62 protein-coding genes (2 of these 62 only partly in view) are annotated in these 57,671 nt (G+C 37.0%); 34 read left to right on the top strand and 28 right to left on the bottom strand.

Annotation, left to right across the window (positions count from 1 at the left end):
* Positions 1-220 carry the 5' end (the start) of a B3/B4 domain-containing protein gene (locus CSE16_RS18300; protein ID WP_099425221.1) on the bottom strand. 470 nt of this gene lie to the left of the window's left edge, so the window shows 220 of its 690 coding nt (coding positions 1-220); its start codon is at positions 218-220; its stop codon lies beyond the left edge, outside the window.
* A 65-nt stretch (positions 221-285) separates the two neighbouring features.
* Between CSE16_RS18300 and queG the strand changes: the two genes are divergently transcribed.
* The gene (gene queG, locus CSE16_RS18295) at positions 286-1,434 is read left to right on the top strand and encodes a tRNA epoxyqueuosine(34) reductase QueG (protein WP_099425220.1); all 1,149 of its coding nucleotides are present in this window, start codon (positions 286-288) and stop codon (positions 1,432-1,434) included.
* Positions 1,435-1,437: 3 nt separating this feature from the next.
* Positions 1,438-1,911 carry a tRNA (uridine(34)/cytosine(34)/5-carboxymethylaminomethyluridine(34)-2'-O)-methyltransferase TrmL gene (gene trmL, locus CSE16_RS18290; RefSeq protein WP_057987170.1) on the top strand — a complete coding sequence of 158 codons (474 nt, stop codon included), beginning with the start codon at positions 1,438-1,440 and terminating at the stop codon, positions 1,909-1,911.
* Positions 1,912-1,962: 51 nt separating this feature from the next.
* Here the strand turns inward: trmL and CSE16_RS18285 are convergent, their stop codons facing one another.
* A complete protein-coding gene (locus CSE16_RS18285; protein WP_099425219.1) occupies positions 1,963-2,730 on the bottom strand; it encodes a sporulation protein in 768 nt (255 codons plus the stop codon).
* A gap of 117 nt (positions 2,731-2,847) precedes the next feature.
* Entirely contained in the window at positions 2,848-3,735 is an 888-nt protein-coding gene (locus CSE16_RS18280; RefSeq protein ID WP_099425218.1) for a VOC family protein, read from the bottom strand.
* Between the two features lie 405 nt (positions 3,736-4,140).
* Here CSE16_RS18280 and CSE16_RS18275 point away from each other — a divergent pair, with 405 nt between their 5' ends.
* Positions 4,141-4,311, top strand: a complete 171-nt coding sequence (locus CSE16_RS18275) for a hypothetical protein (RefSeq protein ID WP_099425217.1) — start codon at positions 4,141-4,143, stop codon at positions 4,309-4,311.
* Between the two features lie 119 nt (positions 4,312-4,430).
* On the opposite strand, the gene CSE16_RS18270 is transcribed toward CSE16_RS18275, so the two are convergent.
* On the bottom strand, positions 4,431-6,044 hold the full coding sequence (locus CSE16_RS18270; protein ID WP_099425216.1) for a long-chain fatty acid--CoA ligase: 1,614 nt from the start codon (positions 6,042-6,044) through the stop codon (positions 4,431-4,433).
* A 188-nt stretch (positions 6,045-6,232) separates the two neighbouring features.
* Positions 6,233-7,534: an NCS2 family permease gene (locus CSE16_RS18265; RefSeq protein ID WP_099425215.1), complete on the bottom strand. Its 1,302-nt coding sequence runs from the start codon at positions 7,532-7,534 to the stop codon at positions 6,233-6,235.
* Positions 7,535-7,690: 156 nt separating this feature from the next.
* On the opposite strand from CSE16_RS18265, the gene CSE16_RS18260 reads away from it, so the two are divergent.
* Entirely contained in the window at positions 7,691-8,521 is an 831-nt protein-coding gene (locus tag CSE16_RS18260; protein ID WP_099425214.1) for an aldo/keto reductase, read from the top strand.
* Between the two features lie 67 nt (positions 8,522-8,588).
* The gene (locus CSE16_RS18255) at positions 8,589-9,152 is read left to right on the top strand and encodes a hypothetical protein (protein WP_099425213.1); all 564 of its coding nucleotides are present in this window, start codon (positions 8,589-8,591) and stop codon (positions 9,150-9,152) included.
* 19 nt (positions 9,153-9,171) lie between these two features.
* On the opposite strand, the gene CSE16_RS18250 is transcribed toward CSE16_RS18255, so the two are convergent.
* From CSE16_RS18250 to CSE16_RS18240, 3 genes are read right to left on the bottom strand one after another with little or no spacing between them, the layout of a single operon-like run.
* Positions 9,172-10,005, bottom strand: coding sequence for an RluA family pseudouridine synthase (locus CSE16_RS18250; RefSeq protein ID WP_099425212.1), 834 nt, complete (start codon positions 10,003-10,005; stop codon positions 9,172-9,174).
* A gap of 59 nt (positions 10,006-10,064) precedes the next feature.
* A complete protein-coding gene (locus CSE16_RS18245) occupies positions 10,065-10,535 on the bottom strand; it encodes a thioredoxin family protein (RefSeq protein ID WP_099425211.1) in 471 nt (156 codons plus the stop codon).
* Between the two features lies 1 nt (position 10,536).
* The gene (locus CSE16_RS18240; RefSeq protein WP_099425210.1) at positions 10,537-10,962 is read right to left on the bottom strand and encodes a disulfide oxidoreductase; all 426 of its coding nucleotides are present in this window, start codon (positions 10,960-10,962) and stop codon (positions 10,537-10,539) included.
* A gap of 129 nt (positions 10,963-11,091) precedes the next feature.
* Between CSE16_RS18240 and CSE16_RS18235 the strand changes: the two genes are divergently transcribed.
* From CSE16_RS18235 to CSE16_RS18225, 3 genes are all read left to right on the top strand, one after another.
* The gene (locus tag CSE16_RS18235; RefSeq protein WP_099425209.1) at positions 11,092-12,633 is read left to right on the top strand and encodes a carbon-nitrogen hydrolase family protein; all 1,542 of its coding nucleotides are present in this window, start codon (positions 11,092-11,094) and stop codon (positions 12,631-12,633) included.
* Positions 12,634-12,824: 191 nt separating this feature from the next.
* Positions 12,825-13,937: a GAF domain-containing sensor histidine kinase gene (locus CSE16_RS18230; protein ID WP_099425208.1), complete on the top strand. Its 1,113-nt coding sequence runs from the start codon at positions 12,825-12,827 to the stop codon at positions 13,935-13,937.
* Positions 13,938-13,949: 12 nt separating this feature from the next.
* Entirely contained in the window at positions 13,950-14,597 is a 648-nt protein-coding gene (locus CSE16_RS18225) for a response regulator transcription factor (protein WP_099425207.1), read from the top strand.
* An 820-nt stretch (positions 14,598-15,417) separates the two neighbouring features.
* Here CSE16_RS18225 and CSE16_RS18220 read toward each other — a convergent pair.
* The 3 genes from CSE16_RS18220 to CSE16_RS18210 form a co-directional block, all read right to left on the bottom strand.
* Positions 15,418-16,317 carry a cation diffusion facilitator family transporter gene (locus CSE16_RS18220; protein WP_099425206.1) on the bottom strand — a complete coding sequence of 300 codons (900 nt, stop codon included), beginning with the start codon at positions 16,315-16,317 and terminating at the stop codon, positions 15,418-15,420.
* 73 nt (positions 16,318-16,390) lie between these two features.
* The gene (locus tag CSE16_RS18215) at positions 16,391-17,707 is read right to left on the bottom strand and encodes a hemolysin family protein (protein WP_172954452.1); all 1,317 of its coding nucleotides are present in this window, start codon (positions 17,705-17,707) and stop codon (positions 16,391-16,393) included.
* Positions 17,708-18,268: 561 nt separating this feature from the next.
* The gene (locus tag CSE16_RS18210; protein WP_099425204.1) at positions 18,269-18,478 is read right to left on the bottom strand and encodes a YheE family protein; all 210 of its coding nucleotides are present in this window, start codon (positions 18,476-18,478) and stop codon (positions 18,269-18,271) included.
* 108 nt (positions 18,479-18,586) lie between these two features.
* Here CSE16_RS18210 and CSE16_RS18205 point away from each other — a divergent pair, with 108 nt between their 5' ends.
* On the top strand, positions 18,587-19,732 hold the full coding sequence (locus CSE16_RS18205) for a DUF445 domain-containing protein (protein WP_099425203.1): 1,146 nt from the start codon (positions 18,587-18,589) through the stop codon (positions 19,730-19,732).
* Positions 19,733-19,756: 24 nt separating this feature from the next.
* Positions 19,757-20,101, top strand: coding sequence for a YlbF/YmcA family competence regulator (locus CSE16_RS18200; RefSeq protein WP_099425202.1), 345 nt, complete (start codon positions 19,757-19,759; stop codon positions 20,099-20,101).
* Positions 20,102-20,160: 59 nt separating this feature from the next.
* On the opposite strand, the gene CSE16_RS18195 is transcribed toward CSE16_RS18200, so the two are convergent.
* Entirely contained in the window at positions 20,161-20,361 is a 201-nt protein-coding gene (locus tag CSE16_RS18195; RefSeq protein ID WP_099425201.1) for a hypothetical protein, read from the bottom strand.
* A 406-nt stretch (positions 20,362-20,767) separates the two neighbouring features.
* Between CSE16_RS18195 and CSE16_RS18190 the strand changes: the two genes are divergently transcribed.
* The 6 genes from CSE16_RS18190 (at position 20,768) to CSE16_RS18165 (ending at position 25,739) form a co-directional block, all read left to right on the top strand.
* Positions 20,768-22,273, top strand: a complete 1,506-nt coding sequence (locus CSE16_RS18190) for a coproporphyrinogen III oxidase (protein WP_099425200.1) — start codon at positions 20,768-20,770, stop codon at positions 22,271-22,273.
* An 88-nt stretch (positions 22,274-22,361) separates the two neighbouring features.
* Complete coding sequence (locus CSE16_RS18185) at positions 22,362-22,742, top strand: hypothetical protein (protein WP_099425199.1); 381 nt, start codon at positions 22,362-22,364, stop codon at positions 22,740-22,742.
* A 145-nt stretch (positions 22,743-22,887) separates the two neighbouring features.
* Positions 22,888-24,087, top strand: a complete 1,200-nt coding sequence (locus CSE16_RS18180; protein ID WP_099425198.1) for an MBL fold metallo-hydrolase — start codon at positions 22,888-22,890, stop codon at positions 24,085-24,087.
* The gene (locus tag CSE16_RS18175) at positions 24,074-24,322 is read left to right on the top strand and encodes a DUF3006 domain-containing protein (protein WP_099425197.1); all 249 of its coding nucleotides are present in this window, start codon (positions 24,074-24,076) and stop codon (positions 24,320-24,322) included. Before CSE16_RS18180 ends, CSE16_RS18175 begins: the two co-directional genes overlap by 14 nt.
* Before the next feature lie 110 nt (positions 24,323-24,432).
* Positions 24,433-25,212, top strand: coding sequence for an HAD family hydrolase (locus CSE16_RS18170; protein ID WP_099425196.1), 780 nt, complete (start codon positions 24,433-24,435; stop codon positions 25,210-25,212).
* 146 nt (positions 25,213-25,358) lie between these two features.
* A complete protein-coding gene (locus CSE16_RS18165) occupies positions 25,359-25,739 on the top strand; it encodes a DNA polymerase III subunit delta (protein ID WP_099425195.1) in 381 nt (126 codons plus the stop codon).
* A gap of 288 nt (positions 25,740-26,027) precedes the next feature.
* Here CSE16_RS18165 and CSE16_RS18160 read toward each other — a convergent pair whose 3' ends face one another.
* Entirely contained in the window at positions 26,028-27,296 is a 1,269-nt protein-coding gene (locus tag CSE16_RS18160; RefSeq protein WP_099425194.1) for a polysaccharide deacetylase family protein, read from the bottom strand.
* Between the two features lie 459 nt (positions 27,297-27,755).
* On the bottom strand, positions 27,756-29,378 hold the full coding sequence (serA, locus tag CSE16_RS18155) for a phosphoglycerate dehydrogenase (protein WP_099425193.1): 1,623 nt from the start codon (positions 29,376-29,378) through the stop codon (positions 27,756-27,758).
* A 797-nt stretch (positions 29,379-30,175) separates the two neighbouring features.
* Between serA and CSE16_RS18150 the strand changes: the two genes are divergently transcribed.
* Together CSE16_RS18150 and CSE16_RS18145 are read left to right on the top strand one after the other, a co-directional pair.
* On the top strand, positions 30,176-31,822 hold the full coding sequence (locus CSE16_RS18150) for an FAD-binding dehydrogenase (protein ID WP_099425192.1): 1,647 nt from the start codon (positions 30,176-30,178) through the stop codon (positions 31,820-31,822).
* 59 nt (positions 31,823-31,881) lie between these two features.
* Entirely contained in the window at positions 31,882-32,664 is a 783-nt protein-coding gene (locus CSE16_RS18145; protein WP_099425191.1) for an enoyl-CoA hydratase, read from the top strand.
* Positions 32,665-32,737: 73 nt separating this feature from the next.
* On the opposite strand, the gene CSE16_RS18140 is transcribed toward CSE16_RS18145, so the two are convergent.
* Positions 32,738-33,274, bottom strand: a complete 537-nt coding sequence (locus tag CSE16_RS18140; protein WP_099425190.1) for a GNAT family N-acetyltransferase — start codon at positions 33,272-33,274, stop codon at positions 32,738-32,740.
* A 55-nt stretch (positions 33,275-33,329) separates the two neighbouring features.
* The gene (locus CSE16_RS18135) at positions 33,330-33,515 is read right to left on the bottom strand and encodes a YhzD family protein (protein WP_099425189.1); all 186 of its coding nucleotides are present in this window, start codon (positions 33,513-33,515) and stop codon (positions 33,330-33,332) included.
* Positions 33,516-33,712: 197 nt separating this feature from the next.
* Between CSE16_RS18135 and yhaM the strand changes: the two genes are divergently transcribed.
* Positions 33,713-34,648: a 3'-5' exoribonuclease YhaM gene (gene yhaM, locus CSE16_RS18130; protein WP_099425188.1), complete on the top strand. Its 936-nt coding sequence runs from the start codon at positions 33,713-33,715 to the stop codon at positions 34,646-34,648.
* 106 nt (positions 34,649-34,754) lie between these two features.
* On the opposite strand, the gene serC is transcribed toward yhaM, so the two are convergent.
* Positions 34,755-35,852, bottom strand: coding sequence for a 3-phosphoserine/phosphohydroxythreonine transaminase (gene serC, locus CSE16_RS18125; protein WP_099425187.1), 1,098 nt, complete (start codon positions 35,850-35,852; stop codon positions 34,755-34,757).
* A 318-nt stretch (positions 35,853-36,170) separates the two neighbouring features.
* Between serC and CSE16_RS18120 the strand changes: the two genes are divergently transcribed.
* The gene (locus tag CSE16_RS18120; RefSeq protein WP_099425186.1) at positions 36,171-36,947 is read left to right on the top strand and encodes a formate/nitrite transporter family protein; all 777 of its coding nucleotides are present in this window, start codon (positions 36,171-36,173) and stop codon (positions 36,945-36,947) included.
* Positions 36,948-37,113: 166 nt separating this feature from the next.
* Positions 37,114-37,449, top strand: a complete 336-nt coding sequence (locus CSE16_RS18115; protein WP_099425185.1) for a zinc ribbon domain-containing protein YjdM — start codon at positions 37,114-37,116, stop codon at positions 37,447-37,449.
* Between the two features lie 227 nt (positions 37,450-37,676).
* Here CSE16_RS18115 and CSE16_RS18110 read toward each other — a convergent pair whose 3' ends face one another.
* Positions 37,677-38,525: a peptidylprolyl isomerase gene (locus tag CSE16_RS18110; RefSeq protein WP_099425184.1), complete on the bottom strand. Its 849-nt coding sequence runs from the start codon at positions 38,523-38,525 to the stop codon at positions 37,677-37,679.
* A 142-nt stretch (positions 38,526-38,667) separates the two neighbouring features.
* On the opposite strand from CSE16_RS18110, the gene CSE16_RS18105 reads away from it, so the two are divergent.
* Positions 38,668-38,766 (top strand): YjcZ family sporulation protein, encoded by a 99-nt coding sequence (locus CSE16_RS18105; protein ID WP_083493702.1) that lies wholly within the window; start codon positions 38,668-38,670, stop codon positions 38,764-38,766.
* A 327-nt stretch (positions 38,767-39,093) separates the two neighbouring features.
* Here CSE16_RS18105 and CSE16_RS18100 read toward each other — a convergent pair whose 3' ends face one another.
* The 6 genes from CSE16_RS18100 to CSE16_RS18075 form a co-directional block, all read right to left on the bottom strand.
* Positions 39,094-39,279 (bottom strand): hypothetical protein, encoded by a 186-nt coding sequence (locus CSE16_RS18100; protein WP_099425183.1) that lies wholly within the window; start codon positions 39,277-39,279, stop codon positions 39,094-39,096.
* Between the two features lie 50 nt (positions 39,280-39,329).
* Positions 39,330-39,749, bottom strand: a complete 420-nt coding sequence (locus tag CSE16_RS18095) for a DUF3267 domain-containing protein (RefSeq protein ID WP_253896286.1) — start codon at positions 39,747-39,749, stop codon at positions 39,330-39,332.
* A 282-nt stretch (positions 39,750-40,031) separates the two neighbouring features.
* Positions 40,032-40,586, bottom strand: a complete 555-nt coding sequence (locus tag CSE16_RS18090) for an HTH-type transcriptional regulator Hpr (RefSeq protein WP_172954451.1) — start codon at positions 40,584-40,586, stop codon at positions 40,032-40,034.
* A gap of 163 nt (positions 40,587-40,749) precedes the next feature.
* Complete coding sequence (locus CSE16_RS18085; protein WP_099425180.1) at positions 40,750-41,139, bottom strand: YtxH domain-containing protein; 390 nt, start codon at positions 41,137-41,139, stop codon at positions 40,750-40,752.
* A gap of 135 nt (positions 41,140-41,274) precedes the next feature.
* Positions 41,275-41,808: a tryptophan transporter gene (locus tag CSE16_RS18080; protein ID WP_099425179.1), complete on the bottom strand. Its 534-nt coding sequence runs from the start codon at positions 41,806-41,808 to the stop codon at positions 41,275-41,277.
* A 158-nt stretch (positions 41,809-41,966) separates the two neighbouring features.
* Complete coding sequence (locus CSE16_RS18075) at positions 41,967-42,386, bottom strand: HIT family protein (protein ID WP_099425178.1); 420 nt, start codon at positions 42,384-42,386, stop codon at positions 41,967-41,969.
* A 105-nt stretch (positions 42,387-42,491) separates the two neighbouring features.
* Here CSE16_RS18075 and CSE16_RS18070 point away from each other — a divergent pair, with 105 nt between their 5' ends.
* The 3 genes from CSE16_RS18070 to CSE16_RS18060 all read left to right on the top strand — a co-directional run bounded on the left by CSE16_RS18070 (position 42,492) and on the right by CSE16_RS18060 (position 45,661).
* Positions 42,492-43,241 carry an ABC transporter ATP-binding protein gene (locus tag CSE16_RS18070; RefSeq protein WP_099425177.1) on the top strand — a complete coding sequence of 250 codons (750 nt, stop codon included), beginning with the start codon at positions 42,492-42,494 and terminating at the stop codon, positions 43,239-43,241.
* Complete coding sequence (locus tag CSE16_RS18065) at positions 43,225-44,403, top strand: ABC transporter permease (RefSeq protein ID WP_099425176.1); 1,179 nt, start codon at positions 43,225-43,227, stop codon at positions 44,401-44,403. The genes CSE16_RS18070 and CSE16_RS18065 overlap by 17 nt, the downstream gene beginning before the upstream one ends.
* Positions 44,404-44,519: 116 nt before the next feature.
* Positions 44,520-45,661 (top strand): IS3 family transposase gene (locus CSE16_RS18060; protein WP_371514507.1). Its coding sequence is split into 2 segments (ribosomal slippage): positions 44,520-44,793 and positions 44,793-45,661, totalling 1,143 coding nucleotides; the frame shifts between segments, so codons are not numbered across the junction.
* A 47-nt stretch (positions 45,662-45,708) separates the two neighbouring features.
* Here the strand turns inward: CSE16_RS18060 and CSE16_RS21485 are convergent.
* From CSE16_RS21485 to CSE16_RS18045, 4 genes are all read right to left on the bottom strand, one after another.
* Entirely contained in the window at positions 45,709-45,873 is a 165-nt protein-coding gene (locus CSE16_RS21485) for a flagellin (protein ID WP_157764860.1), read from the bottom strand.
* A 498-nt stretch (positions 45,874-46,371) separates the two neighbouring features.
* Entirely contained in the window at positions 46,372-46,899 is a 528-nt protein-coding gene (locus CSE16_RS18055; RefSeq protein WP_099425175.1) for a chromate transporter, read from the bottom strand.
* Entirely contained in the window at positions 46,896-47,447 is a 552-nt protein-coding gene (locus CSE16_RS18050) for a chromate transporter (RefSeq protein ID WP_099425174.1), read from the bottom strand. Before CSE16_RS18050 ends, CSE16_RS18055 begins: the two co-directional genes overlap by 4 nt.
* A 380-nt stretch (positions 47,448-47,827) precedes the next feature.
* Entirely contained in the window at positions 47,828-48,334 is a 507-nt protein-coding gene (locus tag CSE16_RS18045; protein ID WP_099425173.1) for an antibiotic biosynthesis monooxygenase family protein, read from the bottom strand.
* Positions 48,335-48,544: 210 nt separating this feature from the next.
* Here CSE16_RS18045 and hemE point away from each other — a divergent pair, with 210 nt between their 5' ends.
* The 9 genes from hemE to CSE16_RS18000 form a co-directional block, all read left to right on the top strand.
* Complete coding sequence (gene hemE, locus CSE16_RS18040) at positions 48,545-49,597, top strand: uroporphyrinogen decarboxylase (RefSeq protein ID WP_099425172.1); 1,053 nt, start codon at positions 48,545-48,547, stop codon at positions 49,595-49,597.
* Positions 49,598-49,646: 49 nt separating this feature from the next.
* The gene (hemH, locus tag CSE16_RS18035) at positions 49,647-50,579 is read left to right on the top strand and encodes a ferrochelatase (RefSeq protein WP_099425171.1); all 933 of its coding nucleotides are present in this window, start codon (positions 49,647-49,649) and stop codon (positions 50,577-50,579) included.
* A 14-nt stretch (positions 50,580-50,593) separates the two neighbouring features.
* Complete coding sequence (hemY, locus tag CSE16_RS18030; RefSeq protein WP_371514506.1) at positions 50,594-52,027, top strand: protoporphyrinogen oxidase; 1,434 nt, start codon at positions 50,594-50,596, stop codon at positions 52,025-52,027.
* Positions 52,028-52,385: 358 nt separating this feature from the next.
* Positions 52,386-53,339: a YncE family protein gene (locus CSE16_RS18025; RefSeq protein WP_099425169.1), complete on the top strand. Its 954-nt coding sequence runs from the start codon at positions 52,386-52,388 to the stop codon at positions 53,337-53,339.
* Positions 53,340-53,342: 3 nt separating this feature from the next.
* On the top strand, positions 53,343-54,035 hold the full coding sequence (locus tag CSE16_RS18020; protein ID WP_099425168.1) for a response regulator transcription factor: 693 nt from the start codon (positions 53,343-53,345) through the stop codon (positions 54,033-54,035).
* The gene (locus CSE16_RS18015) at positions 54,032-55,423 is read left to right on the top strand and encodes a sensor histidine kinase (protein WP_099425167.1); all 1,392 of its coding nucleotides are present in this window, start codon (positions 54,032-54,034) and stop codon (positions 55,421-55,423) included. Before CSE16_RS18020 ends, CSE16_RS18015 begins: the two co-directional genes overlap by 4 nt.
* On the top strand, positions 55,423-55,923 hold the full coding sequence (locus CSE16_RS18010; protein WP_099425166.1) for a FixH family protein: 501 nt from the start codon (positions 55,423-55,425) through the stop codon (positions 55,921-55,923). Before CSE16_RS18015 ends, CSE16_RS18010 begins: the two co-directional genes overlap by 1 nt.
* Positions 55,924-56,021: 98 nt before the next feature.
* Entirely contained in the window at positions 56,022-56,594 is a 573-nt protein-coding gene (locus CSE16_RS18005) for a TetR/AcrR family transcriptional regulator (RefSeq protein ID WP_099425165.1), read from the top strand.
* Positions 56,595-56,707: 113 nt separating this feature from the next.
* On the top strand, positions 56,708-57,671 hold the 5' portion of the coding sequence (locus CSE16_RS18000; protein WP_099425164.1) for a YhgE/Pip domain-containing protein. 1,226 nt of this gene lie beyond the right edge of the window; only the first 964 of its 2,190 coding nucleotides appear in the window; its start codon is at positions 56,708-56,710; the stop codon falls past the right edge of the window.

Below are 57,671 nucleotides of genomic sequence, written 5' to 3'. Positions count from 1 at the left end.
CTGCACCAAAAAACTTCCAAAGTTTGCGCCATTCTTGAATGCCAGGGCGTTCGGTTAATGGACTATCTTGCAAGTCTAAAAATAAATGTTCTTGATATAACTGTGTGCGTCCTTTAATCATTTGAGGAGATTCTGCCACAACAATTTTGTTATAATGAATAAGACCAATTTTAAACTGGTCATTCATAGTGAATAGTGATTGATTGATAGAAATATTCATATACATCACCTGTTTTTTGTTTATTATTCATTAATTAATTGTACCATTTGTTAGGAGAGAATGAAATGAAAGTCCATCAGCTTCAGGCTGAATTAATCGAATATGCTAAATCAATCGGTGTCGATAAAATAGGTTTTACTACTGCTGCCCCCTTTCATGAATTGAAAAATCGTTTGCGTCGTCAGCAAGAGCTTAGCTTTCAGTCGGGTTTTGAGGAGTCTGATGTAGAACTTCGTACAGTGCCTTTAAAATTACTGGACGGAGCAGAAAGTATTGTGGCAATTGCACTAGCGTATCCTTCGCGAATGAACGACGCCCCTCAAGGGAAAAAGGGAGCGCGCAGAGGCGTATTTTGCCGCGCATCTTGGGGTGTTGATTATCATACGGCAGTACGCGAACGGCTTCAATTGATTGAGGCTTGGCTACGAGAGAGAGTGCCTTCTGTGAAGACAAAATCCATGGTTGATACAGGAGAGCTTGTGGATCGTGCCGTTGCACAGCGCGCTGGAATTGGCTGGAGCGGAAAAAACTGTTCGATTATTACCCCTGAATTCGGCTCATATGTTTACTTAGGCGAAATCATGACGAATATCCCGTTTGCACCAGATATGCCGATGGAAGATGAATGTGGGGAATGTACGCTATGTATCGATGTTTGTCCAACCGGTGCCATAGTAGCTCCTGGACAGTTAAATTCCCAGCGTTGTATCGCTTTTTTAACGCAAACAAAAGGCTTTTTACCGGATGAATTTCGAACGAAAATTGGGAACCGGCTGTATGGCTGTGATACTTGCCAAACCGTTTGCCCCAAAAATAAAGGCAAGCTTAATTGGATTCACGATGAATTTACACCCGATCCAGAGCTGGCAAAGCCGTTATTACAACCATTACTATCAATTTCCAATAAAGAATTTAAAGCGAAGTTCGGACATGTATCGGGCTCTTGGCGTGGAAAGAAACCAATTCAACGAAACGCGATTATAGCACTGGCTCATTTTAAGGAAGAAAGTGCAGTGCCCGATTTAATTGAGCTCATGCTAAAAGATGAGCGTCCTGTTATACGTGGAACTGCTGCGTGGGCAATTGGTAAAATTGGGTCAGAAGATGCGAATGAAGCTTTACTGGCCGCTCAAATAAAAGAGCAAGACGAAGAAGTGCTAGCAGAAATCGAAAAAGGGCTAGCCATGTTAACAAATGTAGAAAGAAGGATATAAAAAGTGCCAAATCATATTGTTTTATACCAACCAGAAATTCCTGCGAATACGGGAAATATTGCAAGAACATGTGCCGGGACAAATACATCACTTCATTTAATCCGTCCGTTAGGCTTTTCAACAGATGATAAAATGTTGAAACGTGCTGGATTGGACTATTGGGAGCATGTGAATGTGGTGTACCATGATTCACTAGAGGATTTTATTGAATATAGTAAAGATGGCGATGTTTATTTAATTGAAACGTATAGCGATGAGCCGTTTACAACGCATGATTTTAGTGATGTTACGCGTGATATTTATTTTATGTTTGGCAGAGAAACGACAGGCTTACCGAAAGATTTTGCCGAACAGCGTGCAAATATGTGTTTACGTATTCCACAAAGTGATCATATACGTTCGTTAAATTTATCTAATACCGCAGCAATTGTAATTTATGAAGCATTACGTCAGCAAAATTATCCAGGGTTAAAATAATCAGAGAAGGCATGAGGAGCGCAAATATTTTTGCTCCTCATGCCTTTTGTTTTAGCGCATTTTATTTTCAATTGCTTGAGAGATTTTTGCTGAGATATTATCGTTTTCAAATAATGTTAAGCGAATAAAGCTTTCATCCATATCAAAAGCTTCTGATAAAAAGCTACCTAAACCGCGGGCACGTCTATCCACTTGCAATAAAATTTCAACGGATTTCGATGTTTGATCTAAGAAGATTACTTCAAGTTCCTCTAGATACCGGCGATACGTATTATTTGTCGGTGTAAATTCAAACTCTTGTACAATGGGCGCACGGTTACGTAAATAGGTAGGCGCTTGCTCATTGTCTACTTTGCGAAGACGGAAGCCTAAATTTTGAATAGCAGATAATACGTTGCTTGCTAGACGCGTAGGCTGAATATCAATAAAATCTTTATCTGTTGGATCAACCGCATTTTTAATATCTAGGCCTGTATGAATCCAAACACGGGATTGTCCAGTTGTCACAGGGATGGCTGCTGGTAATTCAAAAGAAAATGGGATTTCTCGTTTTTCATTTGGTTGAATTGTAAAGGGTTCATTAATTTTAAGATTCTTTAATAATGCGTTTTCCGAAACTTTTGTATCGTTAATTTCACGCGTGTAGTTCGTATATAAGGATAAATAAATCGCATCAATTTGTTGCTCAACATTGCCCCCGACAATTTCAACTACACCTGTAATATTTTCGTTAATTGTATAGTTTACCTTGTGCAGCTTTGTATCCACCGTAGTTGCGCCGATACCGACACTTGCTAATACTTTATTAAAAAGTGACAAATGAATTCCTCCAATCAGTCTAATTACTATTATATACGTCGAATGGAGGAAAAGGTTTCAGAAATTTTATGGAAAAAAACTGATTTCGCTCAAGGCTTAAGAGAATAGTCGGAACAACTACTCACCATCCATTGTGAAGATGATCCGTAAACCGTTTGGATCCATGGTTGAAAAAGCTTGTTGCCCACCGAATTTTGGCGCGGCGTCATACGTTTCAGTGTTATAGCCGTTTGTTGCAAGTTCTTGTTTTATTTTTGCGGCAATTTGTTCATCATTTAATACGATTGTAAATGAATTGAGGCCAACCATGTTTGCAGTAGGTACTTGTCCATTGGCGCTTTGCCATGTGTTTAACCCGAAATGATGGTGATATTGACCTGTTGAAATAAATAATGCTTGAGCTCCGTAACGTGCAACAACACGATAGTCTAATACATTTGTATAAAAATTTTCAGATTGTGGAAGATTAGCCACAGATAGGTGAACGTGACCCATCACCGTTTCTTGAGGAAGTCCATCCCATTTTTCATCTGCTGTTGCTAAAATTGGCTGGAAGTTAAGACGATCTGTCGTCATTTGTACGGTACCATCTTCGTTCCAAGTCCACTCAGATTCGTCGCGGTCCACATAAATTTCAATCCCATTGCCATCTGGGTCATTTAAATAAAGTGCCTCTGAAACATCATGATCGGATGCGCCAAGACGAACATTTAATTCAACAAAATGCTGAACGATGTTTCCTAAATCTTTACGAGTAGGTAATAGTAAAGCAAGGTGGTAAAGTCCTGTAAAGCCTTCGCGTAAAGGCTGTGCATTTTGTATTTCTATTAAAGAGACTAAACTTGTTTTGCCATCAGCCGTTAAATAAGCGATATCGGCAGTTTGCTCAAGTACTTTAAAGCCAATAATTGTTGTGTAATATTCGATAGAACGTGTTAAATTCGAAACTTTTAATTGGACATGTGATGTGTACATGTTTGGCTTTTTATGAAAATGTTTTCTCATGAGTAAATCTCCTTTTAATTGTACTTGTATTTTGTAATCAACTTACTTTATGTAACTAATATAGTATATGTGATTAAAAAAATCAAATTAAAAAACCACGTGTAATTTTAGTAACAAAAAAGACAATCGTAATAAGTTACGATTGTCCTTTAGTGAAAACTAATCATTGACTATTAGTTTTCTTTTGAGAATGGTTTGCTATCATAACCGGCAGTAAAGATTGCAGTTAAGAACGCTACGCAAATACCTAAAATTAAAATTAATTTCATGGAAGAAACCTCCTCATGTTTTTGCTATTTCTCTAATCAGTATAGCTCAAACTATTTTGATTTACTACCTAATATTGTGGCAAAAATGGTTCGAAAAAGAAAAAAATGGGAACATTAATAGAAGGGAGGCGGTTCAATGAAAAACAAGGACGAAATTGTAAATGGAAATATGGTTAATACATTTGAGGATTTAAAATTGCTTGGAAAACAGATGGAGCATTTGCGAGATGAGCAACAATTAGAAGAACATAATCGTATACCAGATCCGCAGCAATTTGATAATGAAGAGAAATTGGAAAAAAAATGATGTAGAATAGCACATTAGTTTGTGGCTAATGTGCTATTCTAAATTGTTGTTAATATTATATGAATTTTGACGAAAATTTATAGAAGAAAGAATATCATTTTACTCATTTAATGAATTTATCAAAGTGGAACTTCATAATCTTTTAAGTCTTCACGAAGCTTCGCCTTTAAAAACTTCCCAACGGATGTTTTAGGAATTTCCTTTAAGAATACAACATCATCTGGTAGGGACCATTTCGCAAAATCGTTTTCAAGATGCGCAATTAATTCGTCTTTACCTGCATGTGCATTTTCTTTTAATACAACGCATGCAAGTGGACGTTCTTGCCATTTTGGATGTGGTACCGCGATAACTGCTGCTTCAAAAACGGCAGGATGAGACATTAGGGCATTCTCTAAATCCACCGAAGAAATCCATTCGCCGCCTGATTTAATTAAATCTTTTGTACGATCTGTAATTTTAATATAGCCCTCTTTTGTTAAGACGGCGATATCTCCTGTATAGAGCCAACCATCACGGAATGAGTCAACTGTGCGCTCATCCTTATAATATTCGGAAGCAATCCACGGTCCGCGAATTCGTAGTTCACCCATTGTTTGACCATCATTTGGAACAGGACCATTTTCATTTACGACTTCCGTCTCAATTAAAGAAGAAGTTAAACCTTGCGTTACGCGTAAATCTAATAGTTCATCGGCTGAGTAATTGTCCATTTCAGATGTTGGGTGAGACATACTTACTAAAGGTGAAGTTTCAGTCATCCCATATGCATTCACATAAGGAACACCTAATTTTTCAATAAATGCTTGGATTAACCCTTTTGGTGATGCGGAACCACCAGAAATAATTTGGCGAAGAGAAGATAAATCACGCGCCTGTCTTTCTTGTTCAGCAAGTACGCCAAGCCAAATTGTTGGAACACCTGCAGCAAGCGTTACTTTTTCTTGTTCGATTAAATCAAGCAGTAAAGCCGGTGTGAACATAGGACCTGGTAATACGAGATTTGCCCCATAGTTTATGGCAGCAAAAGGTAAGCCCCAAGCATTTACATGGAACATTGGTACTACAGGTAATGCAACATCATTTTCCTTGAGAGCAAAGGATTCGGCAAGACCAAGCGCTATACTGTGGAGTACAATACTGCGGTGTGTATAAACAACACCTTTAGGCATGCCTGTTGTTGCAGAGGTATAGCACATACCTGCTTGCGAATATTCATCTATATCTTCAGGAAACTCGAAATTTTCATCTGCCTCCTGAAGTAATTGCTCATAGTTATGCACATTTGGGAAACTAGATGTTGGTACACCTAAACTATCACCCATTATGATAATATGTTTCACCGATTTTAAGTGTGCTAAAGCAGGTTCAACTAACGGGAATAAATCTTCATCAATTAATAAAATTTCATCTTCAGCATGATTAATGATGTATACAATATGCTCGGGGGCTAAACGAATATTAATTGTGTGTAAAATGGCACCACTACATGGAATCGCAAAATAAGCTTCTAAATGACGGTGGTGGTTCCAACCGAACGTACCAACCTTCGTACCACGTGTCATACCGATATTTTTAAGTGCATCTGCTAGACGGCGTGTTCGTTTTACATAATCTTTAAAGGCAATGCGATGTGTTATTGTTGGGCTTGTACGTGAGATAATTTGCTTGTTTGGAAAATAACGCTCTGCTCGTTTTAAAAATCCTGTCAAAATTAACTGCGTATCCATCATAGTTAACCAACTCCCCTATCAATGTTAGTGAAATAGAAAAAGTAATCCTCATGCTGATGAAAGAATTTTCTGTATACTTAATTATACTAAAATATACTTATATTTTCTAGTAAACTACAAAAAACCCTCCAAATTTCCTTTTGGAGGGTTTTTAAAGTTGACCCTGTGTACGGGTACTTTTTTTGAAATTAATGTGGCATGAAAACAAGTTGAATAACGAATAAAATTGCAAATATATATAGGAGCGGGTGAACTTTCTTTCCTTGTCCTTTAACGAGTTGTAGCAATGGATAAGAAATGAAGCCAAGCGCAATACCGGTTGAAATACTTGCTGTTAAAGGCATCGTTAAAATAACTAAGAACGCGGGGAAAGACTCCTCGAATTTATGCCATTCAATATTTTTTACGACACCAATCATTAAACTCCCGACAATAATTAGTGCAGGAGAAGTAATTGCTGCAACGCCAGAAATGGAAGCTACTAACGGTCCAAAAAATGAGGCAATAAGAAAAAGTACCGCAACCGTTAATGAAGTTAATCCTGTACGGCCACCAGCAGCCACACCAGCTCCTGATTCTAAGTAAGCAGTCGTAGGACTTGTTCCTAGCATTGAACCAGCAGTTGTAGCGATTGAATCTGCGAGCAATGCTTTGCGAGCGCGAGGAAGCTTGCCATCTTTTAAAATACCAGCCTGCTTAGCGACACCAATCATTGTCCCAGTCGTATCAAATAAAGTAACTAAAATAAATGAGAAAATAACGCCATATAAACCAAACTGGATAACCTGACTAAATGCTTCAACCGGGTTCCAAACTAAAATTCCTTCTGGCAAATGTGGTACTGCTACAACTTTATCAATATGAAGCTGACCTGTCATAAGGGCAACAATGGTCGTTGCAATCATACCGATAAATAAAGCCCCATTCACATTTAAAGCCATAAGAACGACTGTCACCGCTAGCCCAAAAAGTGCTAGCAATACTGAGCTAGAGCTTAAATCACCAAGAGCCACTAAATTCGAATCGTTTGCTACAATAATATTAGCCATGCGAAGTCCGATAAACGCGATGAATAAACCAATCCCAGCCGTAATCGCCAGCTTTAAGTTTTCTGGAATAGCTGAAATTAATTTTTCACGGAAAGGTGTTAAACTCAGTAATATGAAAATAATCCCGGCAATAAATACAGCTGAAAATGCTGTAATATAATCAATTTGCCCATTGGATGAAAGTACGACCGTATAAGTAAAATAAGCGTTCAAACCCATACCAGGTGCAATGGCAATCGGATAGTTTGCAAAAATTGCTAACCAAACTGTACCAATTACTGCTGAAATAATTGTCGCCATAAATACTTGGTCAATAGGCACACCGGCATCTGACAAAATAATTGGATTGACCACGATAATATAAGCCATCGTTAAAAATGTTGTTAAACCAGCAAATAATTCTGTTTTAACGGTTGTATTATTTTCCTTTAATTTAAACATAAAATCCTTCTTTCTAAAAACGAACATTTTAAAAAACAATTAATATATTATTCGTATTTTGTCCAAGATGCAAGTGATTATGCTTATTTTCCTTCGATTTAAAGAAGTTTAAATAAAGGTTATAATGGAAATATTCTAATCTTTGGAGGGATTTAAATGAATTTACAATCGAAACGCACACTTGCTAATGATGTGGAAATGCCACTTGTAGGGCTAGGCGTATTTAAAATGACGGACAAGGAAGAAGCAGTACAAGCAATTACAACGGCGCTTCATCTAGGCTATCGTGCAATTGATACGGCAGCACTTTACTACAATGAGGAAGAGGTAGGAGAGGCGATTCGTAATTCTAATATTGCACGTGACGAAATTTTTGTGACGACAAAAGTATGGAATAGTGATCAAGGCTATGACAATACGTTACGAGCATTTGAAACATCATTAAAAAAATTAAATATGGATTATGTCGATCTTTATTTAACGCATTGGCCTGTTTTGGATAAATTTGAAGATACGTATCGTGCGATTGAGCGTTTGTATGATGAAAAGTTAATTCGTGTACCGGGTGTATCAAATCATCACGAGCATCATTTACAGGCATTGTTAAATAATGCAAATGTGGCACCAATGGTCAATCAAATTGAGTTGCATCCATATTTAACTCAAGCGCCATTACGAACGTTTTGTAAGGAACAAAATATTGCAGTAACGGCATGGTCACCGCTAGGGCGAGGAAATGTATTGAATGATGCAACGATTCAAGCGATTGCTAAACAGTATGAAGTGACACCAGCGCAAGTGATTTTACGTTGGCATTTGCAACATGATGTAATCATCATTCCAAAATCCGTGACACCATCACGTATTAAAGAAAATACAGAACTATTCCATTTTGAATTATCAAATGAAACGATGGCACAATTGGATGCGCTTAATCGCGATGAACGATTCGGTCAAAATCCAGACAACTTTAAATTCGACTTTTAATTTTAGAATTTTTTGAATCTTCCCGTTCCTCTTGATCGTATATAAATTATACGAGGGGGGGATTTTGATGTTCAAGGATTTTTCGCCAAAGTTATTTTTTATAATTGCTGCAGTTTTTGTCGTTATCAGCGCACCGCTATTAGTTTTGCTATTTCCAATATTCATTGTGCAAACCATTTACTTTGATCCAGCAAGAATTGTGTTATATCCAAATCCAAATAATTTTTACTGGATAATAATCGCCTGCATTTTACTTATCATTGCATGTATTATTCCGATTATTAAACGCAATAAAGTGACGTATAGCTTGTTTGCCTTTTTCCTAATAGGTGGATTCGCAACTTTATACATTTCGTCAATGAGTTATTATTTAATTAGTAATGAGCAAATTGTAATAAAAAAATACGAGCAAAAGGGCGTTTATGCTTGGGAAAATGTTGAAGAAGTCGTTTATGAATATGTAGTAGGGGATTTTGGCTCGTATACATTTACGATGCGCGATGGGACGCAGTTTGTCATAGAGCAAAATGGTCAATATACGACTGATGAGCAACAAAAATTATATAATGCCGCAGTGAGCTATGATGTAGCATTTATTGAACGTGAAAAAAAGAGGGAGTCGCTTAATTAGCGATTCCCTCTTTTCATACTTAAACGTCTTTTACAACAATGAGTTTATTTAAAAACGGATGATCAAATTCAAGTTGGATGGCATGAAGCTCGTAACCGCCAGAGCTTATTTCACGTGCACCGTACATGATGTCGCCAACAATAGGGTGACCTAAATGCGCCATATGCACACGGATTTGATGCGTGCGACCTGTTTCTAATACTAAGTGAACAACGCAAGTGCCTTTATAGCGATTAATCACTTCATAGTGCGTAACGGCATGCTGTCCGCTATCTGAAACAACACGGCGTGAGCTATGATGACGGTCTTTACCAATGGATGCATTGATTTTACCACTGTCCGAACGAATATTGCCCTGTACTTCTGCAGCGTATGTGCGAGTTATTGTCTTTTCTTCAATCATGCGGTCGAAAATTGATTTTGCAATAGGATGTTTTGCAATGAGTAGTAAACCTTTCGTACCTTGATCTAGACGATGTACGTGTTCGGCATATTGTCCACCTTGATCTTGAATATGCTTCATAACATGGTTCATACATGTATTGCGGTCTGTTGCCTCATTAGGGTGTGTCGCCATTCCTTTAGGTTTCGAAACGATTAAGCAATGCTCATCTTCATAGCGAATCGTAACATCGCAGCTATCAGTCGGTATATAGTTTGATGTTGGCATTTCAAATGCGAAATTTAAAATCGTGCCTTCTTTTAAAGGATCTTTCCATAAAATCGGCTCACCATTTACAGTTACAGCCTTTGCCATGCGTAGCTCATGAACGATTTTTTTCCCTAAACGCCAATTTGAGCGTAGTAAATCTTCTACCGTAAGTCCTTCTTGTACAACTTCATATGTGAACATATATATTTCCTCCAAATGAAAAATCGTGCTCGATCAAGAACACGATTTTTCTTATTTCATTATTTTAAAATAACATCGTTGAAAAATTGATTTGTTGTTTCATCTGGTGCATCACCTGTTAAACGGGCAACTTCTTTACCATCTTCAAAGTAAATTAATGTTGGTGTTGCTTCAAGTGCATATTTGTCCCATTGTTCTGGGTATTCAAGCACGTTTAATTGATTGACTTTGACGTCTAGCTTTTTAGCGATTGGCATTAGTTTAGGCGTATAGTTTTTACAGTGTGAACATTCCGGACTAAAGAAGTAGCCGACCACGCCTTCACCAGACTCGATTTTTTTAGCCAATTCATCCGGTAAAATAATATTTTGATAGTTTTTATCACTTAATTGATCAATTGTGGATTGTTTTAAATCTTTTGTTCCGTATGGATTACCTTCTAATTTTGCTTCGTTTGATTTATTTGTCAAGATAATAATGGCAACGAATAAAATAACGATAATCCCGCCGAAAAGGGCTAATTTTTTCATATTATTTTTCCTCCTTAATAACTTTTAGCATATAAAAACTGATTGCTGCGATCAATACGAAAGCAGTTAGCGCTAAAAATGGAATGGTTATAAAGCCAAACCAGTTTATATACTGACCTGTACATGGAACGCGTCCGCATGCAGGTGCACTATCTTGCAGGAATGTAAGCTTTTGTAAGCCGTAGTGATATAAAGACGTTGCAGCGCCAATACATGCAAATATAGCTGTAGTTAAAGCGATTCGAGCATTTTTTTGGATAATAGCAATCGTAGAAATAAGGACGATTGGATACATAATAATGCGTTGATACCAACAAAGTTCACAAGGTTCATAGCTTCGAATTTCAGAAAAATAGAGTGAGCCAAGTGTAGCCATTAATGCAACAACCCATATCATCAATAGGGCATTTTCTAGTTTTTTTGTCATAAACAGACTCCTAATAATAAATTTAACCCTATTTTATTATAGTTTGAATTCGAAAAGAAGTAAATTGTTACGATTAGTGGGTATAAATAACAAAGAGATCTTTTTACAAATGAGAAGGAGAGATATTTTATGACAGATGCGTTAGACATTGAAAAGTTTGAAAAACCAATGATTATTCGCAATATGACGCTTGAGGATATTGATGCGATTTTAGAAATTCAGCGACTTTCCTTTCCTGGAATGGAGCCATGGCAACGTGCTCATTTACACAGCCATTTAACAATTTTTCCAGAAGGGCAAATTATCGCAGAGCTGGACGGGAAGGTAATTGGTTCTTGCTCGGCCTTACGAATTAATTTTGATGAATACGATGATCGTCATACATGGAACGACATCACGAATAATGGCTTTATTACGAATCATGACCCGATTGGCTATAACTTATATGGGATTGAGGTAATGGTCCATCCCGAATATCGTCGGATGAAAATTGGGCAACGTTTATATGAGGCAAGGAAGGAACTGGCACGGACCCTTAATTTAAAATCCATCATTATCGGAGGGCGAATCCCGAATTATCACATTCATAAAGAAGAATTGAGTCCTCGTGAATATGTAGATGCGGTAAGCCGGCACAAAATATATGATCCTGTATTAACATTCCAAATGATGAATGATTTTATTTTAATGCGTATTAATCAAAATTATTTGAGCGATGATGTAGCGTCAGGGAAATATGCGACGTTAATGGAATGGAATAATGTCGATTACAGGCCGCAGTCAAAGCGCCATTTTAAAACGAGCTATCCTGTCCGTATTTGTGTCGTGCAATACATGATGCGTAAGATTGAATCTTTTGATGATTTTGCAAAGCAGTGCGAATATTTCGTGGATGTGGGCTCAGATGCAGGTTCTGATTTTGTCGTATTCCCAGAAATCTTTACAACGCAATTAATGAGCCTATTAAATGAAAAGTCACCCTCACAAGCAGTACGAAAGCTGACAAAATATACACCACAATATATCGAACTTTTTACAAATTTAGCTGTGCGTTACAACGTAAACATTATTGGGGGTTCTCATTTTGTAGAGGAAGAGGATGAAGAAATTTATAATATTGCCTATTTATTTAGAAGGGATGGAACAATTGAAAAGCAATATAAAGTGCATATTACACCGAATGAACGGAAATGGTGGGGGATTAGTAGTGGTGATCGGGTAGAAGTGTTTGATACAGATTGCGGGAAAATAGCGATTCAAATTTGCTATGATATTGAGTTTCCAGAACTTGCTCGAATTGCAACGGATATGGGGGCCAATATTATTTTCACTCCGTTTTGTACGGAAGATCGTCAAGGGTATTTACGCGTACGCTATTGTGCTCAGGCACGCGCGGTTGAAAATCAAATTTATACGGTCATATCGGGGACAGTTGGAAATTTACCAGAAACGAAAAATATGGATATTCAATATGCACAATCAGGTATTTTTGCACCGAGTGATTTTGAATTTGCCCGTGATGGTATCGTGGGAGAGACGAGTCCTAATTTAGAAATGGTGCTCATTGGAGATGTGGATTTAGAAATTTTACGCCGCCAACGCCAAGACGGTACAGTCAAGCATTTAAAAGACCGCCGCCATGATGTGTACCGCGTGGATTATTTGAAATAAATATTAACGACGTAAAAGGGCATTTTGATTTCAGAGAAAATGCCCTCTTATGCGTGTTGAGTAAGTACTAATGCTATATGTAGGAAACAAATTAAAGTAAGATTCATCCAAAAGTATGAGGAAGAAAGCAATGCATCAAAGAAATGCTCAATGTTATGATAAAGGAAATAGAATAAAGGGCGGAATGCGAAGTGAATAATGATCATTCAAATATTACTATTTTAAAAGAAATCGCAGAATTATTAAATGACGAAACAGAAATGATTCCGATGCTAAATGGTGCATTGTCCAAATTTTTAAGCGGAACGAAATTTGATACAGGTTGGATATTCTTTATAGATAAAAAAGGAAAACCCGAGCTTATAGTAAAACAAAATTTACCCGATGCATTAGCATTTAATGAGTGTCAGCATTTAAAACGAGGTGGTTGCTGGTGTGTTTCGCGCTACCGAAACAATGAGCTCGAAAAGGCTTCCAATATTATAGAATGTCAACGAATTGAAAGTGCGATTGAAGCGAACATAGGTGACAACGATAATATTACGCATCATGCAACGGTGACATTGCAATCTGGACAAGAACGTTTTGGATTATTAAATGTCGCATCACGTAATACCGTTCGATTCTCGGAGGAAGAATTGGATTTACTCGAATCTGTTGCATTCCAAATGGGCTCTGCTATAAAACGAATTTATTTAACAAATGAGCAGCAGGAAATTGCCCTTGTGCAAGAGCGGAATCGTCTCGCACGTGATTTACATGATTCCGTTAACCAGCTCCTATTTTCAGTTACTTTAACCGCTCGAGCTGGCATCGAAATGAGTGAACAAGTGGAAATTAAAGAAACATTTAAAGATATTCAGCAACTGACACAAGAGGCACTAACGGAAATGCGTGCATTGATTTGGCAACTACGACCTAGAGGGTTAGAAAGTGGATTAATAGAAGCAATCAAAATTTATGCAGATATGCTCGGTCTTCATCTTTCTGTTAATGTGTCAGGTGTCATTCAATTTCCGTCGCGTGTAGAAGAAACTTTATTTCGCACTACACAGGAAGCGCTAAATAATGTTCGTCGTCATTCTGGTGTGATGTCAGCACAGCTTTATGTAACCGTTACAGCAACAGATGTATTGCTTGTCGTGAAAGATAAAGGGCGCGGTTTTTATATGGAAGCTCACAATGAAATACCATCACTAGGACTACAATCAATTAAAGACCGAGCTAATGCAGTTGGTGGCACAGCTGATTGGGTCAGTGAAATTGGAAAGGGTACTGAGCTTTTAATCCGTTTACCATACTAGGGGGAATTTATTATGATTCGAGTGTTAATTGCAGATGATCATCACGTTGTTCGCAGAGGATTACTCTTTTTTTTAAAAACACAAAAAGATATTGAAGTGATTGGAGAGGCAAAGAATGGGTTGGAGGCAGTAGAGCTTGTTGAACAATTAAAGCCAGATATCGTATTAATGGATCTAGTCATGCCAGAAATGGATGGCATTCAAGCAACAAAGCGCATTAAAAAGAAATGGCCAAAAATAGAAGTGCTAATGCTGACGAGTTTTTCGGATAAAGATCATGTTTTACCAGCAATGGAGGCAGGGGCATCGGGCTATCAATTAAAGGACATTGAGCCAGATGATTTAGTTGAGTCCATTCGCCAAATTATGCGCGGAGAAAATACTTGGCATCCAGAAGCATCGACGCAATTAGAAGAAGGGCTACGAGAGGAAGAAAATAAACCACATATTTTAAATCCGTTAACGCCGCGCGAGCAAGATGTTTTAGCAGAATTGACAAAAGGCAAAAGCAATCGAGAAATTGCATCTTCTCTTTATGTCACAGAAAAAACAGTCAAAACGCATATTTCAAACATTTTCACAAAACTTCAAGTGCAAGACCGTACACAGGCAGCACTCTATGCAGTAAAGCATAATTTAACCGCATCTAGTGAAGGGTAAAATATTCTTAATATATAAGTTAAACTAAAGATTCTATTCTATTGATGTAGTTTTCTATTATGCATTCTAATAAAGTACGTGCTTGTTTGGCTGGCTAAGCACATGAGTCACACAGCTTTGTTGCACAAATCTGTACGACTCATCTTTGTGCTTTGTGCAAGGCCAGCCTTTTTAAAGTTTGTCCTGCTGTAGCTTTCTTAATTTAGTGCGCCGCTACCGTGGGAGGCGGCGTCATGCTAAGTAAATCTTCATCCCGATAGGAAAAAACCATCCTATTTTTGGAGCAATTGGGGAGAAAGAATCAGACAAAATTTGCACATGACCGAACCTTTTAAGTACCAAAACATGCTGCAAAAGTGAGCTCAATCGGTATATGTTGCAAGTACGAATATATTACAAGACAGATTTTAGTGTTGAACTAATAGTGCAATATTTGATTCGAAAATATGAAACTAACTTTATATTAGGAAGAAAATAATTAGGAATTATATTGGTGGAAAATTGAATAGAAGTAGTTGATTGGAATGAAGGGGAGGCGACTCCTGCGGGAACAGCAGCAAAGGAACAAAGGCTAAAACCGTCACGTCCTGTGACAACGCCTTTGTGACCAACGTCGTGTTAGCCCGAAAATCCACTTGTTTCGAGATGCATCTCGAAACAAGTTAGTTGGAGCCGTGTCCGCGGAAAGCGTCCGGACTGGAATGGAAATCAACTCCCCCTTTTTAGGATGATTTTTATAAGAGGGATTCTTTAGTTCAATTTATATAGTAAACAAAAATGCCCAATTGAAGCTCAATGGGCATTTTTATTTTGCTAAATTTTAAAAGTGGTAATCCTCCTCGGTAGCCTGTACTAGCTCATGTGGTTCAATATGGACGAGCACCATACAATAAGGGTTAAAGTGCTTGACTGTGTGCTCAATTTTTTCTGTAATAGCATGACTTTCCCGAACATTTAGTTGAGGGTTTACAGTTACCGTCACATCGATAAAACTCATATTGCCATGAGAGCGTCCTTTTAAATCGACAAGAGAGATGACTTCCTCAACATTTTCGATGAGCTTCCATAATGTTTCCGCTTCATCAATATCAAATGCATCTGTCAATGTTTGAACGGCTTCCCAAAAGATTTCGATTGCTGTTTTAATAATAATGATACCGACAATTAACGCCGTAATTTTATCAAGGATGGGAACGCCAAAAATAGCACCGAATATACCGATAGCTGCACCGATACTTACAAGTGCATCGGATCGATTATCATAAGCGGCTGCTTTGACTGCGGAACTTTTAATGCGATTGGCTAATGCTAAATTATAGCGATAAACACCATACATAATGACCGCACTAAAAATAGCGACAAAAGCCGTTAAAAGTGAAGGTGCTTCATGAGTTTGATTCCACAAGTTTTGAATAGTACTTACAATTACTTGTAAACCTACGCCCATCATAATAAATGAAGCAACAAGGGAAGCAACTGTTTCTGCTCGTAAATGTCCGTATGGGTGATTCGAATCGGGTGGCTTTTGAGAAATTCTTAATCCTACTAGAACCGCAATCGATGCGATAATATCTGTTGTATTATTTAAACCATCTGCCATCAGCGCGGATGAAGTACCGACATAACCGACAATTAATTTCATTGCACTTAAAAAAATATAGGTGCCAATCGACAGCCATGCCCCTTTTTCACCTGCGCGTAAGTTTGTATAAAGTTCCAAAATGTTTCCCCCTAGCAAAACTTCTTTCCAACATAAAACGACACCCCTTTAAATGAAAAGGAGTGTCGATCAATTATTTGCTTTGTTCTTCTTCAACCAATAAATTAGATTCTGATAGCTTTGATACTTCCAAGTAAAGGATATGGTGACCGTCTAATTCTTTAACGGTAAATTGATAGCCTTGTTCTGTAAGCGTTTCTCCTTGCACAACATCGAAGCGTTGTGTCATGAACCAACCACCAATTGTATCAATATCATCATCTTCTATATCAATATCTAAAATATCGTTTACTTCTTGTAATAACATTTTAGAATCGAAAATATAGTGGTCTTCTGCAATTTCTTGTACATCAGGAATTTCATCATCGTCAAACTCGTCTTGAATATCCCCAACGATTTCCTCGATAATGTCTTCAATTGTTACTAAACCAGAAGTACCGCCATATTCATCCATTAAAATGGCCATATGGATGCGTTCGCTTTGAATTTTTAATAATAAGTCACTAATCGGGAGTGTTTCAATGACACGAATAACAGGCTGCATATATTCTTCTACTTTTTTATCGCCATTTGTAGGGTCTTTAATGTAAGCCGTTAGTAAATGCTTCATGTTTACAAGTCCAATAACATGGTCTTTATCACCATCTGTGACAGGATAACGTGTATATTGTTCAATCCCCATCAATTCGAAAACTTCACGTATCGTTTGATCCCGCTCAATACTAATAATCTCAGTTCGAGGTACCATAATTTCTTTCGCAATCCGATCAGAAAACTCAAAAATACTGTTTACATATTCGTATTCTGAATGGTTGATTTCCCCACCTTTAAAGCTGTCTGATAAAATCATACGAAGCTCTTCCTCTGAGTGGGCAACCTCATTTTCAGAAACCATTTTCAAGCCGAATAGTCCAGTTAATGCGCGTGCTGAACCATTTAACGTACGAATAAATGGATACATAATATTGTGGAATAAAATTAATGAACCTGAAAGTTTTAATGTTACAGCTTCTGCTTTTTGAATTGCTAGTGTTTTTGGTGCTAATTCCCCTACGACAACATGTATAAATGTTACAAGTGAAAAGGCAATAATAAATGAAAGAACAGATGTAACACTACCGCTTAAACCAATAAGTTCGAATAGGGGGCTAAGAATGACTTCAATTGTAGGTTCTCCAAGCCACCCAAGTCCAAGAGCGGTAATTGTAATCCCAAGTTGACAAGCCGATAAATACTCATCTAAATTTGAAATTACCTTTTTAGCACGTATTGCTTGTTTGTTACCATCAGCAACGAGCTGATCAATTCTTGTTGTTCTTACTTTAACTATTGCAAACTCGGTTGCAACAAAAAATGCCGTAGCGGCAATTAGGACAGCAATTGCTGTCAACCTAATGGTTAGCTCAACTATGTCTACGTCCAAATATATTCTTTACTCGCGGCGCAAATGAGCGTGGCAAATAAAGAGTACACCTCCTAAGATTAAAAATTTGTAATACTACAATGATAAATTATTTTGAGAAAAAAAACAAACTATGTATTCGCGTTTAGTAAAAATTGTTTCTGATTTATGGGAAAATATCGCTATTTAACTAGTGGAATAGTAATAATGTTCATACAAATCTAAAATATTTTGAAAAAAACTATTAATAATGCTTTTAAACAAGTTAATATTTGCAATATTGAATTATTTTTCTGTATATGATACTGTTAAATGGTAGATAATAGCAAAGAAGCCTTTGGAGAAAGCATTGAAAATAATAAAAATGCCAGCAAAAATGCCAATTCCATTTAGCAGGTTCCTTTGTTATTAACTTGAACGCGCATAAAAAAAGGGAGCACCTCACCATTGAGATGTTCCCTTTTTTAATGGAAATAAGAATTTATTTATCTTCATTAAGCAGATAATTCCACCAAAATAGAGGTAGTGAAATAAATGCAATCTGGGCATTCATTCATAAACGTGAAATAGCATAAGTTCATGAATCATCTTTTCGACAGTCGCTAATTGTTCAGCACTGGGCGTCGTTCCAATAAATTGAATGCGCCCATCTTTATAATACTCGGCATGATAACGCTGCTGTTGAAAAAAGAATTGAATAGACCATCCTGGGATTTGACTATTTTCGAATAATGGTTTATAGCTAAAATGTTGTATCATGAAACTTCCCTCCCTATTTAATCGTACTAGAAAGGGATACATTGTTGCAATATTTCAACGACATTTCATAGGGCAGTATAAATTATTAAGAAAGAAAGAGTGAGGTAGATGGGTCATTTTATTTCGTTGCTATTGTTATTAGGTGTCGTAGGGGCAGTTGTTGGAGCAGCAACAAACTATATGGCAATTAAAATGCTGTTTCGTCCGTACAAACCAATCTATTTTAAAAAATGGCGTTTACCATTAACACCAGGGCTTATTCCAAAGCGCCGTGAAGATTTAGCGATTCAGCTTGGCAAAACGGTTTCGGAGTATTTATTAACACCGGAAACAATCAAAAAGAAATTTTTATCAAAAGAAGTTCGGGAAAATGTGTTAACCTTTGCTCAAAGTAAAGTGGAACAGGAAATTTTTACGAATGATAAAACTTTAAATGATTGGCTAAAGATTGTTGGCTTCGATCATTTATCAAAAACAGCAGAAGGAAAAATGGATGTCATCATTTTTAATCAGTTTGAATCTGTAAAGCATACATTATCTTCAAAAGCGATCCGAGAGCTTTTACCTGCTGATTTAGAACAGGTACTTGATCGTAAAATTGAGGAAGCGGTGACTCAAATTTTAGAGAAGGGTGAGGACTATTTTTTATCACCTGAAGGAACGCTAACAATCAAAAATATGCTCGATGATTTTTTATCTTCTAAAGGATCATTAGGTGGCATGGTTCAAATGTTTTTAGGGGATTCGAATTCACTAGTTGATAAAGTGCAACGAGAGCTAGTGAAATTTTTACAAGCACCAGGCACGAATGCACTGCTCGTTCGTATTTTTACAGTGGAATGGGAAAAAATTAAAAATCGTGAAGCGATGGACTTTATGAAAGATGTAAACTTTGATACGATTGTTACGAGCATTCAAGATTATGCAAAACGTGAGCTAGCACTTGAATCTCGCTTAAATAAGACGATTGAAGATTACTGGCCAGATGGAAAGCAATGGGTAACAGATGACCTGCTCCCTAAAGTTTTAGATAAAGTATTTCTTGCGGCAGAAGGTAAAATTGAAGATGTGTTAAAACGTTTAAATTTAGCTGATGTCGTGCGTGAACAGGTCGATACGTTCCCAATAGCAAAGCTGGAGGAGCTCGTGTTAGGTATTATTAGTAAGGAGCTTAAGCTAATTACTTGGCTTGGTGGTATTATCGGTGGTCTTGTCGGAATTATCCAAGCAATTATCGTTTTTTTGACGAATTAAAATGAAGAGAGTAGGATTTATAAAATGGTAAATATTTATGATGATATTAATAAACTGCAAGCAACTTTCCGTCAAACAACAGAGTTTGAAAATTTAAAAAAAGCAGTAGAAGCTGTTCGTGAAGATGAAGCAGCAACGGCCCTATTTACAAACTTCCGTGATGTGCAAATGAAGCTGCAACAAAAGCAAGCAACAGGCGAAGAGATTTCTGAAGAGGAATATGTTTTCCTACAAAAAACGGCTCAATTAGCACAACAAGATTTGAAAATTTTAGCAATGCTAGAAGCTGAAATGGCATTAAGTACTGTTATTGAAGAAGTAAACCGTATTATTACACAACCAATTCAGTCACTTTACGACGGACTATAAAAAAGGGGTTCACACCATGGTGTGAACCTTTTTTTATGGAGGAAAGAAATTGACTTATACTAATTTTGCACGCTAAGACTTCCTAAATTGAACAGAGTAAGTTTATATTTTGGAAACTTATTTTTGTATTGTTGAATGTATTCCTGAAATTTTGGGTGTGCAGCAACTAAACGTGCAATATGCATTTCATCCGTATAAAGCAATTTATGGTTGAAATGTACTTCAAAGAAACGTTGGACATTTGCATATAAATTATTCAAAGAGAGGGCACCGAAAAACTCCTCGCGATCAAATAAATAAAGGAGTTCTCCCATTTCAAAATGGTTTGCATACCAGAATCGAATGGTTATATAAAAAGTATGTTCTTCACATTGATTAATATCATTTGTAAATGCTAATGGATATTTTAGTTAGAATGCTATTGAAATTCTGAGTTGTTTTCTCTTGAAATAAAGACATACTCATAACCCTCCTCTTATTGAATAAATTGTTTACCCTTCGCAATTCTTATAGCTTAATTCATATTCTAATTAGGAAATGTTAAAATTAGGTTAAAATATATTGATTAATTGCAACTATTTTTCTACCATAAGCATTCAGTGTCAAATTCACACTGTTTTTTGATACAATAGGGAGGATTTTACGAAATGAAAGTAGTGAATATAAATGAAAGCGATTCATATAAAAGAGCAATTTAAAGAGGACTGGAATCGTGTCTTCAACCATATTGCGAATCTATTTTATGAAGATTCGATTATTCAACTTGAGCATGAAGGTTCGGACATGACATTGCAATTTGACCATTCAACAGATACGCAACATACGATTTGTACATCGGCAACGCTTAAAGTTGAGGGACAAATGTATTCTAGCCAATATTCCATTGGTTATCCAACAGAAGGAACAGAAAAAGAACAAAATATTCGAATGAAGCGTGCCCTATCTCATGTTATGTTGGATGTATTGGAGCAATATTCTGGCATGACGCAGCAATGGGGTATTTTAACGGGGATACGTCCGACGAAACTATATCATAAATACCGAAAATCGGGCTTGGATAATGCACAGATTGCAACCATATTAAAAGAAGATTTCCGAATTTCAGATCAAAAAATTGGACTAATGGAAGCAATTGTTGAACGCCAATTAAAGGTCATTCCAGATTTAGATGAAATCGGTCAAGAAATTTCTATATACATCGGTGTCCCATTCTGTCCGACGATGTGTGCCTACTGTACATTCCCAGCGTATGCGATTCAATCAAATCGGAAGGCGGGGCGCGTAGATAAATTTATTGATGGCTTGCATATTGAACTACGTGAAATGGGTAAGTGGTTAACAGAAAAAAATATGCGAATTACGTCAATTTATTGGGGTGGAGGAACACCTACTTCGATTGAGGCACATGAAATGGATGCCCTTTACAAAACGATGTTTGAAGCTTTCCCAAATACCGATTCGATTCGTGAAATAACGGTTGAAGCAGGTCGACCAGATACGATTACACCGGAAAAAATAGACGTACTCAAAAAATGGGGCATTGACCGAATTTCAGTAAACCCTCAAAGCTATACGCAAGAAACGTTAAAAGCCATTGGACGTCATCATACAGTAGAAGAGACTGTTGAAAAGTTTTGGTTATCTCGCAATTCCGGCATGAATAACATTAATATGGATTTAATTATCGGCTTACCAAATGAAGGTATTGAGGAGTTTCAGCATTCATTAGATGAATCTGCTAAAATGCAGCCAGAAAGTTTAACTGTGCATACATTAAGCTTTAAGCGTGCTTCTGAAATGACGCGAAATAAAGATAAATATCGAGTGGCTGATCGCGATACTGTTGGCAAGATGATGGAAATGGCGACAAATTGGACAGCTGAAAATGGTTATGTACCTTATTATTTATATCGTCAAAAAAATATATTAGGCAATCTTGAAAACGTTGGCTACTGTAAGCCGAGTGAAGAATCGATTTACAATATCGTCATTATGGAGGAAGTTCAAACGATTTTAGGCATTGGGTGCGGTGCCTCGTCGAAATTCGTCCATCCAGAGACGGGGAAAATTACACAATTCCATAATCCAAAGGACCCTGCTGCTTATATTTTGACGTTTGAAGAGGCCATCGCGAAAAAAATATCGATTTTAAATGAAATTTATTCAAGTTAAGATCTGGATAAAAATATCAAATATGCGTTTTTGCTAGTTTAAAAATCGCATATTTGACTCTGGCTAACATATATGTTGGAGGTGTGTTATGAAAAAGTCGATAATAGTAATCGGGTTGACCATTATACTTTTTGGCGCATTTATATTCTTTAATAAACTATACTATCCTTCACTCCCAATAGAAAGTATGAGCAAAAAAGAAGTGTTAGAAAAAATAAATGATGCTGATAAAGAAATGGTTCAATTATCAAACGAAAAAGGAAAAAAATGGTTTATTGTAAGCGAACGAAATGTATCCGTAGCTGATGAAATGATCAAGGAAATGGTTATTCAAAATGGTTGGATTTTCAAACAAAAAGATGGTAGTGGACTCTTCTTTGAAAAAAAAGGGGAAAGTTTGATTGTAACCACACAAAAGTGGACGGGTGATTATGTGTTAGTTGAAATTCCAGTCAATTTTAATGAATAAAAAAGGTTTGTTCTCTATTGTGGGACAAGCCTTTTTTATTGAAATGTATACGTGTGCTACCGTCATGCCCAACATTGAAGTGGCAACAGAAGGTGTTCTTTAGATCAACCTATATAGTAGAAAAAAAGAAAAGGATTTATTGAAAATGAAAAAAATTTTAGCAGTACTTGTAGCCGTTTTACTTTTAGTAGCAGGTTGTGAGGAAACACCACAAACGAACGAACAAATAAAACCATATACGGGTAAGGAAATGCTCGTCCATTTTATTGATGTTGGTCAAGGGGATTCTATTTTAATTCAATCGCCGAATGGAAAGACGATGTTAGTTGATGCTGGTGTAAAGGGTGCGGGTAAAACCGTTGTTGACTATTTAGAGGTGCACGGCGTACAAAAATTAGATTATGTCGTAGCAACGCATCCAGATGCTGATCATATTGGTGGATTGATTCCGGTATTAAATTCAATTCCGGTCGAGCACTTTATGGATTCTGGAAAAATCCACACATCCAATACGTATGAAGAAATGCTAACGTTAATCCATGAGAAAAATATCCCTTTTACCATTCCACAGACGGGTGATCTAATTGAATTGGATTCTGAAGTAACAGTGAATGTTTTAAGCGCAGATGAAGATGCAGCCGACAACAATGAAGCGTCCATAGTGCTCCGAGTCGCTTATGGAAATATTTCATTTTTGTTAACAGGAGATGCCGGTATTGATATGGAAAAGGAGATGCTAGCAAACGGTCTTGATGTAGAGGCGACGATATTAAAGGCGGGACATCATGGTTCTAATACGAGTAGTTCCCAAACTTTTGTTAATGCGGTTTCGCCGTTAGCAACTATTTTAAGCTATGGACAAAATAATAAATATGGACATCCACATGCAGAAGTTATTGATGCGTTACAAAATGTAGGAAGTGATATTTATAGTACAGCAGAAGCAGGGACAATTGTTGTTAACACAGATGGAGATACGTATAAAATCAATCAATCCCAATGGACAGGTATTGGTGCAACGAGCGAAATTAAGATTCCTAACGTTATTGGAAGTGTCGAATTAGTAAGTAAAGATGTTCAAGCGGAAGTTGTTGTCGTAAAAAACACGGGTAAAGAAGCGGTAAATATGCAGGGATGGCAGCTTGTTTCAGTAGAAGGAAATCAAGTATTTAATTTCCCGAATATCGACCTTGCCCCTGGAACATCCATTTCGATTACGAGTGGCTCGGATGCAAAAACGGGTGAAAATGAATTAGAATGGACTAAAAGGCAAATTTGGTTAAATACAGGGGATTCAGCCCATCTAATGAATGCGAAAGGGGAAATTGTTAGTGAGTTACCATAAATATACGCTTGATCGATTTGATGGAGAATATGCCGTTTTTTTAAAGCGTCCAGATGAAACAGAAAAATTACTTATCCAACGTACAGAAATTTTAGTAGCACTGCAAGAAGGGGATATTGTACGCATTCAAGAGGATGGGGAAAAATACCTGATTGAGGTATTACAAGAAGAGATCAACGCCCAAAAAGACCGTATTCAGCAATTAATGAAGCAGCTACGTCGGCAATCTAAATAGATAGGGAATTGATTGAGGAAGATTTAGAAAAGTCGAAATGTCATGAAAATAATTCACTTTATTATGATAAAATAAGTACTAGAATATATTAATTTTAGGAGCTAGTAATGATGACAATTAAAACGATAATTTTTGATTTAGATGATACATTATTATGGGATCAAAAATCTGTAAAAACAGCATTTGAAAAAACATGTGACTATGCAAATGAAGTACATAGCGTGGACCCTATAAAGTTTGAAGAAGCGGTACGTGAAGCAGCAAGAGCATTATATGAGGGCTATGAAACATTCGATTACACTGTTTTAATTGGTATTAACCCATTTGAAGGCCTTTGGGGAACTTTCGATGATCCAACACCTAAATTCCAGCAAATGAAAGAAATTGTGCCGCAATATCGTGCACAAGCGTGGACAAATGGATTGGCTGCACTAGGGATTGATGACCCTGCATTTGGTATGGAGCTAGGTGAACGCTTTGTAGAAGAACGTAAAAAAGCACCTTTCTTTTATGAAGATACATTTGCTGTTTTAGATGAGTTAAAGGGGAAGTATCAGTTAGTATTATTAACAAATGGGGCCCCAAGCTTACAAAATTTAAAATTAGAAATTACACCAGAAATCGTTCCATATTTTGACCATATTATTATTTCAGGCGATTTTGGTAAAGGCAAACCAGATGCTTCAATTTTTGAATTTGTTATGGAAAAAGCACAAGTATCAAAAGATGATGGAATTATGGTTGGGGATAATTTAATGACTGATATTTTAGGTTCTTCCCGTGTAGGAATGCGCAATGTTTGGATTAACCGTGAAAATAAACCGCAAAATCCAGATGTCATGCCTACGTATGAAGTAACTTCATTAACAGAGTTATTAAAGCTTATTTAACAGTTGTAATCTTAAAATGAATGGAACGTATCCGCATTGTGGGATACGTTCCTTTTTTGTGGGCAGAGTGAATAAATTAAAAACAGTGAATTTTCTAATAATTTGTAGTATAATACTTTTATATACTTAAAAGGGAGGGTGTAGATATGTTTACGATTCAGCTTTGTGTTTGTGAAAATTGCGGGCGTTCGGATCAATCCGTAACCGTTGAAAATCATACAATTCATCAGCATGTAGCACAACTTTGTCCAACATGTATACATATTTTGTCCTTACCAACAAATGAAGTACGTTTTCTACAACTTGCCAGAAAGAAAAATAAACAAACATCCAATACAGAAATGCAAAAGATACACCAAAAACTATCCATGCTATTAGCTGTAGCAGGTCTGTTTGTAACGATTATCGCTGCAGCGGTAGTAGCGCAAAGTATGGAGATTCATGCCTATTCTGACTTATACGTGAATGAAACGGAAATTGATAACTATTTATCTTTCGCTTATATAAATGAAAAATTTTCTTCTTAATAATAATCAAGAAAAAATCAAAAACAGGGCTGTCCCAAAAGGGGCTTTAAAGCCAAAAACGAATAAAAAGTGAAAGGCAGAAACATTGTTAAATGAACGTTTCTGCCTTTTTAATTTCATATAATTTTACTCTAAAAGGGATTATGAGGAAGACCCTTTTTCAATTACGCTTAATAACAAAATTTTTTCTTGCAAAAAGCTTGCACTAGCTATATGTGCCGCTTGAGTCTATAAAATTGCGCGTGGCATTGTTCCTTATTCTCTTTAGGCCAAAATCAGCCGCATGCATCATTTCGCTAATAGCTCTGAAATGGTAACGAATTCATAGCCTTGCTTTGATAAATAATCAAGCACAGAATCTAATGAATCGGCAGTTGCTTGATGAATATCATGCATTAAAACAATGCTATCCCTTTTGGCATTTGTTTTTACGATTTGCAATGTTTTTTCAGGGTCATGATGTTTCCAATCAAGCGTATCAATTGACCACATGATGTTCGGAACTTCTAGTAAGCCCGTAATCGTTTTATTATAAGCTCCATAAGGTGGACGGAATACAGTCGTGTATTGATCTATGGCAGCCTTTACAGCAATGTCCGTTAATTGAATTTGGGTGCTTACTTGCTTTACAGTCAGTGTCGTTAATTTCGTATGATCATATGTGTGATTTCCAATTTCATGCCCTGCTTTAGAAACTTCCTTTACGATATCAGGATATTTCTGAACGTTTTTACCAACGACGAAAAATGTCGCTTTTGCATCATATTTTTTTAATGTTTGAACGATTTGTGGTGTTACTTTTGGGTTGGGTCCATCATCAAATGTTAAAGCGATTTGCTTCTTACTAGAATTGTTGTTAGGTTTTGTACTAGGCTTTGGATTAGTTGTGCTAGTATTTTTAGGCGCTTCTTTTAATCCAGTAACCGGAACATATCCTGACAACGATTTGCTCGTTACAAATGCCCAGCCATTAAATGTAGATAGCATAGTAACCTCAGTGCTTTTTGGTAAAGTGCCAATCGCTTTACTTGAAGGGCTTGCTTTATAACGAACGGATAATCCGGTTGGCTCTTGAACAATCATTTGTTTTTTTGTTGGCGTTGTAAGTGCAATTTTATTTACAAAACCAGCTAAATCACCGAAACGAACAAATGCCCATCCTGCTTCATCAATAGAATAAACTTCTACAACACTGCTTGAAGGGAGATTCCCTATAACTTCACCTTGAGGATCATTTATTAGTCTAACATTTGGTTCAAATTTAACGCTTGTTAGCATGTACTGTACGGTAGCTATTTGTAAAGAATTGCTCGGAACATAGCCTGTATAAAATGTATAGTTAATTTTAGCCCAGCCATTTGACTCAGATAGAACGGTGACGACACTATTTTTATCTAATGTAATCACTTCTTCTTGTAAACTTTCATCAAAGACAACAGTATCAGAAGTTGTCATTTTAATGGCACTTATTGTGTCGGCTTTAGTAAACAATTGAGGGAATGTAACGCATGCTGTGACAAGTACTGCCAACAGTAATACCACTTGTAGATTTTTCATAAACACCCACCCTTATAATCAATTGCGCCTCGGAATAATTGTGTCCAGATTTTTTTCGTGCGCGCTCGAAAAACACCTAAAAAAATCTGTAACATCCGCCGGGGCATTAGGCCAACACGATGTTGGTCACTCAGGCGTTGCCGCACGACGCGGTGTTATTAGCCTGAGTTCTACTACTTCAGTTAGGGTTGAACCCACACTGAATTTAGTGCATATTTAGCGTTCATCCTCCACTTATAGAAGTATCGAAATTCTGCTGAAGCAAGTTAGTAAATATAATACTAGTATACAATTCCTTTAAGTAAACACAAATCAATATTCGGAAAATACTTAATATTAACAATATGAAAGTGGGAGGGGGAGTATGAAGCCGTTGGGATGAATAAAATTGAAAAAAAAATCACCATTTAACGAAATGTCAAATGGTGATTTCCTATTTATTAGAGTGCTGTAAAAGGCTTAAAGTGTAATTGCTTTTACTTCATCAATATTTTCGAGTTGAGCCACATAATTTAAATCTTCTGTTGTTACGGCATTATCAACTACAAGCATCATAACAGCTGATCCACCAACTTGGTCACGTCCTACTTGCATTGTTGCGATATTAATTTCTTTTTCTGCTAATTTTGTAGCTACGCGGCCAATTGCACCAGGTTTATCTGTATTTTTAATGTAAAGAAGATTGCCATTTGGAACAACATCAACAACAAAGCCTTCTACTTTAACAATACGTGCGCCAAGACCGTTTAATAATGTACCAGCAACAGTATGTTTTTCTGTATCTGTCACGATTTCAACTGTAATTAAATTTGTAAACCCTTTAGCAGTTGTCGTTTTATGTTCATTAATTTTCATGCCAATACGTTCAGCTAAGTAACGAGCATTTACATCGTTAACGTGTGTACCATGGTTTGTAGATAATAAGCCTTTAATCGCGTTCGCTGTTAAAGGACGAACATCAAAGTTTGCTACCTCACCAGCGTAAGAAATGTTTAATTCCTGGATGCTTTCTTCTGTAACTTGAATTAGGAATTTACCTAATTTTTCAGCTAAAGCAAAGAATGGCTCCACTTGTGCAAGCTTTTCTTTTGGAATTGAAGGCATGTTTACTGGGTTTGTAACCGTACCTGATTTAAAGAATTTAATAATGTCGTTTGACACGTCAACTGCAACTGACTCTTGTGCTTCAACAGTAGATGCACCTAAATGTGGTGTTGCAATTACTTGTGGTAATGTAAGTAATTTATGATCTGTTGCTGGCTCTTGTATGAATACGTCAAGTGCAGCTCCAGCTACTTTACCTTCAACGATTGCATCATATAAATCATCCTCGTTAATAATACCACCACGTGCGCAGTTAATAATGCGAACGCCATCTTTCATAATAGCAAAGCGCTCCTTGTTAATGATATTACGTGTTTCAGGTAGTAATGGTGTATGCACTGTAATAAATTCAGCAGCTGCACAAACTTCATCAACTGTTCCTTTTGTTACGCCAAGTTCTTTAGCGCGTTCTTCTGTTAGGAATGGGTCGTATGCAATGACGTTCATACGTTGACCTTTCGCACGATAAGCAACTTCAGCACCGATACGTCCCATACCGATAACGCCCATTGTTTTATTTTTTAATTCTACACCTACATAAGATTTACGATCCCATTTACCATTTTTTAATGTGTTAAATGCTTGTGGAATGAAACGAGCAAGTGAAGTCATCATGGCAATAGTATGCTCAGCAGCAGAGTTTGTATTTCCGTCTGGAGCGTTTACGACAATAATCCCGTGCTCAGTTGCAGCAGTTAAATCAATATTATCCACGCCAACACCTGCACGACCGATTAGCTTTAAATTTTTTGCACCTTCGATGATTTCACGCGTAACAGTCGTTTGAGAACGAACAAGTAATACATCTACATCTGCAATTTTAGAAACTAATTGTTCAGGTGTTAAACCTGTATCAATAATAATGTTTAAATCTAATTCAGTCTCTTGGCGAAGTGGGAAAATTCCATCTTCACTTAGTGGATCCGCGATAAATACATTAATTGTTTTCATTTCTGTTTCTTTTAATTTTGTTACCATAATAAAATTCTCTCCCTTTAAATGTTTTAATTAAGGCCTGCACGATGCAGGTCACTCAGGCGTTGCCGTAGGACGTGACGTTTTTAGTATTTGTTCCTCCAGTTTAGCCAGAGTTCCACAATTCAGTGGGCGTTCAATTACCCACTGAACGAGGATAAAATAAAAAGCCTTCCACCCCTTACATGTTACTGTAAGGGGCGAAAGGCTATTGGAAATATAGTATCGCGGTACCACCCTAATTCGTTGCCATAATATGTGGAAAAATTATGTGCAACCTTATCTATATGCGTAACGTGCATGGGCCGGAATAACCTACTGAAATGTTCAGCTATTCTATTCAAGAGTGGAACATTGTCGTCGTATACACTGGTTCACACCACCCACCAGCTCTCTTTGCTATACAAAACGAAAAGTATGTCTCTATCACAATAGTTGTTCGTAATTAAATTTGATACCATCATAATACCGATTGTTCACCTTTGTCAACAGTAATTCACTGATTAATTAATTTAAAACTGTTTTTTTAGCAGTGAATCACCTTTAAACCGAACTTTTACTTGCGATAATACATCAATTGTTCGTATTTTGCGTTTTTGATGTAAGCGTTATCTTTGTTGGTATAACAGCATTAAATAGATATACAGAAAGTTTCGTATCGTTTTTTTTGCATTTTATATTCGGTTTCGCTAGTTTGCCATGATTTTTTGAAATTTTTATAAAAATATTGTTTTTGAAGGGGAAATCAAAAATTGCACGAATGTGTATAGTAATGCTTTCGTAAAGGAGGAGGGGAACGTATGAAGTATGATGTCATAGTTGTTGGTGCAGGTTTGGCGGGACTGACAGCTGCATGTCAGCTCATTGATGCAGGTAAAAAAGTATTACTAGTCGATCAAGAAACTCAAAATTCAATTGGCGGACAAGCATTTTGGTCGTTCGGTGGGCTATTTTTAGTGGACTCACCCGAACAACGAAGAATGGGCATTAAAGATAGCAAGGAGCTCGCGTGGCAGGATTGGATTGGTTCAGCAGGATTTGATCGATTAGAGGACGAGGATAGCTGGGCATACAAATGGGCAAGAGCTTACGTGGATTTTGCCTCTGGTGAAAAATATGATTGGTTGAAATCCCTAGGGATTCAGTTTTTCCCTGTAGTTGGTTGGGCAGAGCGTGGTGGCGCATTAGCAGGAGGACATGGAAATTCTGTTCCTCGCTTCCATATTGTTTGGGGAACAGGACCAGCGATAGTAGAGCCGTTTGCAGAAAAAATATTAAAAGCAGCGTCCAGTGGGCGAGTTGACTATATGCCTCGCCATCAAGTAACGGAGCTTATAATAGACGGAAATACCATTTCTGGGGTGCGAGGAAATGTTTTAGAAACGACTGTTATTCGACGAGGGGAAGAAAGTTCTCGAGAAGCGATTGGCGCATTTGAGTACTACGCAGATGCCGTAATTATTGCGAGTGGTGGTATTGGTGCGAATTTAGAACTTGTGAAGAAAAATTGGCCATCTCGATTAGGAACACCCCCTAAAACGATGATTTCAGGTGTCCCAGCGTATGTTGATGGGCACATGCTACAAATCACAGAGCAAGCTGGAGGGCGCGTAGTAAATCGAGACCGAATGTGGCACTACACAGAAGGGTTACGCAACTGGGACCCAATATGGAAAAATCATGGGATTCGTATTTTACCTGGACCATCCTCGATGTGGTTTGATGCAACAGGAAAACGCTTTTCTGCACCAAATTTTCCTGGATTTGATACGTTAAGCACATTAGAAGCGATTCAAAAAACTGGTTATGATTATTCTTGGTTTATTTTAACAGAAAAAATGATTGAAAAGGAATTTGCCCTATCTGGTTCAGAGCAAAATCCAGATTTAACGAATAAAAGCATCCCTCAAATTTTAAAACGCATGTTGCCAGGGCCACCAGCGCCCGTTCAAGCTTTTAAGGAAAATGGGGAGGATTTCGTCATTGCACACGGCTTAAAGGACCTTGTAGACGCGATGAATCGCTTAGTAGGGAATAAATTATTAGACTTTATGCATATTAAAGACCAAATTTTAGCCCGTGATCGAGAAATTGAGAATAAATTTTCTAAAGATGCACAAGTGACAGCTATTCACGGTGCACGCAATTATTTAGGAGATAAATTAATTCGAGCAGCAAAGCCCCATAAAATGTTAGATCCAACAGCAGGACCGCTTATTGCTGTGAGATTAAATATTTTAACGAGAAAAACATTAGGTGGACTACAAACAGACTTAAATGGTCAGGTATTGAATGACTATGGCAAACCGATTCCGGGCTTATTTGCAGCGGGAGAGGTGAGTGGTTTTGGAGGTGGGGGAGTTCATGGATATCGCTCATTAGAAGGAACTTTCGTAGGTGGATGTTTATTTACAGGATTACAAGTTGGAAAATATTTGAGTAAATAAAGGACTTTTCTATTTACATGTCGAAATGAATGGTTATTCATAAAAAAGGGGTGTATGTTATGAGTTACAAAACAATTCAACTTGAAATAGCAGAACGAAAAGCAACTTTATCTTTAAATCGACCACAAGCAATGAATGCCATGGATTTTACGATGATGCGAGAATTAGCCGAATGCTTTGAATCGCTACATAACGAAAAGGATGTGCAAATCCTTGTTGTTAAAGGGGAAGGCAAGGTCTTTTCAGCAGGTGGAGACGTAAAAATGATGGTTGCGTCAGAAGATTTTTCTGATTTTGGATTGATTATGGATACAATTACACGACTTGTAAAAGCTTACTATACGTTACCGATGATTACGATTGCACAAATTCATGGAGCTGCGGCGGGGCTTGGTTTAAGTTTAGCTTTAGGTAGCGATATTATCGTGGCAGAGCAACCGAGTAAAATCGCGATGAACTTCATTGGGATTGGCTTAATTCCGGATGGAGCGGGTCATTTCTTTATGAAGGAACGTTTAGGTACGGTGCAAGCAAAGCAAATGATTTGGGAAGGAAAAGTGCATAATGGAGAAGAAGCACTTGCACTCGGTTTAATTGATCATAATGTAGCGGAGGGGATGGCGGCAGTTGCTGTTGATCAGCTCGTTGGAAAATTATTAGCCTCACCGATTTTAGCTATGATTGAGACGAAGGGAATTTTACATCAGGCTAATTTATCAGAACTTGAGTTCATTTTACAAGGTGAAGCACTAGGACAGGGAAAAATGCGCCAAACTGTGGACCATCTTGAAGGAATTAAAGCCTTTGTTGAAAAAAGAACACCTGTATTTTTAGGGAAATAAAAAAAAAGTATCTCGTTTAAACACACGAGATACTTTATTTTGTAGTAAGTCAAAAAAATTAAGTTTGAATTTGTTACAGTGACCTATTATCATAATCACTTTTAAGTACTGCCATAATAATTTCATCCGAGTATGCATCATTGTAGTATAAAGATTGGCGTAAGATACCTTCTTTTTTAAAACCCACTTTTTCATAAGCTCTTATACCACGTAAATTATGACTAAATACCTCTAACTGTAAACGATTTAATTGGAGTTGTTCAAAAACAAAACTTAGAACTAGATTGATCGCTTCAGTTCCATAACCTTTTCCGGTTAATAAAATGGAGGCCATTGATATTCTGAATCCTGCCTTTTTATTCTCCTTATCAATCTCGGAAATTGATAATTCTCCAATCATTTCGTCCGTGTCTTTTAAACAAATAGCGAAATCATAGCGACTTGAATCATTATTTATATTTTCGATATGAGCCTTAATTTGCTCCAATGAAAAATTAAGCTTCGTTCCAGTCATATAACGTATTTCTTCATCCAGTGAGTTTTCATACATAATGGGTGCATCTAATGAGCAAAGAGACCTTAAATATATTCTCTCGCTTTCTAATTTCATAGTAATGTTCTCCTTAATTCACTAATCAATTATGCCGAAATGTAATTAATTTCGTTTAAACGTGGAATAAAATTAACTTGCCCGCTGAATTAACTAAACGATGCGTTTTTTCAGTAACGCCATTATCGTCAATCTGTTTCTGTCCTTCAATTTTTGCAGTTTCATCGTTTGCAAAAGTCCATACTTCATCAAATAAAGTTTCTCCAGTTTTTTCAAATGCAGTAAAACGATAATTTTCCATGTAAACCACCCTTTTTAAGCAAGATAGGATTTATTATACACGAAATTATTTGATAATTCACGAGCAATATACAAGAATTAGTAAAAAAAGTAGAATTTATGGCATGTCCATGTGCGGAGTTTTAGTGTAATTTATCGTAAACTAAGTAGAAAGCATGTTACAATAAATAGTAATAGAGTATAAAGGAGCGATTGCTTGTGAATGAAATTACAAAACTCCAGCCTGGTGAACAAGTTGACCAATTTTTATTAATTAAAGAGGCAAAAAAAGGAGTCACGACGGTTGGAAAGCCATTTATGTCTCTTATTTTGCAAGATCGTAGTGGAGATATTGAGGCCAAGCTTTGGGACACAAATGAAGAGCATGAAAATTTATACCGCGCACAAATCATCGTAAAAGTAGGCGGTGAAATTCATGATTACCGTGGGAAAAACCAGCTTAGAATTAAACAAATTCGCCCTGTAAGAGAAGATGAAGGTGTTCAAATTAGTGATTTATTGCCAACCTCAGCAGTTCCGAAAGAGGAATTATACGAGCAGCTAACACAATTCTTTTTTCAAATTCAAAACCCAAATATTTCACGTATAACACGTCATATTATGAAAAAGCATTACGACAGTTTAATCATTTTCCCTGCTGCTACAAAAAATCATCATGATTATGCATCGGGTTTAATTGATCATGTTGTATCAATGTTGAAATTAAGTAGTGCAATTTGTGACTTATATCCGACATTGAACCGTGATTTATTATATGCGGGAGTCATTTTACATGATATCGGTAAAGTGATTGAGTTATCTGGACCTGTTGGCACTGCCTACACAGTGGAAGGGAACTTGTTGGGGCATATTTCTATTATGGTCAATGAGATTGGACTAACTGCAACAGAACTGAAAATTGAAGGCGAAGAAGTAATGTTACTTCAACATTTAGTGCTTTCTCACCATGGGAAAGAAGAATGGGGTAGCCCGAAAAAGCCAATGATTCAGGAAGCGGAAATTTTACATTATATTGATAATATTGATGCGAAAATGAATATGCTGACGCGTGCGCTCGATAAAGCGAAGCCAGGCGAATTTACAGAGCGCTTATTCCCATTAGATAACCGTTCGTTTTATAAACCGACGATTTAACTTGATTCAGCAGGGGTTCAAACCCAAGCTGAAGTAGTAGAGGCAGTCAGCAAGCTAAAAAAGGACATCCACGATTTATATGCGTGGATGTCCTTTTCACATTTGATTATTGGTTATCTTGTTGGAATTTTACCATGAAGTCTGCTAATGCTTGGCAAGTTTCTACTGGTACAGAATTGTATGCAGATGCGCGGCAGCCGCCTACTGAACGGTGACCGTTTAATCCAACAAATCCAGCTTCTTTTGCTTCAGCTAAGAATTTCTTTTCTAAAGCTTCATCTGCTACACGGAATGTAATATTCATTAATGAACGAGATTCTTCCGTTGCATGACCATAATAGAATCCGTTTGAATGATCGATTGCGTCGTAAATTAATTGGGCTTTTTCTTCATTGCGTTTTTCGAGTACTTCTAACCCGCCTTGTTCTTCTACCCATTTCAACACTTCACCAAGCATATAAATACCGAATGTTGGTGGTGTATTGTATAAAGAATTGTTAGTAACATGCGTATCGTATTTTAACATTGTTGGGATGTTAGGGTTTGCTTTTTCAAGGAAATCTTTACGGATAATAACAACTGTTACACCAGAAGGACCTAGGTTTTTTTGAGCGCCCGCATAAATCATCGCGAAATTTGAAACGTCCACTTTTTTAGATAAAATATCAGAAGACATATCTGCGATTAATGGTACATCACCCGTTTTAGGGAATGCTTTCCACTGTGTACCGAAAATTGTATTGTTTGAAGTTAGGTGAACATATGCTGCATCTTGTTCTACTTGAATTTCTTCAATTGTTGGTATGTTTTTATAATTATTTTCTTTTGTACTAGCTGCTTCAACCGGTGTACCGAAAAATTTTGCTTCTTTGAAAGCTTTTTCTGACCAAGCCCCTGTTTGAATATAGCTGGCTTTTTGATTTTGAGTTAGGAAGTTCATAGGAATCATTGTAAATTGAAGGCTTGCTCCACCTTGTAGGAATAGCACTTCATAGTTTTCTGGAATGTCATAAATTTTGCGTAAGCGAGCAATTGCCTCGTTATGTACCGCTTCAAATGTAGCGCTACGGTGGCTTAACTCCATTACAGACATGCCTGTACCTTTAAAATCAACAAGCTCTGCCTGGGCTTTTTGTAATACTTCAAGTGGTAATGCAGATGGACCTGCATTAAAGTTATATGCGCGATTAGTTGTTAATGTCAATTGAAACACTCCTTGTGTAATTAATATTTACCTACCTTGATAATATACTCTTTTCATGAATGTGTGGGAAAATTCTTGAAAGTATTTTTAGAAAGCACAAAAAAGAGAAGAAAGAATGTTAAATATACGAATTTATGTACATATATAAAATGAAATGTTCGTGTTTTGGGAGTGAATAATCCTATGAATTTTAAAAATAATTTAAAAAATGGCGAAAAGGTGAATATTCATATATTTCACACTGGAAATGAAATGCATACATTATGGGATTATCTTGTTATAATTTTGATGAATACATCGTAATTATGAGGTGGTCAAATGACTGAAACATTTCAAGCTATTGCAACAGTAGCTGAGAAAAAAACACAAATGGTTCGTACGTCAAAATTAGGATTTTTAATACTCGCATTTTATGGGGGCCTATTCATTGGGTTTGGCATTATCACATTCATTGTAATTGGAGGATTGCTATCACCTACCAATGTACCGAGCATGAAGATTATTCAAGGATTGGCATTTGGTGTAGCGCTTTGTATGGTGACGCTTAGTGGAACGGATTTATTTACAGGAAATAATTTGGTCATGGCTATTGGAACGTTAGAAAAAAGGACGAGCATACTGGATTTAATCAATGTATGGTCATATAGTTATGTTGGAAATTTTATAGGTTCTATTTTTTGTGCGTGGCTATTTTTTATGTCCGGCATGGCAGTAGGGGAGACCGCCAATTTTGTCGAAAAAGTTACAACGGCAAAAATGTCTGCCCCTGCGACGGAACTTTTTTTTCGAGGTATTTTATGTAACACACTTGTTTGTATAGCAGTTTGGTGCACTTACCGCTTAAAAAGTGAAGCTGCTAAAATTATGATTATCTTTTGTTGTATTTTCCCGTTTATTATGTCGGGCTTTGAGCACAGTATCGCAAACATGACTTTGTTTACGTTAGCATTTTTTATCCCACATGGAGAGACAATCACCCTTAGCGGTGCCATTCATAATTTAGTGCCGGTCACTGCTGGAAATATCGTGGGAGGTGCAGTCGTTTTAGGGTTAGGATTATGGCTGGCTGAGCAAGGGAAGAGGAACGAAGGCTGAAGCTGTCATTTCCTGTGAATATGCCTTTGTGACCAATATTGTGGTAGCCCAAAAACAGCTTAATCATAATGAGTTGTGAGTGAAATAAGTACCTTAAGCAGCATTGGCTTGTTTTCGTTTTGTAAGTATGACAGTATAGAGTAATCATTGAGTGGAGGTTAGGATAATGGAGAAATTACCAAATTGCCCGAATTGCGGCTCAGAATATACGTATGAAGATGGACAAATGTTCGTTTGTCCAGAATGTGCACATGAATGGTCACAAACAGAAGAAGCCATTGAAGAAGGGCTAGTAGTTCGTGACGCTAACGGAAATTTATTAGCAGATGGTGACACTGTAACGGTTATTAAAGATTTAAAGGTAAAAGGTAGTTCATCTACACTTAAAATTGGTACACGTGTGAAGAGCATCCGCCTAGTAGAAGGCGATCACAACATTGATTGTAAAATTGATGGTTTCGGTGCAATGAAGTTAAAATCAGAATTTGTGAAGAAAAACTAAAGAGAAATTCATAAAAAAAGACACAGCAATATTTGCTGTGCTTTTTTTTTTATCAATTATGCCTAGGCATAATTGCGTCCGGAATCTGATTTGTGTACGCACAAATCAGATTCTGTGACATCTGCCAGGGACTTAACTTCTCTCAGCTAATATTTGGATTAGAAACTAAATTCCGTATTCAAATCGACACCTATAGAGGTGGAGACTGCTGATGAAAGAAGTGAAATTTATTCAGCGCTCATGTCTTTGAAAGCGTTTTTCAAGTCAGCATCTTTTACTTCAATATCTGCTTCTTTAAGTAACTTATCCAATGTTGTAGCCCAGTCGCCTTTAGAAGCTGCGATTGATTCACGGATTTCTTCTTTCTTCTCTTCTAAAGTTCCAAAATCCTTTACATCGCGCTTCTCAGTTACTTGGATGATGTGGAAACCATGCTGTGTTTTAACTGGTTCACTAATTTTATTCACTTCAAGTGCATAAGCAGCGTCATTGAATTCAGGAACCATTTTTCCAACTGTAAACCAGCCTAATTCGCCGCCTTTTTCAGCTGAACCTGGGTCTTTTGAATATTCTTTTGCTACTGCAGCAAAATCCTCACCAGCGTTTAATTTTTTAGCAACTTCTTTAGCTGTTGCCTCATCTTCCACTAAAATATGACGAGCATTTAACTCTTGTTTAGCTTGGTCATAATATGATTGAATTTCTTCATCCGTTACTTCAACATCAGCAACTGCTTTTTGTTGTAAAAGGCTGAAGCGGATATTTGTTTTTAAGCCTTCTTCAGTTAAATTACTTTGCGCTAAAGCGGCGTCTAAGCCATCGCCAAGTTGTTCTTTAACAGCTTTGAACTCTTTTTCAATTTCTTCTTCAGTTACTTTATATTTCTCGTTTAAAATCTTCTCAATTACTACTTGTTGTAATAATTCATCACCAGCGATATCTTTAATTTGATTGTAAAAGTCTTCTTGAGTAATGTCGCCAACATTTGTCGAGACAATTACCTCATCGCCAGGATTACTACATGCAGCTAAACCGATTGATGCAGCTAATGTTAATGCAAAAAGTGATTTTTTCATTTTTTATTACGCTCCTAACTTTCTTTGAATGCATTAGTTACTATAACATAAACGAATTAAAAACAAAATGGTTGCATACAGTAATGGCCTAAGTTTTACCAAGCAAGGTGCATACGATAGATGATAGATGGGAGGTGACGTGATGGGTGGCGGAGGCTATAATGGTTCTGGCTCAGGCTTTGCACTATTAGTCGTATTGTTCATTTTATTGATCATCGTAGGTGCAGCGTTTATTTACTAATCTAAAAAATGGATAGATATAGCAAATGTATGTTGGTTCCATTAATTTGAAAAAAGTTGAGGAATGACCATTTTAATTTACATTGGTAAATGAGAGAAGTAAAAAAAGGTGCCCGCTTTAGCGTGTGCACCTTTTTTATTTTTATTCAGAAAAAAACGCTGAATGAAAAAAATGCCGCGACGGATGTCACAGATTTTAATGTGAGTTAGTTTAGGATGTTAGCCTAAGTTCGTCGCATCAATGAGACAAAGGCTAACTGACCTGCATCGTGCAGGCCTAAGCACAATTTAAAATATGGACAAGAGTTAGCCAAGGTGTAATTGATTATTATACAGCTATTAATACTTCTACATATAGGCTAATCAATAAAATCGTAATCAGTACATTGATTGTTCGGAATATTTTTGGCTGCTTTTCTTCAGGGATTTCTTTTTGAATACAAAGAGCAGCTGTCATCCGATTAATTTGGAATAAGTATAAAATCGAAAATAGAATGACAATGAGTAATAGCAATTTATTCCTCCCCCTTACAACTTGAATAAAAAATTTGCATTAAAGACTAACTATAAATTTAATGGTACAAGAATTTCATAACCTCTAGGTGTTTCCTCAATTATAGCATTCTTTGGTGCGGACAATAAATGTTTGACATATAAAATATCCATTAAACAAACACTACAATGAAAAGCCAGTAAAAAGCTAAAATAATGGGCATATTGTGGAATGTATAGGCCCCCAATAAAAAGAATGGTGTTAAATAAAATAAACGGTGTAAGTAATGTAAATATATATAACTTTTTAGGAATGCTCTGTTGCAATTGCATATGAACAATCGGGATGAAAATGTATCGTATTTTAAATCTAAAAACAATCGAGTTTCTGTATTTAAATAAAACGAAATAGTGAATCGCTTTATGAATAGGATAGATGAATGGGGTGAAAAATATGATCAACCATAAGTAATGGTCTTCATGTCGAGACATAAATTGAAAGCTTAAAGTTATATATGAAAAACAAAACACTAAAACAAAAACAATGCAAGACAATATATATAGTCTTGCTGTACCATAATCACGCTCAATATTAATTGTTTTCCAACAGTGCACGAATATCCTCCTAATAGGTTGCGTAATAAACTGAATAAAAAGTAATTCTAGTGTAAACGCATGTGTATGTTTTCTCATCATACTACATAAAGTAGAGACAGTCGTATAATTTACCTTAACGAAAAAAAGAGTGTATGAATACACCCTTTTTCTCTTCCATTAAATAGAGGCAGTATGTTTCACTTCTTTAAAGGTATCTTTAAAATCTTGGAAGGAGCGTTCGAAAATTTCGATAAAATCCTCGCCGTAAATATTACGAATAACAGCCATGACATCTAAAAACTCAGGGAATCTCCCGTAAATCTCTTTTAAAGGTAATGAACCTTCTAATATCGAATGTTCTGTATCATGGTAATGTTCATACATACGTAAAATCAGCTCAGAGCCTTTAGGTGTAAGCTCTACGTAAGTATTACGTTTATCATCATCACGCTTTGAAAATGTTAATAAACCACGCTCTTCTAATTTTTTTGAAAAGTTGAAAGCAGTCGATACATGCATGACTCCGAATTTAGCAACATCAGAAATGGAGGCACCTTTTAAATGATATGAAATCCATAAAATATGATGTTCATTAATATTTAAATCGAAAGGCTTAATCCATGTTTGCCAATCCTTTTCAACAGCTTTCCAAAGAGCTTTAGATAACTGTGCAATACGTTGGCTATATAACATAGCCTCTTTCTGTGTGTATAATTCATCAGACAAAGCAATCACCTTCTTCTTTCATTATATGTTTTGAAAATATTATAGCAATAAAAGAATAAAGTTTAAAGTTAGAAAAATTAAATAATTAACAATTGGCTAAAAAATGTTAAAAAAAGATATTATAGTTATTTAATTTGAATAAAAAGTAAAAAATAGTAGGTTTTATTACCTATGAATTCAATACGTCTGACTGAGGTTCATTTTTGTCTGAAGGGATAATTTTCTCGATTTCACTAATAGAATTCTGTAATTTCTCAATTTCTTGTTTTAAAGTTAATGTTTCTGGTTCGATTTCTTGTTTGAACTCGGTCAGACTTACCTTTAAATCATTTATTATACTAGGCATGTTATTTTGTGCTTCTGAAGTGAGTGTTGTTAGCGATTTTTTCACATTGATAATTTCAGATGTTAGATCGGATAGTTTTAATTTTGCGCTTGCTAAATTCGTTGTGATATTTTGGCGAAGCTGTGTACCAGATTGGGGAGTGGATAATAATATAGCCGCCGCTCCTCCAACTAATCCAGCAGACAAACCGATTAAAAATGTTTTTGTATTCATTATGATTCTTCCTTTCCTATTAATTTGGACATTTACCTTAATTAATTTCCATAAACTACTTATATTAAACCATGAAATGAGCAAATGAAAAAGAAGCTACGTAGCTATTAATTTATAGCTACGTAGCTTCAATAATTATGCATTTGATAAAGAAGTTTTGAAGTTTGAACGCTTCACTAATTTTTGGATGATAGGGTAAATGACAATAAACGCCCCAGCGTTGAATGCAACTGCTGGTAATACAACACTTGAAAATAAAATTAAGAAAGGCGCACCTACATCTGTCCCCATTGCAAATAATGCAACAGATAAGAAAATTGTGCCTGAAATTAATGTACCAATTCCAACAGAAATCGTTGTTACGACCATATTTGTAGTCAGCTTTTTAAGCACTAATACTATTGCTAAAAATACAAATGCTGTTACGGATTTATCAATAATATTCGGTAAGAACCCAGCAGGGAAAGTAGTAAATAGTCCCGAAAGAACGCCAGCACTTAATCCGAGTAAGAAAGTTTCCTTAAGTGTTGGGAAAAGTAAAATCCCAATAAACATCATCGTCAAAATGAAATCTGGTTTCATGCCTTGTACGAATCCTGGGATCACAACATATAGTGCCGTCCCAATTCCAATTAAAAGCGCCATTAAAACTAAATTTTTTGTATTCATCTGTCTCGTCTCCTCTAACTTTTCTAAGCTAATTTGGTTCTCCTAATGTGCACTCATTGCCATTAGCGAAAACTTATTCATGATTGTACGCAAAAACTATGAAAATTGCAATAGGATGATATTTGTAATCCTATTAAGAAACTAGTAAAGTCTAGAATTTATAAATTTTCTCTAATTTGCCCAGCAATTTCTGTTAAAATTTCAGTAGGGAATTCAGCTTGTCTACTATTCCATTCTACTTTTAAACCATCTTTTTCATCATAGCGTGGAATGAGATGCAGATGGTAATGGAATACGGTTTGTCCAGCTGATTCACCATTATTGTTCATAGTATTCATGCCAGTTGGGTTAAACGCTGCTTTAATAGCATTGGCGACTTTTGGTGCCGCTGCATATAAATTACGAGCCACTTCTTCAGGCATTTCAAATAAATCTTTGCAGTGCGTTTTAGGAATTAATAATGTGTGGCCCTTCGTTAATGGCATAATGTCCATGAACGCGTATACATGATCATCTTCATATACTTTTAAGCTTGGTATTTGACCGTTAATAATTTTACAAAATAGGCAATCACTCATCGAGCTCGACTCCTTTTAAGAAAGATTTTCTCTATTTTACCATATGTGAACTGAATATTTGTGGCTTTTTTGATAAACTACATTATATAAAGAGGAGTGACGACTGTGACAATTTTACACGTACAAAATGTAACAGGTGGATATACGCGTAAGCCTGTAATTCAAGATTTATCTTTTGAAATGAACAAAGGGGAATTGGTTGGATTAATTGGTTTAAACGGAGCGGGGAAAAGTACGACGATTAAACATATTATCGGTACATTATTGCCGCGAGCAGGCGAAATTCGTTTAAATGGTGTGACACTAAAGGAAAACATGGATAAATACCGTTCGAGTTTTTCTTATATTCCTGAAACGCCCGTATTGTATGAAGAATTAACATTAAAAGAGCACCTAGAATTGACAGCAATGGCTTACGGTTTAGATGAAAAGACATTAGCCGAACGATCTGAGGTACTGCTGAAAGAGTTCCGTATGGAAAAACGATTAAACTGGTTCCCATCGCATTTTTCAAAAGGTATGCGTCAAAAAGTGATGATTATGTGTGCGTTTTTAGTCAATCCGAGTCTGTACATTATTGATGAACCATTTGTCGGACTTGATCCGCTTGGCATTCAATCGTTGTTAGATCAAATGGACGCGAAAAAACGTGCTGGGGCCGCTATTTTAATGTCGACGCATATTTTATCGACAGCAGAAAAGCATTGTGACCGCATTATTTTACTTCATGAGGGACGTGTTCGTGCACAAGGTACGATGGACGATTTACGTAAAGCATTTCAAATGCCTACTGCAACCCTTGATGATTTATATATTGCGATGACTAAGGAGCAAGACAATGAACAGCATGCATAGTGTTTGGACGAAGCGGTTTGAGCATTATATAGGCGAAGTTATGAAGTATATGCGTTTCGTATTTACGGGGCATATTGCGATTGTCTTTGTCTTTATAATTGGCGCAGGGGGCTATCAATATAGCGAATGGCTAAAAGTTGTGCAAAATGATTTTCCTGCTGAGTGGCTAGTGGCGATCCTTGTTGGCTGTATGCTTGCACTGAGCCGTCCTATAACATTATTAAAAGAACCGGATCAAGTGTATTTATTACCGCTTGAATCACAAATGCCACAGTATTTTAAAAGGGCGAAAAATTGGACGTTTTGGTCACAATTATTAGCACCAGCAGTTGTATATATCGTAACGATTCCATTATTAAAAGAAGTTACTGAATTAACAATGTCGCAAATTTGGCTAGGGGTATTGTTCGTTGCTTTGTTGAAATTTTTAAATGTCCGAAGTGAATTTGCGTATCGTTATGTGAACCGCGGACAAGCTATTTTGATGGACCGAATTGTTCGAGCGGTTATATCTATTTTAGCAATTCAAACGGTTTTGACAGATGGCATTTTTGCCATTGTGTTTTTAATTATGCTCGCATATTACGTTGGTACATTGCATAAAAAAATGAAAAATCAACCTGTGCCTTATGAGCATTTTATTAAGCTTGAGCAAAATCGAATGTTGCGCTTTTATCGCTTTGCAAATTACTTTACAGAAGTTCCACATTTGAAAGGGTCTATTAAGCGAAGAGCTTGGCTGGATATTGCGTATAAATGGATTCCATATAAAAAGGGAAATACACAAGCTTATCTTGTATTCCGTACATTTATTCGAACAGATGACCACTTTTATTTATGGGTTCGTTTGACAGCCATTTCAGCGATTATTGCGATGTTTGTTAACATTCCATTTGTAACATGGATTGTCGCTGGAGCTTTAGCATTTGCCACGACTTTGCAATTAAAATATGCATTGTTATCGGCAGGGGAATTCCGTATGGATATGCTGTATCCAGTCCCGCGGGAAACAAGAAATCAAGCAGTTACGAAATTGCTTCGATTACTCGCTGTGAAACAGGCTGTCATCGTAACGGTTTGTGCAATGATGCAACCGCAATTTTTTATAATCCCGATTGTTATATTGCTAGTAAGTGAGCTAACAATTAGATTATCAAAATAAAAAGAGAGCCGTTAGCAAAAAAAGGCACTGACCTAATAACATGAGACAAATAAAAACACCTTTCATTGAATAACGGGGGCTTAAACCTGAAATAATCAATGTGGAGGTGTTTTTCTATGGGAACAAGAGTCAGTTATCCAGTAGAAGTGAAAATGAAGGCAATTGAAATGCGAATGGCTAACGTACCGGTAAAAGAAGTAATGGAAGAATTGGACATTCGAAACTATACGCAGTTGAAGCGATGGATGCATTGGTATCGAAATGGTGAAATGCACCGTCTTAAACAACCAGTTGGTAAACAATATGCCTTCGGCAAAGGACCGGAATTTGAAAGCGAGACAGCCAAGCTACAGGCAGAGAATCTGGAGTTGAAACAACAGATTGAAGTTTTAAAAAAGTACGCGGAATTGGAAGGGAAGTGGCGCCAAAAGTAGTACTTCAATTAGTTGAAGAATTAAAAGATGTTATGCCAATTGGTGAAATCTGTCGTCATTTAGGCTTAGGTCGCTCGTCATACTATCGTTGGAGAAAGGATGTGGATCAATCCACACAAAAGGAGATTCGAGATCAGCAGATTGGCGACTTGTGCAAACAGAATAAATTTCGATATGGTTATCGAAAGGTTGCTAATCTGTACCCAGGAGTTTGTAGGAAGACTGTGCAGCGTGTTATGCAAAAATATGGTTGGCAATGTAAAGTAAAGGTGAAGAAACGGAAGCGTACCGGGCAGCCAGCATACGTCGCACCGAATTTATTAGCACGCAATTTTACAGCATCTAAGCCCATGGAGAAGCTAGTCACGGATATTACGTACTTGCCTTTTGGTCAATCGATGATGTATCTTTCTAGTATTCTCGATGTCTACAATGGCGAAATTGTGGCACAAACTACTGGTATCAAACAAGACACAGATTTTGTGTTGGATACGCTCTATCAATTGCCTAAGCTACCAGAAGGATGCATTCTGCATAGTGACCAAGGCTCCGTTTATACATCCTATGCTTATCAAAAAGCAGCCAAAGAAAAAGGAATTACCATGAGCATGTCCCGCAAAGGCACGCCAGCTGATAATTCCCCAATCGAATCGTTTCATTCCACGCTAAAGTCTGAAACGTTCTATCTCGACGATATCTATCGCACAACGAATGCACGTGTGATACAGATTGTCGAAGAATACATTACTTATTATAATAATATCCGTATTCAAACGAAACTAAACAGCCAATCGCCGGTTCAATACCGTCAATTGGCTGCATAATAGGGTGTTTTATTCTTGTCTCAAAAAGGGTAGTCAGTGCCAAAATGCTAATGGCTCTTTTTTCGAATGCCTGTATTGAGTAGCTGTAAAATAAAATCGGCTTGCTGCATATGCAACTGCATCGCATATTGGCTTGCTTGCATTAAAATACTCGCTTTCGTGAAATTCATCATTTCTTTTGCGATGTCCGCAACGTCGCCCCTTAAATCCAATCAACTTGCATTCTTACAAAGTGTTATCAGCTAAGCTTGAGGGGGTTCCCATTTTTATGTAGGATTCATAAGTTCCATTTATATATTTATCGTCATTAAAATTTTAGTAAATATAGAAATAAATTTAAGTTTTTCTTCCTTAACATATGTTTTTTCCTTGTAACTCCGTTGAAATTATCATCATAAGTTGAGGAAGGGGGATTTCATAAAAGTGTAAATTGACAACGGTCCAAAGTGCAATCCCATAAGAAAACGCCGTCTTGCACTGGAAGCGGCGCTATCAATCCAGAAAGCTAGAAGCCTAAGCGTATACAGAGGAATTCAGGCTAAACCCGCCACGTCTTGTAGCAACGCCTGAGTGATTAACATCGTGTTGGCCTGGCCTTGCACGGAGCACATGAGCCGTACAGATTTGTGCTACAAACCTGTGCGGCTCATGTGCTTAGCTAGCCTAATAAGGACATACTTTATTAGAATTAGAATTCACTTTTATCAAATTTAAAGAAAAAACCCACCAATAAGTAGCCCAGTAACAATAACAAAAGCAGGGTGAATTTTATATTTCTCTAATGCAAAATAACTACCAATAACTAATAACACCGTGGGGATGATATTGTTTAAATTATATGATGTTTTCAAAAAATCAAACGTAAGCGTCAATAACAGGACAGCGATCGCCGGTAATACAAAGCTTGATAGGCGCTTTACACGAGTAGAATGCCGATATTTATATAATAGATTTAATAAAACAAGCATTAAAATTAGAGAAGGGGCAATCGTCGCAAAGAGCGCAATAATACTACCTGTAACACCTGCAACAGAATAACCAATATAGCCAGCCATTTTAGTTGCTATTGGACCAGGTAAAGAATTAGCCAGTGCTAATAATTCACTAAACTCTGAATTTGTCATCCAGCCATATTTTGTAACAACTTCGTGCTCAATTAAAGGGATGGCAGATGGTCCTCCACCATATCCCAGTATATTTGGGAAGAAAAAAGCTAAAAATAAATGGAAATACGTCATGATGCTTTTTCTCCTTTAACAGGTAATGCGAAAGCTAAAATAAGTAAAATGGAAATGACAATTCCTGGGTGAATATTCAGTGGAACCATCGCGACAAAGCTCACAATAAAAATTAAGCCCGCAATTTTTATGCCGAGGGAAGTTTTTGCTTTTTTCATAAAGTCCCAAGTGAGAGCACCCATCATGACCGCTACAATCGGAATAACACCATTAGTCATGCCATTAACAAATTTGGAGTCGTTAAATTGATTTAACGAGCCGAGCAAAATAATCATGAGAACAACAGTAGGCAGTACAGTTGCAATCAATGCGGTAGCGAGTCCAAGCCACCCACCAATTCTATAGCCGATATAGCCAGCCATTTTAGTAGCAACTGGTCCAGGTAATGTATTGCCAATAGAAATGACATCTGAAAACTCTTCATCCGTCATCCATTCAAATTTCGTTACGACTTCCTTATGTACGAGCGGAATCGTCGTTGGACCACCACCGAAACCTAAAATTCCAGATCTGAAAAAAGCAATAAATATTTGAAGCTGTATATGCAAGTAACAACCCTCCTTAAAAACTTTGTATATCTAAATATTCTGTAAATACTAATTTTATATAAAAAAGCTACGAAACTCAATCGTAGCTTTTTATACATATGAAATTCGGGGTCAATACCAAAATCTGTCCTTGCAATAAAAAATGTAAGTCAATGTAAGGGGAATCTACCTAAGAATTCACTGCTTCCCACGGTAGCGGCGCAATAAATTCAGAAAGCTCCATTAGGATACATTTTATAAAGGCTGGCCTTGCACAAAGCTGTGAGGCTCATGTGCTTAGCCAGACAAAACATGCAGGCACTTTTTTAGAATCCGTATTAGAAAAATTACTTCTACAGAAGATTATCAGAATCCATAATAAAAAGCATACATTCGCAGCGCTAATCTTTTGGTGTAGCGCTGTAAGTCGTCATATAAAATGACGTGTCGAACATGGATTGGATGACCGAAGCTTTCCCTTCTAAAATAGGTGCGATTTTCGCTTTATAATTTTGGCCATTTTTCCAAACATCAAATGACGCAGGACCTACCCACTGGATGATGAGCAAATACGTATCGGCTTTAATTGGACGTAAAAAACGATAGGCGATGACCGTACTATCTGTTTTCAGCGACGTAATGACATCCGATACTGCGTTCTCGAAAACAGGTCGACCATCTGACAAAATCGGCATATTGTAAAAAGTAAAATAACCTTTTTGTTCGAATTGCCCTTTTTGATCCAGCACCTCAAAATTACGTGGGACGGCAAAAAAAGATTTTTTGGGACTTTCATGAAGGACAACTGAATTCCCATTTCCATGTAATAAAATGAGGGATTCTTTGTGATTTTTAGCAATTAATTTTTCCATAAAATCAGGTGTTCCAGATGTGATATAAAAATTCAATATGACAACCTCCTTTTGCTCTAATAGTTCCATTTATATTGAAGTTCAACCTATTTGTCAAAAAGAGGGGGTTAGAAAGAACAATTTTATGACATTTGTATGAGAAAACTATACAATACTAAACGAACAGTTTATAGTCGATAATGGATATCACTGACATTATAGAGAAAGAAAATTAAATTATAAATCTGAAGGGGTTTGGATGAGTTTATGACTAAATTTAATGATACGTTATTACGTGCTGCTCGCGGGGAGGAAGTAGAACATACTCCGGTTTGGTTTATGCGCCAAGCAGGTCGTTCACAGCCAGAATATCGTGAAATCAAAGCAAAATATTCATTGGAAGAAATTACGATGCAACCTGAGCTATGTGCTTATGTCACACGTCTACCTGTTGAACAATATGATGTAGATGCAGCGATTTTATATAAAGATATTGTGACACCATTACCTGGTATTGGTGTTGATGTGAAAATACAAGCGGGAATTGGTCCGGTTATTTCAAATCCAATTCGTACAGTTGCAGATGTTGAGAAGCTGGGTGAATTTAACGCAAAAGAACATACACCTTATGTTCTGGAAACGATTAAAATGCTTACGCAAGAACAACTGAATGTACCGTTAATTGGCTTTGGTGGTGCACCATTTACATTAGCGAGCTACATGATTGAAGGCGGTCCTAGTCGTAGTTACGCAAAAACGAAATCCTTTATGGTATCTGAGCCAAAAGCTTGGTTTGCATTAATGGACAAGTTAGCAGACATGATAATTGCGGATATTACAGCTCAAGTAGAAGCAGGTGCAAAAGCCATTCAAATTTTTGACTCATGGGTAGGTGCATTGAATGTTGATGATTATCGCATTTTTATAAAGCCTACGATGACTCGTATTTTTGGTGAGCTACGAAAATTAAATGTACCGTTAATTCAATTTGGAGTAGGTGCATCTCATTTAGTGAATGAATGGCATGATTTACCGATTGATGTTGTTGGTTTAGATTGGCGTTTACCAATTCGTGAAGCGGGAGCGCGTGGTGTAACCAAAGCTGTACAAGGTAACTTAGATCCGACATTACTGATTTCAGATTGGAACGTATTAGAAGCTCGTGCGAAAGATATTGTGGATCAAGGATTAGCACATGAAGGCGGACATATTTTCAACCTAGGCCATGGAGTATTCCCAGAAGTAAGTCCAGCTGTATTAAAACGCTTAACGACTTTTGTGCATGAATATAGTCGCGAACAAATTGCGAAGCGCGGTTAATTGATCGATTTATCAAAGGTCGTTTAAAACTTTATAGAGGTGAAAAGGCATGAAACAAGTACGTGGTTTATTAGTAATGGCATACGGTACGCCGTATAAAGAAGAAGATATCGAACGTTATTATACACATATTCGTCACGGTCGCAAACCGTCTCAAGAACATATTGATGATTTAGCAGCGCGCTACCGTGCCATTGGTGGAATTTCGCCACTTGCTAAAATGACCGTTGCACAAGCGGAAGCGTTAGGCGCACGTTTAAACGAGGTACAAGATGAAGTTGAATATAAAGTGTTTATTGGATTAAAACATATCGAGCCTTTCGTAGAAGATGCAGTAGAGGCAATGGTAAACGAAGGAATTACAGAGGCGATCTCCATTGTTTTAGCACCTCATTTCTCGACATTTTCAGTTAAATCATATAATGGCCGAGCAATAGAAGCTGCTGAAAAATTAGGTGGCACTTTAAAGATTACTTCTGTGGAAGCATGGTATGATGAACCTAAATTTATCGAGTTTTGGAAGCAAGCCGTTAATGGTGAGCTAGCTAAAATGTCAGATGAAGAACGGACAAACTGCTGTCTAATTGTTTCGAATCACTCATTACCAGAAAAAATCAAATTAGCTGGTGACCCGTATGAACAACAATTAGTTGAAACGGCAAATTTAATCGAACAAGCCTCCGCAATTGAAAATGTTGTCGTTGGTTGGCAATCAGCTGGTCAAACACCAGAGCCATGGTTAGGACCGGATGTACAAGATTTAACGAGAGAATTATTTGAACAAAAAGGGTATAAAGCATTTATTTACACACCAGTCGGTTTCGTAACAGAGCATTTAGAAGTTCTTTATGATAACGATTTTGAGTGTAAATTAGTTTGTAATGAAATCGGTGCTAGCTATTATCGTCCAACGATGCCAAATACGCATCCGTTATTTATCGATGCGATGGTGGATGCGATAAACAAAAAACTAGTGAATTAATATAGAGAGTGATGATGAAGGTGACATTAAAAAGACGAAAGGTTGTTATCGTTGGCGGTGGAATCACAGGCTTAACGACGGCATTCTATTTACAGCAAAAAGCGAAGGCGCAAAATTTACCTTTAGACGTAGTATTAAGTGAAGCATCTCTACGTTTAGGAGGAAAAATCCATACAGTACGAAAAGATGGGTTTATTATCGAACGTGGCCCCGAATCGTTTTTTGATACAAGTAGCAGTGTCCGCGATTTGGCACGTGATTTAAATATCGAACATGAAATGATTCAAAATAAAAATGGTCGAACATTCATTGCGATTGGTAGCGAACTTCATCCCATCCCGAGTAATTTATTGCTCGGGGGGTCACCTGATATTTCCTCGTTTATGACATCGAGTGTCCTTTCTTTAAGTGGTAAGATTCGTGCGGCAGGAGATTTGTTTTTACCGAAACTCCCTCATGAAGCGGATGAACCAATAAGTGAATTTTTCCGACGACGTTTTGGTCAAGAGGTTGTAGAAAATTTAGTAGAGCCTGTACTTGCAGGTACCTTTGCAGGAGACGTCGATCATTTAAGCATGCACTCAATGTTCCCGCAATTTTACCAGTTAGAGAAAGATTATCGTAGTTTACTTTTAGGGATGAAAAAGACAGGACGAGGAATTTATGCGTTAGATGATACACATGGTGAACTGCATTATGAGACATTTAAAAATGGACTCGAAACATTAGTGGAAACATTAGAAAAAGAATTGGCTGATCAATCAATTTTAAAAGGAATCAAAGTCGATGCCATTGAAAAATTACCAGATAGCACATATCAAGTTAATTTAAATAGTGGTTCACCAATTCAAGCAGATATGGTCGTTGTCACAACCCCGTTTAATGTGACGAAAAAAATATTTAGTGATTCAGAGGCAATCCAACAAATCCCGAATATGAACTATGCAACGATTGCAACGGTGACGATGGCATTTAAAAAAGGGCAAATGAAAAAGCATGCAGATACGTTAAATTTCTTTGTTTCCCGAAATAGTGATTTTGCCATTACGACTTGTACGTGGAATAATCGTAAATGGGATGATGTTGCGCCAGAAGATTATGATTCTTTGCGTGTTTATATAGGGCGTGTAGGGGACGAGTCCATTGTAGAGCTTTCGGACAGTGAGATTGAGAAAATTGTCTTGCAAGATTTACGAAATGCTGTTGGATTAACGAGTTCGCCCATTTTTACGGTAGTTGCACGTTGGAAAGAATCTATGCCGCAATATACGATTGGTCATGAGGCACGCATGAAAAAAATGGACGAGCAATTTCATAAGGAATATCCAAAAATTCATCTTGTAGGGAGTTCGTACAAAGGGATTAGTGTGCCCGATTGTGTTGCGCAGGGAAAACGAGCGGCGGACAAAGTCATTCAAGAACTTTTTGAATCACCGGTCACTCCGTAATTCCTACTTTCAAATCAATTGTGCCATAATTTTAATTTTGCTTGGGCCAGCACGATGCAGGTCATCCTGGTGTTGCAGCAGGACGCGACGTTCTTTGCCAGAGTGCCCCTATTTAGCCGGCGGTGGGATGTTCACTAAAAAGGCTATACTTGCATTCATCTCGCCACCTATAGAGGTGAGAGAATATTTGCTGATTGAAGATAATTTCGAATGAAAATGCTGTACTAAAGGACAAACTCTTTTAGTACAGCATTTTTTTAAGTTTCATCGTGCAGCCTAATTTGTTCACAATTTTATCTCACGCCTTTCATGCAAATTTCACAATTATTTAGTACGCTTAATAGCGAGGTGGCGAAATATGAAACGAACTCATTTCATTTTGTTTTCTCTATTTGTATTTATACTTACTGGTTGTTCAGATGACCGTTTCGAACGTATTGACCCACATCAATCATTCGTCGCATCGGTTAATATAATAGAGCCATCAATTACATTTTTTGATCAATCAGCGAATGAAATTGCTTTGTGGCCTTTAGAAAAAGCGTATACAGGTGCCATATTAGTTGGAAAAGATGCCATTTTATTGTACGGCCATCAACTGAAAGATGCCGATTTATATGAGCTTTCTACTGGGAAGCTTTTGAAAGAAATCAGTACAGGATTAGGTGTAACGAACGCCTATTTTGATGCGCAAACTGAAAAGATATTTATAACGAATAGTAAAACGAATGAACTTACAAGTTACACGATGAAAGGGGAATTGCAGCATACAGTAAAGCTTCATAATTATCCAATGTCAATGTTGGTGAGTGATGGTAAGCTGTATGTGATCAATTACAAAGACACGATTCTTTCAGTTATTTCTACTGAAACAATGGCCATCTTAGACGAATGGGTGATACCAAAATCATCGCATGGCCTGGTCATTCCTACTGGACGAGATGAACTATGGGTTGGTGGACATGGTGAAGGAAATAGCCCCAATAAAACCGTCGATATTTATGCACAATCTACAGGTGAAAAAATAAAAGAAATACTAATGCCGTTAATGCCAGTTGGCTTTTCACAAAGGGATGATGAAATTGCTGTTGTTAGTCATGGTGAAAATATATTGTACGTTGTGAATACGGATGGAATAATTGAATGGCAGCTTGAAATTGGTGCGAATCCGTTTGCCGTAGCGCATTTTAAAGATTCACTCGTTGTAGCAGGCTATGACGATCATTCGATTTATTTTATTAATAATAGAAGAATTCAAAAAAAGGTCCATACAGAAAAAGGACCATTTCACTTGCTTGTGAGGGAGGGATAGCGGATGGTAACAATATTAATTGTAGATGATGAAGAAAATATGAGGCAGCTAATTGACATTGTACTATCCCAATCAGGCTACACGATAAAAATGGCTGCGAATGGGACAGAAGCGTATCATATCCTGACAAAGCAGCAAGTTGATTTAGTATTGCTCGATGTGATGATGCCAGGGGAAGATGGATTTGTTGTATGTGAAGCGATTCAAGCAATATGTCAAGTTCCCGTAATATTTTTAACAGCACGCGATGCAAATGAGGATAAAGTAAAAGGGCTAACTATTGGCGGTGATGATTACATCGTCAAGCCCTTTACGGCGAATGAATTAATAGCACGAATTCAAGCGGTATTACGAAGAACAGGCATTGCCACTCAGCAGGTGGAAGCGAACTTTTTGCAATGTGGTGTGATCAAAATGGATGAGATTTCTCGAAAAGTATTCATTGATGATGATGTGGTGTCGCTCACTTTAAAGGAATTCGAGTTGCTGCATTTATTTATGCAAAATCCAAATACCGTGTATTCGCGTGAGCAGCTATTGGAACGAATATGGGAACTGAATTACGCGGGTGGAACACGTACAGTAGATACCCATATTAAAACATTGCGTATCAAGCTAGGGAAAAAATCGAAAGCAGCAAGCGAGTACATTCAAACTGTGTGGGGAATTGGGTACCGCTTTGAAAAAACGACATGAAAAAGTTGTCCTCGAAAATTTGGCTGCTAATTGTATTATTTTTAAGTGCGACGGTTGTTTTCATGTACATATTTACAGACTTTCTTTATGAACACTTTTATGTTGAAGATACGAAGATAAAGATGGTAGAAGTCGGCGAAAAGCTGCAAACGATGTATAAAGGTGGAAAAGTAACGGACGAACTAATTGATGCGATTGACAATTACGCCGCCTATTCAAATATTCCTATTTTTGCGGTGAGAAATCCACGTGAGCTGAGTGCGTGTGTCCCGTTTGATGTTGATTATGATGCGTTAATTGGACCGGCAGAACGTCAGCAACTAATAGCAGGAAATGCTGTAATAAAAATTGGTTTTGAAAAACGTTTTGAACGCCAAATTATTTCAGTCATCTTGCCATTTACCGACCAAAATCGTTTGGAAGGAATTATTTATTTATATTATCCGTTAGCAAAGATTTCGGAATTGGCTAAAGAAGAAGTAGTGCTGCTTATAACGGGCGCGGTAATGTTTTTATTAGTTGCGACATTTTTTGTGTACCAAGGAATGCGAAAAATTTTACGGCCATTAGCTAATTTACAACAGGCAGTGAATCACATGGCCCAAGGAGAGTACGCAACAAGAGTTGATGTGACATCAAAGGATGAAATCGGCACACTTTCCACCGCCTTTAATCAGATGGCCCAATCCATTCAACGGGAAGATGAAGCACAAAAGTCATTCCTTGCAACGGTATCACATGAGTTGCGTACACCAATTAGCTATGTAAAGGGATATAGTGAAGCAATTCAAAATGGGTATATATCAGATCAAAAAAGAGATGAAGCGATTGGGCTCATTGCACGTGAATCTGCTCGAATGGAGCGATTAACAAATGAGTTGATGCAGCTTGCAAGAAAAGATGAAAAAATCCCGTTATCTGAAACTGAGCCACTTGTGCTAGCTGAAACGATACGGGATGCAGTGTCATTGCTACAAAATCAGGCAATAGCTAAACGTATTCAAATTGAACAAAGCCTTGAAGAAGAATTGATTGTCATGGGTGATGAAGAAAAAATAAAGCAAGTTTTTATTAATGTTATCGAAAATGCAGTACGTTACTCTCAGGAAAACGCGGCTATTTTAATCCATTCTAAAGAAATTGGAAGTGATGCAGTCATTACGGTAACTGATAGTGGAATTGGTATTCCAGCCGAAGATTTACCACATATTACAGAACGTTTTTATCGTGTCAATAAAGCGCGGAGTCGATCGGATGGAGGCAGTGGCTTAGGTTTATCCATTGTCGAACAAATTGTTAAACAACATCATGGCAAACTAAAAATTGAAAGTACATTAGCAAAAGGAACGGACGTAATTATTACGCTCCCAATAATGGAGGAATCATAATGAAAAAATGGATGTATAGTTTAGTAGCAATTCCGGTATTATTATTTGGCTGTGGAGGCGAAGAACCAGAAGTAGATACATTAGATAATGGTGTAATGCCAGTGGAAGTTGTTGTTGAAATTCAAACACCGGAGCATTTAAATGTAAACGAAACAATTCAGCTTGCTGCACGTGTTACACAAGGCGATGAAGCGGTAGATGATGCTGAGGAAGTAAAATTTGAAGTGTGGGAATCGGGCTTACGCGAGGACGGTCAAATGATAGACGGAAAACTTACAGAAGACGGGGTTTATGCGGTCGATTATACATTTGATCAGGACGGTGTGTACTATATGTTTGCCCACACAACAGCGCGCGGATTACATGTGATGCCAAAGCAAGAGTTAGTAGTTGGGAACCCGGATATGAGTAAAGTTTTAGAGGATGGAAGCTCTAGTTCAATGGACCATGGAGCTGGGCACGACGAAAATAAGGATTCAGAGAAAAAAGATAATCATTAATAATTGCAATTCAATAAAATCGGTGTATAATAATGACCAGATGACCGAAATGGTTTTCTGGTCATTCTCGTTTATTTATTATTTATGGAGGTGGGTAAGTGGATCGACGTCAAGAAATTTTACAGTCTGCAACGAAATCTTTCACGTTATTTGGTTATAAAGCAACGACAATTGAGCAAGTTGCTAAAATTGCGAATGTTGGAAAGGGAACGGTTTACACGTTTTTCGCAAATAAAGAAGAACTTTTCCAAGAAGTAGTACTCAATTTAATTGATGAAATGAAGAGTGAAACAGATAAATCGATTGACTCCAATGCGAGTTTTATGCACAATGCTCATACTTCATTAATGAAAATGCTTCAATTTAGAGAACGCCATTTATTATTTGCCAAACTCGTAGAAGAGGAAAAAGAACTACGAACGCCGGCAGTAAAACAGATGCTTTTAGAAATTGAACGAGAAATTATTTCTTATATTTCTGCCCGAATTCAAATTGGGATTGAAAAGGATGAAATAATAGAATGCAATAAAGAACATGTTTCTTATATGCTATTTAAAACCTATCTTGCTTTCATCGTAGACTGGCAATCGACGCATGAAGAACCAATAAAAGAAGAGGATATATTAGCTTTATTTAAAGAAACAATATTCCGTGGTTTAGCAAAAAAATAAACCACTTGGGGATATTAAAAAGACGCAATTACGCCGTGGTGTAATTGAATTTTTTTTCACTAGTTTGACCAGATGACGTTTTTGGTCAACAAGTACTAAATGGAGGAGAATAAATGATTAAAGCAGAGTGGTTAAAATTACTTAAAACTCGAAAAATGCTCGTGGCAACAATTGCTGTATTATTCGTTCCAGTGCTTTACGCGGGAATGTTTTTATGGGCGTTTTGGGATCCATATGCCAATTTAGAAAGCCTACCAGTGGCAATTGTTAACGAAGATAAAGGTGCTACGATGGAGGGTGAGTCGCTACAAGTCGGCGATGAACTCGTTGAAAACCTTGTAAAAAGTAAGCAATTTAAATTTGAAGAAATCGATCAATCAGATGCAGAAAACGCATTAAAAGATCGGAAATATTATATTTTAATTAAAATTCCAGAAAACTTTTCACAGCATGTGACAACGTTATTAGATGATTCACCTCAAAAGTTAAAAATTGAATACATTCCAAATGAGGGCTTTAACTTCCTAAGTGCTCAAATTGGGGAATCAGCAATGGAAATGATTAAAGCAGAAGTAAATGCACAAGTTTCTGCGACGTTTGCTGAAGAATTATTCAATTCCATTACAACTTTAGGTGATGGTTATACTGAAGCGGCAGATGGTGCAGGTCAATTGGATGAAGGTGCACAAAAAATTGTCGACGGTGCAGATGATTTAAAAGGGTATTTAGAACAATTAGCTTCAAGCACGATTGAATTATCGGATGGTTCGACTGAATTAACGGAAGGTGCACAAAAAGCAGCAACAGGGGCAAATGAATTAGCAACTGGTGTGGCAAAAATTGCAGATGGTAGTAATCAGCTTGCAGCAGGTGCAACAACCGCATCACAAGGTGCAGAGGCATTACATCAAGGGCTTAACAAATATGTTACTGGTGTTGATCAAGTTGCAAGTGGACAAAAAGAGCTTACAACAGGTCAGGCAAGCCTATCTTCTAATTTAGCAGCATTATCTCAAGGAACTGCCAATATGGATGATAAAATACAAGCATTAGCGGACGGTTCTGCAAATATTACAG

Source organism: Solibacillus sp. R5-41, assembly GCF_002736105.1.
Lineage (GTDB): Bacteria > Bacillota > Bacilli > Bacillales_A > Planococcaceae > Solibacillus.
The sequence above is the reverse complement of the archived record's forward strand: the minus strand, read 5'-3'. Positions and strand labels throughout refer to the sequence as shown.

Coding starts and splice junctions, on each gene's coding strand:
- CSE16_RS18075 (WP_099425178.1), bottom strand. CDS start 42,386: ATGAGTGATTGCCTATTTTGTAAAATTATTAACGGTCAAATACCAAGC.
- CSE16_RS18240 (WP_099425210.1), bottom strand. CDS start 10,962: ATGACAAAAAAACTAGAAAATGCCCTATTGATGATATGGGTTGTTGCA.
- CSE16_RS18260 (WP_099425214.1), top strand. CDS start 7,691: ATGAATTTACAATCGAAACGCACACTTGCTAATGATGTGGAAATGCCA.
- CSE16_RS18150 (WP_099425192.1), top strand. CDS start 30,176: ATGAAGTATGATGTCATAGTTGTTGGTGCAGGTTTGGCGGGACTGACA.
- CSE16_RS18065 (WP_099425176.1), top strand. CDS start 43,225: ATGAACAGCATGCATAGTGTTTGGACGAAGCGGTTTGAGCATTATATA.
- CSE16_RS18185 (WP_099425199.1), top strand. CDS start 22,362: ATGAAAAAGTCGATAATAGTAATCGGGTTGACCATTATACTTTTTGGC.
- CSE16_RS18025 (WP_099425169.1), top strand. CDS start 52,386: ATGAAACGAACTCATTTCATTTTGTTTTCTCTATTTGTATTTATACTT.
- CSE16_RS18170 (WP_099425196.1), top strand. CDS start 24,433: ATGACAATTAAAACGATAATTTTTGATTTAGATGATACATTATTATGG.
- CSE16_RS18265 (WP_099425215.1), bottom strand. CDS start 7,534: ATGTTTAAATTAAAGGAAAATAATACAACCGTTAAAACAGAATTATTT.
- CSE16_RS18135 (WP_099425189.1), bottom strand. CDS start 33,515: ATGGAAAATTATCGTTTTACTGCATTTGAAAAAACTGGAGAAACTTTA.
- CSE16_RS18105 (WP_083493702.1), top strand. CDS start 38,668: ATGGGTGGCGGAGGCTATAATGGTTCTGGCTCAGGCTTTGCACTATTA.
- CSE16_RS18120 (WP_099425186.1), top strand. CDS start 36,171: ATGACTGAAACATTTCAAGCTATTGCAACAGTAGCTGAGAAAAAAACA.
- CSE16_RS18270 (WP_099425216.1), bottom strand. CDS start 6,044: ATGATGGATACGCAGTTAATTTTGACAGGATTTTTAAAACGAGCAGAG.
- CSE16_RS18210 (WP_099425204.1), bottom strand. CDS start 18,478: ATGATACAACATTTTAGCTATAAACCATTATTCGAAAATAGTCAAATC.
- hemE (WP_099425172.1), top strand. CDS start 48,545: ATGACTAAATTTAATGATACGTTATTACGTGCTGCTCGCGGGGAGGAA.
- CSE16_RS18055 (WP_099425175.1), bottom strand. CDS start 46,899: ATGACGTATTTCCATTTATTTTTAGCTTTTTTCTTCCCAAATATACTG.
- CSE16_RS18225 (WP_099425207.1), top strand. CDS start 13,950: ATGATTCGAGTGTTAATTGCAGATGATCATCACGTTGTTCGCAGAGGA.
- CSE16_RS18020 (WP_099425168.1), top strand. CDS start 53,343: ATGGTAACAATATTAATTGTAGATGATGAAGAAAATATGAGGCAGCTA.
- CSE16_RS18205 (WP_099425203.1), top strand. CDS start 18,587: ATGGGTCATTTTATTTCGTTGCTATTGTTATTAGGTGTCGTAGGGGCA.
- CSE16_RS18010 (WP_099425166.1), top strand. CDS start 55,423: ATGAAAAAATGGATGTATAGTTTAGTAGCAATTCCGGTATTATTATTT.
- CSE16_RS18180 (WP_099425198.1), top strand. CDS start 22,888: ATGAAAAAAATTTTAGCAGTACTTGTAGCCGTTTTACTTTTAGTAGCA.
- CSE16_RS18235 (WP_099425209.1), top strand. CDS start 11,092: ATGACAGATGCGTTAGACATTGAAAAGTTTGAAAAACCAATGATTATT.
- CSE16_RS18165 (WP_099425195.1), top strand. CDS start 25,359: ATGTTTACGATTCAGCTTTGTGTTTGTGAAAATTGCGGGCGTTCGGAT.
- CSE16_RS18255 (WP_099425213.1), top strand. CDS start 8,589: ATGTTCAAGGATTTTTCGCCAAAGTTATTTTTTATAATTGCTGCAGTT.
- hemY (WP_371514506.1), top strand. CDS start 50,594: ATGAAGGTGACATTAAAAAGACGAAAGGTTGTTATCGTTGGCGGTGGA.
- CSE16_RS18095 (WP_253896286.1), bottom strand. CDS start 39,749: ATGTCTCGACATGAAGACCATTACTTATGGTTGATCATATTTTTCACC.
- CSE16_RS18275 (WP_099425217.1), top strand. CDS start 4,141: ATGAAAAACAAGGACGAAATTGTAAATGGAAATATGGTTAATACATTT.
- CSE16_RS18085 (WP_099425180.1), bottom strand. CDS start 41,139: ATGAATACAAAAACATTTTTAATCGGTTTGTCTGCTGGATTAGTTGGA.
- CSE16_RS18110 (WP_099425184.1), bottom strand. CDS start 38,525: ATGAAAAAATCACTTTTTGCATTAACATTAGCTGCATCAATCGGTTTA.
- CSE16_RS18250 (WP_099425212.1), bottom strand. CDS start 10,005: ATGTTCACATATGAAGTTGTACAAGAAGGACTTACGGTAGAAGATTTA.
- CSE16_RS18140 (WP_099425190.1), bottom strand. CDS start 33,274: ATGAAATTAGAAAGCGAGAGAATATATTTAAGGTCTCTTTGCTCATTA.
- CSE16_RS18245 (WP_099425211.1), bottom strand. CDS start 10,535: ATGAAAAAATTAGCCCTTTTCGGCGGGATTATCGTTATTTTATTCGTT.
- CSE16_RS18115 (WP_099425185.1), top strand. CDS start 37,114: ATGGAGAAATTACCAAATTGCCCGAATTGCGGCTCAGAATATACGTAT.
- CSE16_RS18200 (WP_099425202.1), top strand. CDS start 19,757: ATGGTAAATATTTATGATGATATTAATAAACTGCAAGCAACTTTCCGT.
- CSE16_RS18190 (WP_099425200.1), top strand. CDS start 20,768: ATGAAAGCGATTCATATAAAAGAGCAATTTAAAGAGGACTGGAATCGT.
- CSE16_RS18160 (WP_099425194.1), bottom strand. CDS start 27,296: ATGAAAAATCTACAAGTGGTATTACTGTTGGCAGTACTTGTCACAGCA.
- hemH (WP_099425171.1), top strand. CDS start 49,647: ATGAAACAAGTACGTGGTTTATTAGTAATGGCATACGGTACGCCGTAT.
- queG (WP_099425220.1), top strand. CDS start 286: ATGAAAGTCCATCAGCTTCAGGCTGAATTAATCGAATATGCTAAATCA.
- serA (WP_099425193.1), bottom strand. CDS start 29,378: ATGGTAACAAAATTAAAAGAAACAGAAATGAAAACAATTAATGTATTT.
- CSE16_RS18145 (WP_099425191.1), top strand. CDS start 31,882: ATGAGTTACAAAACAATTCAACTTGAAATAGCAGAACGAAAAGCAACT.
- CSE16_RS18280 (WP_099425218.1), bottom strand. CDS start 3,735: ATGAGAAAACATTTTCATAAAAAGCCAAACATGTACACATCACATGTC.
- CSE16_RS18015 (WP_099425167.1), top strand. CDS start 54,032: ATGAAAAAGTTGTCCTCGAAAATTTGGCTGCTAATTGTATTATTTTTA.
- CSE16_RS18080 (WP_099425179.1), bottom strand. CDS start 41,808: ATGAATACAAAAAATTTAGTTTTAATGGCGCTTTTAATTGGAATTGGG.